37 protein-coding genes and 1 pseudogene (1 of these 38 running past the window's edge) are annotated in these 57,671 nt (G+C 60.5%); 18 read left to right on the top strand and 20 right to left on the bottom strand.

Annotated features, from left to right (window positions below):
- The 6 genes from MA884_RS10975 to MA884_RS10950 form a co-directional block, all read right to left on the bottom strand.
- Positions 1-1,445, bottom strand: partial view of an FMN-binding glutamate synthase family protein gene (locus MA884_RS10975; protein ID WP_256230535.1) — the 5' portion only. 175 nt of this gene lie to the left of the window's left edge; only the first 1,445 of its 1,620 coding nucleotides appear in the window; its start codon is at positions 1,443-1,445; the stop codon falls past the left edge of the window.
- A gap of 193 nt (positions 1,446-1,638) precedes the next feature.
- Entirely contained in the window at positions 1,639-3,045 is a 1,407-nt protein-coding gene (locus MA884_RS10970) for an ATP-binding protein (RefSeq protein WP_256230534.1), read from the bottom strand.
- The gene (locus MA884_RS10965) at positions 3,038-4,843 is read right to left on the bottom strand and encodes a DAHL domain-containing protein (protein WP_256230533.1); all 1,806 of its coding nucleotides are present in this window, start codon (positions 4,841-4,843) and stop codon (positions 3,038-3,040) included. Before MA884_RS10965 ends, MA884_RS10970 begins: the two co-directional genes overlap by 8 nt.
- Complete coding sequence (locus MA884_RS10960) at positions 4,840-5,799, bottom strand: cytochrome-c peroxidase (RefSeq protein ID WP_256230532.1); 960 nt, start codon at positions 5,797-5,799, stop codon at positions 4,840-4,842. The genes MA884_RS10965 and MA884_RS10960 overlap by 4 nt, the downstream gene beginning before the upstream one ends.
- A 42-nt stretch (positions 5,800-5,841) precedes the next feature.
- A complete protein-coding gene (locus tag MA884_RS10955) occupies positions 5,842-7,716 on the bottom strand; it encodes a bifunctional diguanylate cyclase/phosphodiesterase (RefSeq protein ID WP_256230531.1) in 1,875 nt (624 codons plus the stop codon).
- Entirely contained in the window at positions 7,713-10,004 is a 2,292-nt protein-coding gene (locus MA884_RS10950) for an EAL domain-containing protein (protein ID WP_256230529.1), read from the bottom strand. Before MA884_RS10950 ends, MA884_RS10955 begins: the two co-directional genes overlap by 4 nt.
- A 229-nt stretch (positions 10,005-10,233) precedes the next feature.
- On the opposite strand from MA884_RS10950, the gene MA884_RS10945 reads away from it, so the two are divergent.
- The 5 genes from MA884_RS10945 (at position 10,234) to MA884_RS10925 (ending at position 15,469) form a co-directional block, all read left to right on the top strand.
- Positions 10,234-11,601: an HD domain-containing phosphohydrolase gene (locus tag MA884_RS10945; RefSeq protein ID WP_256230527.1), complete on the top strand. Its 1,368-nt coding sequence runs from the start codon at positions 10,234-10,236 to the stop codon at positions 11,599-11,601.
- A gap of 1,286 nt (positions 11,602-12,887) precedes the next feature.
- Positions 12,888-13,220, top strand: coding sequence for a DUF6124 family protein (locus MA884_RS10940; RefSeq protein ID WP_256230526.1), 333 nt, complete (start codon positions 12,888-12,890; stop codon positions 13,218-13,220).
- A gap of 603 nt (positions 13,221-13,823) precedes the next feature.
- On the top strand, positions 13,824-14,240 hold the full coding sequence (locus MA884_RS10935; RefSeq protein WP_256230525.1) for an NUDIX domain-containing protein: 417 nt from the start codon (positions 13,824-13,826) through the stop codon (positions 14,238-14,240).
- A 24-nt stretch (positions 14,241-14,264) separates the two neighbouring features.
- Complete coding sequence (locus tag MA884_RS10930; protein ID WP_256230524.1) at positions 14,265-14,903, top strand: LysE family translocator; 639 nt, start codon at positions 14,265-14,267, stop codon at positions 14,901-14,903.
- Between the two features lie 2 nt (positions 14,904-14,905).
- Entirely contained in the window at positions 14,906-15,469 is a 564-nt protein-coding gene (locus MA884_RS10925; RefSeq protein ID WP_256230647.1) for a GNAT family N-acetyltransferase, read from the top strand.
- Here the strand turns inward: MA884_RS10925 and MA884_RS10920 are convergent.
- A complete protein-coding gene (locus MA884_RS10920) occupies positions 15,456-16,712 on the bottom strand; it encodes a hypothetical protein (RefSeq protein WP_256230523.1) in 1,257 nt (418 codons plus the stop codon). The genes MA884_RS10925 and MA884_RS10920 overlap by 14 nt on opposite strands.
- A 149-nt stretch (positions 16,713-16,861) precedes the next feature.
- Positions 16,862-17,779: a transcriptional regulator MetR gene (gene metR / locus MA884_RS10915; protein ID WP_256230521.1), complete on the bottom strand. Its 918-nt coding sequence runs from the start codon at positions 17,777-17,779 to the stop codon at positions 16,862-16,864.
- Between the two features lie 107 nt (positions 17,780-17,886).
- Here metR and metE point away from each other — a divergent pair, with 107 nt between their 5' ends.
- Positions 17,887-20,244: a 5-methyltetrahydropteroyltriglutamate--homocysteine S-methyltransferase gene (gene metE / locus MA884_RS10910; protein ID WP_256230520.1), complete on the top strand. Its 2,358-nt coding sequence runs from the start codon at positions 17,887-17,889 to the stop codon at positions 20,242-20,244.
- A gap of 147 nt (positions 20,245-20,391) precedes the next feature.
- Entirely contained in the window at positions 20,392-21,411 is a 1,020-nt protein-coding gene (locus MA884_RS10905; protein ID WP_256230518.1) for an alpha/beta fold hydrolase, read from the top strand.
- 140 nt (positions 21,412-21,551) lie between these two features.
- Here MA884_RS10905 and MA884_RS10900 read toward each other — a convergent pair whose 3' ends face one another.
- The gene (locus tag MA884_RS10900; protein WP_256230516.1) at positions 21,552-22,433 is read right to left on the bottom strand and encodes a LysR substrate-binding domain-containing protein; all 882 of its coding nucleotides are present in this window, start codon (positions 22,431-22,433) and stop codon (positions 21,552-21,554) included.
- A gap of 114 nt (positions 22,434-22,547) precedes the next feature.
- Between MA884_RS10900 and MA884_RS10895 the strand changes: the two genes are divergently transcribed.
- Together MA884_RS10895 and MA884_RS10890 are read left to right on the top strand one after the other, a co-directional pair.
- Positions 22,548-24,185 carry a 5-guanidino-2-oxopentanoate decarboxylase gene (locus tag MA884_RS10895; RefSeq protein WP_256230514.1) on the top strand — a complete coding sequence of 546 codons (1,638 nt, stop codon included), beginning with the start codon at positions 22,548-22,550 and terminating at the stop codon, positions 24,183-24,185.
- Complete coding sequence (locus MA884_RS10890; protein WP_256230512.1) at positions 24,182-25,630, top strand: aldehyde dehydrogenase family protein; 1,449 nt, start codon at positions 24,182-24,184, stop codon at positions 25,628-25,630. Before MA884_RS10895 ends, MA884_RS10890 begins: the two co-directional genes overlap by 4 nt.
- Positions 25,631-25,783: 153 nt before the next feature.
- Here MA884_RS10890 and MA884_RS10885 read toward each other — a convergent pair whose 3' ends face one another.
- Positions 25,784-26,713: an AraC family transcriptional regulator gene (locus MA884_RS10885; RefSeq protein ID WP_256230511.1), complete on the bottom strand. Its 930-nt coding sequence runs from the start codon at positions 26,711-26,713 to the stop codon at positions 25,784-25,786.
- 328 nt (positions 26,714-27,041) lie between these two features.
- Between MA884_RS10885 and MA884_RS10880 the strand changes: the two genes are divergently transcribed.
- Together MA884_RS10880 and MA884_RS10875 are read left to right on the top strand one after the other, a co-directional pair.
- The gene (locus tag MA884_RS10880; RefSeq protein WP_256230510.1) at positions 27,042-27,395 is read left to right on the top strand and encodes a putative quinol monooxygenase; all 354 of its coding nucleotides are present in this window, start codon (positions 27,042-27,044) and stop codon (positions 27,393-27,395) included.
- Between the two features lie 41 nt (positions 27,396-27,436).
- Positions 27,437-27,682, top strand: coding sequence for a hypothetical protein (locus MA884_RS10875; protein WP_256230509.1), 246 nt, complete (start codon positions 27,437-27,439; stop codon positions 27,680-27,682).
- 127 nt (positions 27,683-27,809) lie between these two features.
- Here the strand turns inward: MA884_RS10875 and MA884_RS10870 are convergent, their stop codons facing one another.
- The 5 genes from MA884_RS10870 to MA884_RS10850 form a co-directional block, all read right to left on the bottom strand.
- A complete protein-coding gene (locus tag MA884_RS10870) occupies positions 27,810-28,430 on the bottom strand; it encodes a flavin reductase family protein (protein ID WP_107321946.1) in 621 nt (206 codons plus the stop codon).
- A gap of 284 nt (positions 28,431-28,714) precedes the next feature.
- Positions 28,715-28,969 (bottom strand): hypothetical protein, encoded by a 255-nt coding sequence (locus MA884_RS10865; RefSeq protein WP_256230508.1) that lies wholly within the window; start codon positions 28,967-28,969, stop codon positions 28,715-28,717.
- Between the two features lie 302 nt (positions 28,970-29,271).
- Positions 29,272-30,591 (bottom strand): MFS transporter, encoded by a 1,320-nt coding sequence (locus MA884_RS10860; RefSeq protein ID WP_256230507.1) that lies wholly within the window; start codon positions 30,589-30,591, stop codon positions 29,272-29,274.
- A gap of 438 nt (positions 30,592-31,029) precedes the next feature.
- Complete coding sequence (locus MA884_RS10855; RefSeq protein WP_256230506.1) at positions 31,030-32,370, bottom strand: sigma-54 dependent transcriptional regulator; 1,341 nt, start codon at positions 32,368-32,370, stop codon at positions 31,030-31,032.
- Positions 32,363-34,129 (bottom strand): ATP-binding protein, encoded by a 1,767-nt coding sequence (locus MA884_RS10850; RefSeq protein ID WP_256230505.1) that lies wholly within the window; start codon positions 34,127-34,129, stop codon positions 32,363-32,365. Before MA884_RS10850 ends, MA884_RS10855 begins: the two co-directional genes overlap by 8 nt.
- Positions 34,130-34,292: 163 nt before the next feature.
- Here MA884_RS10850 and MA884_RS10845 point away from each other — a divergent pair, with 163 nt between their 5' ends.
- Positions 34,293-38,786: an NEL-type E3 ubiquitin ligase domain-containing protein gene (locus tag MA884_RS10845; protein ID WP_256230503.1), complete on the top strand. Its 4,494-nt coding sequence runs from the start codon at positions 34,293-34,295 to the stop codon at positions 38,784-38,786.
- A 22-nt stretch (positions 38,787-38,808) separates the two neighbouring features.
- Here MA884_RS10845 and MA884_RS27995 read toward each other — a convergent pair whose 3' ends face one another.
- The 3 genes from MA884_RS27995 to MA884_RS10830 form a co-directional block, all read right to left on the bottom strand.
- Positions 38,809-41,601, bottom strand: coding sequence for an RHS repeat-associated core domain-containing protein (locus MA884_RS27995; protein WP_256230501.1), 2,793 nt, complete (start codon positions 41,599-41,601; stop codon positions 38,809-38,811).
- The gene (locus MA884_RS10835; RefSeq protein WP_256230500.1) at positions 41,598-46,046 is read right to left on the bottom strand and encodes a SpvB/TcaC N-terminal domain-containing protein; all 4,449 of its coding nucleotides are present in this window, start codon (positions 46,044-46,046) and stop codon (positions 41,598-41,600) included. Before MA884_RS10835 ends, MA884_RS27995 begins: the two co-directional genes overlap by 4 nt.
- A gap of 203 nt (positions 46,047-46,249) precedes the next feature.
- Positions 46,250-47,773, bottom strand: a complete 1,524-nt coding sequence (locus tag MA884_RS10830; RefSeq protein WP_256230499.1) for a fumarate hydratase — start codon at positions 47,771-47,773, stop codon at positions 46,250-46,252.
- Positions 47,774-48,295: 522 nt separating this feature from the next.
- Between MA884_RS10830 and MA884_RS10825 the strand changes: the two genes are divergently transcribed.
- Positions 48,296-49,402 carry a diguanylate cyclase gene (locus tag MA884_RS10825; RefSeq protein WP_256230498.1) on the top strand — a complete coding sequence of 369 codons (1,107 nt, stop codon included), beginning with the start codon at positions 48,296-48,298 and terminating at the stop codon, positions 49,400-49,402.
- Positions 49,395-50,330: an iron-sulfur-binding ferredoxin reductase gene (locus tag MA884_RS10820; RefSeq protein WP_256230497.1), complete on the top strand. Its 936-nt coding sequence runs from the start codon at positions 49,395-49,397 to the stop codon at positions 50,328-50,330. The genes MA884_RS10825 and MA884_RS10820 overlap by 8 nt, the downstream gene beginning before the upstream one ends.
- A gap of 438 nt (positions 50,331-50,768) precedes the next feature.
- Here MA884_RS10820 and pyk read toward each other — a convergent pair whose 3' ends face one another.
- On the bottom strand, positions 50,769-52,220 hold the full coding sequence (gene pyk / locus MA884_RS10815) for a pyruvate kinase (protein WP_256230496.1): 1,452 nt from the start codon (positions 52,218-52,220) through the stop codon (positions 50,769-50,771).
- A 367-nt stretch (positions 52,221-52,587) separates the two neighbouring features.
- On the opposite strand from pyk, the gene MA884_RS10810 reads away from it, so the two are divergent.
- The 3 genes from MA884_RS10810 (at position 52,588) to MA884_RS10800 (ending at position 54,421) form a co-directional block, all read left to right on the top strand.
- A complete protein-coding gene (locus MA884_RS10810; RefSeq protein ID WP_256230495.1) occupies positions 52,588-52,962 on the top strand; it encodes a tol-pal system YbgF family protein in 375 nt (124 codons plus the stop codon).
- Positions 52,963-53,253: 291 nt separating this feature from the next.
- Entirely contained in the window at positions 53,254-53,613 is a 360-nt protein-coding gene (locus MA884_RS10805; RefSeq protein ID WP_256230494.1) for a PilZ domain-containing protein, read from the top strand.
- Between the two features lie 352 nt (positions 53,614-53,965).
- Entirely contained in the window at positions 53,966-54,421 is a 456-nt protein-coding gene (locus MA884_RS10800) for a hypothetical protein (RefSeq protein WP_256230493.1), read from the top strand.
- 453 nt (positions 54,422-54,874) lie between these two features.
- Here the strand turns inward: MA884_RS10800 and MA884_RS10795 are convergent, their stop codons facing one another.
- Positions 54,875-55,243, bottom strand: coding sequence for a DUF6124 family protein (locus tag MA884_RS10795; RefSeq protein ID WP_256230492.1), 369 nt, complete (start codon positions 55,241-55,243; stop codon positions 54,875-54,877).
- A 455-nt stretch (positions 55,244-55,698) separates the two neighbouring features.
- Here MA884_RS10795 and MA884_RS10790 point away from each other — a divergent pair.
- Positions 55,699-57,671: pseudogene (locus MA884_RS10790) on the top strand (hypothetical protein); the annotation flags it as partial.

Below are 57,671 nucleotides of genomic sequence, written 5' to 3'. Positions count from 1 at the left end.
GGTTGCAGTTGCGAAGGATGGTCGAGGCCAGCAGCGGCGAGCATTTCGGCCAGGGCCTTGAGGGTGTTGCGATGGAAGTTGTAGACCCGCTGGGCTTTGTCCGGCACGACCAGGGCGCGCTGGCGCAAGGTGTCCTGGGTGGCGACGCCGGTAGGGCATTTGTTGGTATGACAGCTTTGCGACTGGATGCAGCCGATGGCGAACATGAAACCCCGCGCGGCGTTGGCCCAGTCGGCACCAATGGCCAGGACGCTGGCGATGTCGAAGGCGCTGACGATCTTGCCGCTGGCGCCGAGCTTGATCTTGTCCCGCAGGTTCAGGCCCACCAGGGTGTTGTGGACAAACAGCAGGCCCTCGCGCAACGGCACGCCAATGTGGTCGGTGAACTCCACTGGCGCTGCACCTGTACCACCTTCCTTGCCGTCCACCACAATGAAGTCGGGCAAAATTCCGGTTTCCAGCATGGCCTTGGCGATGCCCATGAATTCCCAGGGGTGGCCCAGGCAGAACTTGAAGCCCACGGGTTTGCCACCGGACAGTTCACGCAGTTGCTGGACGAACTGCATCAGTTCGATCGGTGTGGAGAACGCGCTGTGGCGTGACGGTGAAACGCAGTCCTCGCCCATGAGGATGCCACGGGTTTCGGCGATTTCCCGGGTGACCTTGTGCTTGGGCAGAATTCCGCCATGGCCGGGTTTGGCGCCCTGGCTCATCTTGATTTCAATCATTCGCACCTGCGGATTCTGCGCTTGGGCGGCGAAGCGCTCAGGGTCGAAGCGACCTTCACGGGTGCGACAGCCGAAATAACCGCTGCCCAGTTCCCAGGTCAGGTCGCCGCCGTGTTCGCGGTGGTAAGGGCTGATGCTGCCTTCTCCCGTGTCGTGGGCGAAATTGCCGAGCTTGGCGCCCTGGTTCAACGCGCGAATGGCGTTGGCGCTCAGGGAGCCGAAGCTCATGGCGGAGATGTTGAACACCGACGCTGAATACGGTTGGGTGCATTGCGGTCCGCCGACCATCACGCGAAAACCGCTGGGGTCGCTCAACGGAGCCGGACGCATGGAATGCCCGATGAATTCGAAACCGGTCTGATAAACGTCGATCAGGGTGCCGAACGGTTTGTCGGCGCTTTCGTTCTTGGCCCGGGAATACACCAGGGAACGCTGTGCGCGAGAGAAGGGCAGGGCGTCGCTGTCGGATTCGAGCAGGTACTGACGAATTTCCGGGCGGATGCCTTCGACCAGATAGCGGATATTGCCCAGGATCGGGTAGTTGCGACGCACGGCATGGCGGTTCTGCAGCAGGTCGAACAGCCCCAGCAGGCTCAACACACCTGTCACCAGCGTGATTGGCCATAGCCAGTCGTGTTGCAGAAACGGCAGGCTGGCGAGGGTGAATACCACACAGCCGGCAAAGAAGGCGTAACGGCTCAGCAAAGACAGGCTCATGCGGTTTCCTTGGGTTTGAGCGTTGGGTGGGGACGGGCCATTCTGCTCTGGCAGCGAAAGGGAGGGCAACTGTGGCGAGGGGATTATCCCCCGCCTGGGTGGGAGCAAAGCTTGCTCGCGAAACAGGCGCCTCGGTTTCTGAAGACCGCATTGCCTCCATCGCGGGCAAGCCTTGCTCCCACACAGCGCAATCTCAGCTGGCCTGTTTCATCTGCCGCACCGGCAATTCCACGCGAAACGTGGTACCCACGCCGACTTCGCTACGCACCGTGATCTCGCCGTGGTGTTTTTTCACGATGCCGTAGGACAGTGACAGCCCCAACCCGGTGCCCTGGCCGACGGGCTTGGTGGTGAAGAACGGGTCAAAGATTTTTTGCAGCGTTTCCGGCGGCATGCCCGAGCCGTTGTCGGCCACTTCGATCCACACGGTTTCGTCCTGCACGCCGTTGCGCAGGGTGATGGTGCCACGTTCAGGGCCGATGGCCTGGGCGGCGTTGACGATCAGGTTCATGATGACCTGATTGATCTGCGACGGCAGGCATTCGACTTCCGGCAACGGGCTGTATTGCTTGACCACGTCGGCCTTGTACTTGATTTCATTGGCAACGATGTTCAGTGTCGAATCCAGGCCTTGTTGCAAATTGGCCATCTGCCATTCCTGATTGGAGTCCACGCGGGAGAAGTCCTTGAGGTCCTTGACGATCTGCCCGACGCGGCTGATGCCGTCCTTGGACTCCTTGATCAGCAAGGGGATGTCCTCGACGAGGAAATCCAGCTCCACCTGTTCGCGCAACTTCCTCAGATTCACCACCAGTTCCGGCGAGGCGATGGCCTGCTCGGCACTGTCGTAGGCCTGGAGCATTTCCTGGAGTTTGCCAAAGTAACCGTCCAGGGCCCCCAGATTGGAAGAAATGAAACCGATCGGGTTGTTGATTTCGTGAGCGACCCCGGCCGCCAACTGGCCCAGCGAGGCGAGTTTTTCCGATTGAACCAACTGGCTTTCCAGCATCTTGCGTTCGTCGATTTCCATCTGCAGCAACGAACTGGCCTGCTTGAACGCCTGGGTCCGCTGCTCCACCAGTTCCTCGAGCTTGCTCATCTGCAATTGCGCGCGAGAGGTCATTTCCCACTTGGTGGTCAGGGTGTTGGCCATTTGCTGGACTTCGATGTTGTCGAAGGGTTTCTTCAGGATCAGCAGTCGGTCATGGCCATTGAGACGGTCCAGCAGTTCGTCCCAGGAATAGTCCGAGTAGGCGGTGCAGACCACCACTTGCAACAGCGGGTCGTGCTTCCAGAGTTCCTCGATGGTTTTGGCGCCATCCCAGCCCTCGGGCATGCGCATGTCGACAAAAGCCAATGCATAGGGGCGCTCCTTGTTGAGCGCTTGTTGCAATTTGTTCAGGCCTTCCTGGCCGCCATAGGCCGAGTCGAGTTCGAATACGGTGCCAGCCGGTTTCGGTGCGTCGCCGAACAAAGCGTTTTCCATGTCTTGCAGATCGGCATTGGCCTGATCCTCCGGGGTGAGGATCTTGCGGAAATCATCATGGATGGCAGGCGTATCGTCGATCAACAGGATGCGGCGGTTGCTCAGACTATTCATGCTCACCTTCTGCGAGTTTCAAGGGCAGTTGCAACACGAAGGTTGCTCCTGTGCCTGGCCCCTCACTGTGAGCGGTGAGGTGGCCGTTCATTTCAATGGCCGCGAGCGCGCAGCTGTGCAAGCCGAACCCGTGACCTTCCTTACGGGTGGTAAAACCATGGGCGAAGATACGCGTCATGTTTTCTGCCGGGATGCCTTCGCCTTCATCCTTGACGCTGATCTGCAGGGTTTCGTCATTGATGACCGTGGCCTTGAGGGTCATGTTCCGGGCGTGGTTGGAAACCCCCGCCATGGCGTATTTGGCGTTGCTGATCAGGTTGATCAGAATCAGCAGCAGCCGGTGCTTGTCGCCCAGAATCCGTGGCACGTTGCCGTATTCCTTGAGCACCGTCACGTGGTGGCGGGTCAGGGCGCCGGAGTTCATGCGCAGGGCGTCTTCGAGCAATTCGCTGACCACCAAAGGCTCCACCAGACTGTTGGCACCGGCATAGGATTGCTGAGTGGAGACGATATCCTTGATGTGATCCACGCTCTTGCTCAACTGCGCCAGCTCGTCGGTAAGGCCTTGCTGTTCGAGCGCGATGGCCTCCACCAGTTGGTTCAGATAACCGGGCAACAGCTTGCCTTTTTCGTCTTCGGTGAGGAAGTGCCCCAGGTCGTGGGGGTGTTCATTGATCAGTTGCATCGCCTTGCCCAGCCCGAGGGCCTTGCTGCCGCGCAGCTTACGGCTGATCAGGTCGGCGGAGATGTTCACACTGTTGAGTACGTTGCCCACGTTGTGCAGCACGTTGGTGGCGATCTCCGCCATGCCGGCCTGGCGGGCGGTGTCCATCAGTTCGCTCTGGGTGTCCTTGAGCTGGCGGGTGCGCTCTTCGACCCGTAGTTCCAGCTCGTCGTTGGCGGTTTGCAGGGCGTTGTTGACCCGTTTGGTTTCGGCGAAGCTGCGCATCAGCCGGATCGCCAGCCAGATCAGGATCAACACCAGGAACGTGGCGAAAACCAACAGAAGAATGTGGTTGCGCTGGTGCTTGGCGGCAGCTTTCTCCTGGTCTTTGTCCAAAAGGTTGGTGATGGTGTCCAGCCGACCGGCCACGGGAACGGCTTCGATTCCCTTCAATAAGTCATTGACCCTGGGTTGTTCTCGCAGGATCAGCGCGATGTGCCTGCTCAGGATATCGACGGACTTCTGGAGACCCTCCGGCAGGCGCTCCTTGTTGACGTCCAGCCGGTTCAGGCCCAGCAGCACTTCGGCGGCTTGCTCACGGGTGGTCAGTTGGGCGAACTCCATGGAACTGAGCAACAGGTCGTAGGTGTCGATGGCAACGTTTTGCAGCTGTAGTTTGTCGGTGTCCGAAAGCTGGGCGAACTGGGCCTGGATGTCATCTTCGGCAGTGGGCAGGAAGGCGAGGGAATTGCGCAGTACCGCGTTGTGGGACTTGAATCTTTCCACCAGGCGGGTTTTTTCCTTCACCGCCTTGAGGTACTCGTCGCGCTCCTGTTCCCAGCTTGACGGTGCGTGGCGACCCGGTTCCGCTTCGATGGCGTCAAGGCGCTGCCACAGACGCGCCATCTCATTGAGCGGCGAGACCAGGGGGTCGTAGTTGTGGCTCAGGGCGATCCGGGATTTAAGGACTTCGTTGTCCCAGATGGCGTCCTGCTGTTTGAGCAGGCGGATCAGGTCCCGGGATTCAATATACGAGGCGGCCTGCTGCGCACCCGACTGGATGTAGATGAACAGCAGCACCGACACCAGCAAGAGGCTGAGCAATGCCAGACCGAGGCGACGCAGGACGGTCATAGCGGCTTGCCCTCCCATTCCCCGGTGAGGGTCTTGAGGAATTCGACGATCAGTTCCGTGTCGTTCTTCAACGGTTCACGGCCCAACTGGTACTTGAACATCACTTCCACCGCGTTCTCCAGGGTAGGCGCTGACCCGGCGTGAAAGTACGGGGCGGTGACGGCGACGTTGCGCAGGCTCGGCACTTTGAACACCTGGCGGTCAGCCTCGTCGCCAGTGACGTTGAAGCGGCCGTCGTCGGCCCGGGTAGGATTGCCCCGGTCCTGGATGTAGTCGCCCATCACGCCGAACTTCTGAAACATGTTGCCGCCGATGTTCACACCCTGGTGGCAGGCGATGCAGCCGTATTCCTTGAAACGCTGGTAACCGAACTTTTCCCGGGGCGTCAGGATGTCGGTATTGCCCAGCAGGTACTGGTCGAAACGTGAGTTGGGGGTCAGCAGGGTCCGTTCATAGTCGGCCAGGGCGCCCTGGATGTTGGCCTGGGTCACGCCATCTGGATAGGCATCGTCAAAATCCCGGGCGTAGTCCGGGTCCTGGCCGATGCGCTTGAGCACCGTTTCCCAGGTACTGCCCATTTCCTGTGGGCTGGTCACGACGATGTGCACCTGTTCTTCCAGGGTGTCAACGCGGCCGTCCCAGAACTGGTGGAAGTTCAGGCTGGCATTGAAAACCGTGGGTGTATTGAACTCCACCGGTTTACCGTCGAAGCCCAGGGAAAACCGTTTGTCGTCGGCGCCCCCCTTGTCCAGGCGATGGCAGCTGGCGCATGACAGGGTGTTGTTGGCCGATAGCCTTGGGTCATTGAAAAGCCGTAGCCCCAGCTGGACGCGCTTGGGGTCGAGAGTCGGAATGGGGGGCAACGGTTTGAGTGGTTCGTCCAACGGTTCGGCGTGTGCGGTCGTGCTCAATCCCACGAGCAGGCCGAGAGCCAGAATCAGTCCACGTGACGCCATGGGGTGCTTTCCTTGAAACTTTTGGTTTATGGACTCAGGTCTTCACGAAAACGGGGTCTGACGTTTTTCCCACTCGGTCATCCACAGGGCAAAGGCTTGCGGTTCCACTGCCTTGCTGAAGTAATATCCTTGGGCTTCCTCGCACTGATGAATCTTGAGGAACTCCAGTTGCTCAAGGGTTTCCACACCTTCGGCGATGATGTGCAGGTTCAGGCTCTTACCCAGGCTGATGATGGTGCTCACCAGTTTTGCGTCATTGCTGTCGATGCTCAGGTCGCCGACGAACGACTGATCGATCTTCAACACATCCACCGGAAATTTCTGCAGGTAGCTCAGGCTCGAGTAGCCGGTGCCGAAATCGTCGATGGCCAGTCGTATCCCCAGTTGCTTGATGGCCTTGAGGATGGCGACGGTGGTGTCGACGTTCTGCATCAGCACGCTTTCGGTGATCTCCAGTTCTAACTGTGTCGGGTCGAGTCCGGTTTCCTTGAGGGTCCGGGCGATGCCTTCGACGAAACCGCGCTGGCGAAAATCGATGGTCGAGACGTTGACAGACAGGTAGAGCGGGCGCATGCCGTCAGCTTGCCAGCGACAGGCCTGCTGGCAGGCTTCCTGGAGCACCCATTGGCTCAGTGGGACGATCAGGCCGCTGTCCTCGGCCACCGGGATAAAATCCGACGGATAGACTAACCCGTGGTCAGGTCGGTTCCAGCGCACCAGCGCTTCGACGCCGACCACTTTGCCGCTCCTCAGATCGAGCTTGGGCTGGTAATGCAGCACAAACTCCTTGCGCTGCAGGGCCAGGCGCAGACCCGATTCGATGGTCTGCTGCTGTCGCGCCCGCCGGTTCATGTCTTCGGTGAAAAAACGGTAATCGTTGGGTCCGGTTTCCTTGACGTTGCGCATCGCCGTCTCGGCTTTTTTGATCAACGCCACAGCGTCGAAACCGTCGGCCGGATACATGCTGATGCCCAGGCTTGCGGTGACGGTCAGGTCATGACCGTCGATGGGATGGGGCGCGCTGATGGCCGTGAGCAGCTTCTCGGCCACGCCTTTGGTCTGTTGCGGGTCGGTGATGTCTCCCAGTATCACCACGAACTCATCGGAGCCGTAGCGAAACACCGAGTCGGATTCACGCACTACCGTTGCCAGCGCCCGGGCCACCCGCTTGAGCATTTCGTCGCCCACGGGATGTCCCAGCGCGTTATTGATACGCTTGAAACGGTCCAGGCCGATGAACATCACCGCCAGTTGCCGGTCGTGCCGACGGCACTGCGCCATGGCCTGGGTCAGGCGATCACCGAGCAACATGCTGTTGGGCAACTCGGTGAGCACGTCGTATTGCAGCAAGTGGGAGACCTTCAGCAACTCCTGGACCCGCTCCTCGATCGTGCGTTCCAGGCTGCGCATCTTTCTCGCCGCATCCTGGGCCAGTTGCCATTTCCAGGTCATGGCACTGGCCATCTGGCGGATTTCCAGGGTGTCGAACGGTTTTTTCAGAATCAGCAACTGGTCGTCGAACTCGATACGTTCGGACATAGTTTCCCAGGAGTAATCCGAAAACGCCGTGCACAAAGCGATTTGCAGCCGTGGATCGGCCTCCCATAGGCGCTCGATGGTTTGCAGCCCATCCCAGCCCGGTGGCATGCGCATGTCGGCGAATACCAGCGCATAGGGCTGGCCTTCGGCCTGGGCGCGCTTGACCAGCTCCAGGGCCTCTTCGCCCTGATAGGCCGAGTCGATCTGAAATTGCAGCCGGCTGACCTGTGGTGTACCAAACAACAGGCTCTCGGTATCGTCCAGTGAGTCATCGCTGCCGGCACTTGGGCTGAGGATCTTGCGAAAATCCTGGTGGATCGCGGGTGTGTCGTCCACCACCAGGATTCGCCTGTTCGCAGGTACCGACATGGGGTTCATGGGTTGCTCTCCGATAGCTGGCTCGCAGACCGTGTCCAGTGGTCCGTCGCAGGAACGATGGCGCCGGCCTTGAGCAGTTCGGCGGCCTGGCCGCTGTCGACCGCGGTGCTGTAGTAATGCCCCTGGGCCAGCATCGGCCCGCCGCTGGACATCAGCGTAGTGCGTTGCTCCTGGGTCTCGACGCCTTCGGCAATGATCCCGATGCCCACGTCCCGGGCGAAGTTGATGATCGCCCGCAACGTCATGGCGTTCTCGGGATCGGCGTTGGCGCTGTCGAGAAACCGTTGGGCGAGCTTGAGGTGATTGACCCGGTAGGTCTTGAGGTAATCGAACGAGGAGTACTCGGTACCGAAATCGTCGATGGCAATTTGTACGCCCAGTTCGCACAGACGTGGCAGCACGTCGTTGTGGGTCCACTTGGTTTGCGCCAGGGTGGCCTCGGTGACGTCAAAGCGCAGGTCCCAAGGAGCCAGGCCCCAGCGGGCAGTGGTGCGCAGCACATCGTAGATCAGTTCAGGGCCGGTCTTGAGTTGGGTCAGGGACAGGTCGATGGCGATCACCGGGGGCGCCATGTCCTGGTCACGCCACTGGCGCATTTGTTGGCAGGCCTGGTCCAGCACCCAATGACCCAGGCCAATGATGATCCCGGTCTTCTCGGCGGCCGGCATGAACATTGCCGGCTCCAGCCAGCCGCGCTGAGGGTGGTTCCAGTGCACTTGCACGCCCATGCCCAGGATCTTGCCCGTGCCCAGGTCGACTTCCGGCAGGTAGTGCAAATGCAGTTCTTTATTTTCGATGGCCTGGCGCAGGTCGTTGGCCAGGGCGACGCGGTCGGTGACTTCCTGGTTAATCTCCTCGTTATGGAAATGGTACTGGTTGCGGCCCTTTTCCTTGGACCGGTACAGGGCCATATCGGACTGAGCCATGAGGCTGTCGGCGCTCTGGCTCTGGGAGGAGTACAGGCTGATGCCGATGCTCACGGAGATCCGTACGTCGTTGCCGTCCAGGGAGTAGGGCACCACCAGGGCATCCCGGATCTTGGCCGCCAGGGCGGCGCATTGGGTCGCTTCATGGACATCCAGTTGCAGGATGGCGAATTCGTCGCCACCCAGGCGCGCCACCACGTCGTTCTCCCGGGTACAGCCCTTGATGCGTGCGGCGACCTCCTGCAGCAGCAGGTCGCCGATCGGGTGACCCAGTGTGTCGTTGATTCGCTTGAAATGGTCCAGGTCCAGGTAAAACATCGCAAACGGTGCCGCCCCCCGGCGAGCTGCGGCAAAGGCTTGATGCAGGCGCTCGATCATGGTGGCGCGGTTGGCCAGCCCGGTCAGGCCGTCGGTGCGGGCCAGCAGGGCGATTTTCTCTTCGGCCAGCTTGCGTTCCGTGATGTCGAGAATGATGCCTTCCACCTCCAGCAGCAGGCCCTGTTCGTTGCGCACCGGGATGTAGCGGTTTTCCACCCAGCGGAACGCGCCGTCGCCGGTGCGCATGCGGAACTCGATGGACGCCCCTGCGGTGTCGCGGTTCAAGACGCGGACCATGGCGTCGTCGATCTTGCCCTGGTCGTCGGGATGGATCAGGGTTTGCGCCCAGTCCGGCGAGTTGACCAGTTGCGCCGCGGCGTGGCCGAACTTGGTGATGTTGTGGGAAATGTACATCAGCGCAAACGGCGGCTCGCCACGCAGGCGGTACAGGATGGTCGGGCTGTTCTGCACGATGATGTTGGCGTCGGCCAGCTCCCGTGTGCGCTCCTGCACCGCGCGCTCGAGCATGTCCATTTTCAGCGCCGCGTCTTCGGTCATCTGCCATTTGACGGTCAGGGTACTGGCCATCTGGCGGATCTCGATGGCATCGAAGGGTTTTTTCAGGATGAGCAGGCGGTCGCCCAGTTCGAGGCGCTCGGCGATGTCTTCCCAGGAATAATCCGAATAGGCGGTGCACAGCGCCACCTGCAGCTTGGGGTCGACGCGCCACAGCCGTTCGATGGTCTCAAGGCCATCCCAGCCAGGTGGCATGCGCATGTCGATGAACGCCATGGCGTAGGGTTTGCCTTCGGCCAAGGCAGATTCCACCTTGTTCAGCGCTTCCATGCCCTGGAAGGCCGAATCGAGCACGAAACTCATGCTGGCAACCGCCACAGGCGCGCCGAACAGGGCTGCTTCTGCGCTGCTCAGGCTGTCCTCGGGGGTCGCGTGGGGGCTGAGGATTTTTCGAAAGTCCTCATGAATTGCCGGAGTGTCATCGACGATCAGGATCCGCCGGTTGGCCCTTTCCGTCGGCAGGCTCATGGCCGTGCACCGTCGCGATGCTGACTGTTGAACCGTGGATACATCTGGGATCCCTTCCGTTGGCATGAGTATTCTGGCCGGTACTTGGCCCTTCATGGTCTACAGCATAGCTGTCTCGTCGGGATGCGCTCGGATGGTCAAGGCAAAATCGTGTCTAAATTCACGCAATCTACTAGCCTCTGTTTCGGGGGTAGCGTAGAACAGGTGTCGTTAACAGGAGGGGGGTCCAATGGAAGATCAATCGCAGGATGTACCGGTCAGGAAGCCGACGGTGCTGTTGGTCGATGACGAAGAGTCGATTCTCAATAGCCTGCGCCGGTTATTGCGCAGCCAGCCGTATGAAATCCTGCTGGCCGACAGCGGCGCCAAAGCCCTGGAAATCCTCAAGGAGCGGCCAGTCGATCTGGTCATGACCGATGCCCGCATGCCCAACATGGACGGCGCCACGCTGCTGGCGCAGATTCGCAAGCTTTATCCGTCGACCTTGCGCATCCTGCTCACCGGTTATGCCGATGTGGACATGATGACCAAGGCCATCAACGAGGGGCAGTTGTATCGCTACCTCAGCAAACCCTGGAACGATGATGAACTGGTGCAGGCCCTGCGCCAGGCCTTGGCGCACCAGCATTCCGAAAGCGAGCGCCAGCGCCTCGAAGCGCTGAACCGCGAGCAGAACGAACAGCTGCGGATACTCAACACCACCCTGGAAAAACGCGTGGCCTCGCGCACCGCCGAGCTACAGCAGACCGCCGACATGCTCGACCTGGCCTATGACGAACTCAAGCGCAGCTATGTGACCGGCACCGAAGTGTTTTCGTTGATCGCCAACCTGCGCCTGCCCAAGGCCAAGCAGACCAACCGGCAGATCATCGAGCTGATCCGGGTCTACAGCAGGCTGCACTTCCTGGACGAATCCACCGACCGCGACCTGACCATGGCCGCGGCCCTCTACAACATCGGCAAACTGAGCTGGACCGACAACATGATGGTCACGCCCGCCGACATGCTGCACCACACCGAGCTTGACCTCTACCGGGCCTATCCGAAGCAGAGCGAGTCGCTGCTGATGACCCTGGACCCGATGAAAGACGCGGCGCGTATCATCCTCCATCACCAGGAACGTTGGGATGGCAGTGGTTTTCCCGACCATCTGCGGGGCGAGGCCATTCCGTTCGGTTCGCGGCTGTTGAAACTGGCGGTGGACTTCATCGAACTGCAGCGCGGGTTGATCCTGGAGCGGCAGATGAACAGCGACGAGGCGCTGGTCTACATCCGCAAATACGCCGGCAAACTGTACGACCCGGGCATGGTGGAGGACTTCATCAAGGCGTGTGGTGAATACCTGGACGACGTGACCTTGTCGGATCCGACGGTGCAGGTCATGGCAACCCGCGACCTGACGGCCGGCATGATCCTGGCCCGCAACCTCAACGCCGACAACGGGATGCTGTTGCTCAACGCCGGCAAGGTGCTGAACGCGCCGCTGGTGGAAAAGCTCATTGCTTTCGAATCGATGGAAGGGGCCCAGTACAGTGTGTTCGTCAAAATCCCCGAAGAAGAAGCAGACCCTTCGGCGCCGAAGCCGATGTTGGGCTGACCGGGCGCTGACAAACCACACAGTCCCCCCTGTGGGCGCGAGCTTTGTGGGAGCCAAGCTTGCTCGCGATGAACGATGACGCGGTCCTGCAGTTAAACCGTGTCGCCCTCAATTGCTCGGCTTTCACAGGTAATGCTGTTCACTTAAGGAAACGGTGCTTTTGCGAGGGGGGGAGAGCGCTGTTTTCTTTGGGGTTGGGTTGGATTGGGTACATATCCGTTGCTGCGGTAATGGCGGCTTAGGGTTCCGCCCTGACGGCGGGTCACTTTTGAGAAGCCCGGAAGCCGGCCCAGTCAAAAGTAACCAAAACGCTTTTGCCCCACCACTCGGCACCTCGCCTAGGCTCGGTGTGCCCTCACTCCGGCATTGCTCCGTGGGCCCGCCGCGAAGGGCCATCCATGGCCCAGCGCGGCTATCCCGGCATCCATGCCGGGATGCCCACTACGCAATACCTGCGTTCGGCCATCGTGGTTAACGGGGCGCCCCAGATCAACGTCCACCGCGAGGCGGCCTAGTAGCCGACCTGGCTCTCCCGGTCGTACACCTGTCAGATCTGTGGGAGCAAAGCTTGCTCGCGAAGACGGCCTGACAGCCGACCTGTCTCTGACGTTTGTACTTCAATCCAACTGTGGGAGCGAGCTTGCTCGCGAAGGCGGCCTGACAGCCGACCTGTCTCTGGCGGCTGTAATTCGATCCAACTGTGGGAGCGAGCCTGCTCGCGAAGACGGCCTGACAGCCGACCTATCTCTGGCGTCTGTAATTCAATCCAACTGTGGGAGCAGCCTGCTCGCGAAGACGGCGGCACATTCAACATGGATGCAAGCAGACCCATCGCTATCGCGAGCAAGCTCGGCTCCCACAGGGATCGGCGGTGGACACGGATCTTATAAACGACCAAAAACCTGTGTGGGAGCGAGCCTGCTCGCGATGGCGGCCTGACAGCCGACCAGGATTGTGGGAATGGTCGGACAATCCTCCGGGTCGCAGCAGATTTTTCCGACGAACTCTGGCGGTTGCCGGGTGGGAAGGGCTGTCGCTAGTCTTTTCCCGTCGCTGCAAATTCAGCGGCCGGGCTTGGAAATCCGATAAGTAGACGGCGCGAAAGCGCCCTTCATGACGTATGCTTGCGGTCGTTTTTTGACCATGCTTTCGTTATGGCGGCTGTGCGCGGGAGACCTTCGGGTCTGTCGGGCTCGTTTACCCCGGTTTTCCAACCTGCGTACGGCTGCCACCCCTCGCTTGGAAACGAACGTGGCAGCTCCAACCTGTAGACGGAGTGTCACCCTATGTTCAAAGCCACACCCAATCCCCCCGAAACCGATCCCCAAGAACTCGATGAAGCCGCCAAGCGCGCCATCGACCATTATCTCGACCCCAGACCTCAAGCCAAAAAGAAAAAGCCCTCAGGTCAACTGTTCACCGTCGTGGACGGTGTCGACACCGAAAGCCTGCTGGCCAACCTCAGCGAAACTTTGGCCTCAGCCGATGCCATGGTCAGCGACCTTGCCTTCGACCTGAAAGGCTCGCGACGCCATGTTGCCCTTGGCATTCAGCAACTGATCGAGCTGGGCGCTTTATTGGCGAACCGGATGCTGGATAACGTCAATACACAACCCTGACCACACCGCGCGCAGAAGCGAGAAGGCTCGCTTCCAAATTGGACCGGAGTACGACCGGGAGAGCCAGGACGGCTGTAAGGCCGCCTCGCGAGCAAGCTTTGCTCCCACAGATCTGATGGGTGTACGACCGGAAGAACCAGGTCGGCTACCAGGCCGCCTCGCGGTGGACGTTGATCTCGGGCGCCCCGTTAACCACGATGGCTGAACGCAGGCATTGTGGAGTGGGCAACCCGGCATGGATGCCGGGTTAGCCGCGCTGGGCCATGGATGGCCCTTCGCGGCGGGCCCACGGAGCAATGCCGGAGTGAGGGCATGCCGAGCCTAAGCGAGGCACCGAGTGGTGGGGCAAAAGCGTTTTGCTTACTTTTGACTGGGCCGGCTTCCGGGCTTTTCAAAAGTGAGCCGCCGTCAGGGCGGAACCCTAAGTGGCCGTGACCGCAGCAACGGATATACACACCTACCCTGAAGACCCACAGCCTTAAGCGAACAGCATTAGGCTCCCACAGGAGACTGTGTTGATTTTTAGTCCCGCACCAGACTTTGCTCCCACCCCTACGCGCTGTAATCTCCCCACCATTTCCCCGGCCAAGGCTTCGATCACCCATGACCACTTCCCTCATCCGCATCGCCGCCGCCCTGTTGATCGGGCCGGACGGCCGGACCTTGCTGGTGCGCAAGCGCGGCACCCAGGCCTTCATGCAGCCGGGCGGCAAGATCGAGGCCGATGAACAACCGGTCCAGGCCCTGGCCCGTGAGCTGGACGAAGAGCTTGGGCTGACGATTGATCCGGCACAGGCCTGTTACCTGGGGGCGTTCAGTGCTCCGGCGGCCAACGAACCGGGTTTTGTCGTGCAGGCTGAAGTGTTTTTGCTGAGCATCGATGCGCCGGTTTCTCCCGCCGCCGAGATTGAAGAAGTGCGCTGGATCGACCCGGCCAGTGACGGCGACCTGCTGCTCGCGCCATTGACAGGCGAGGTGATCCTGCCGTTTTATCGAGCCAGCCTTCTCGAGACGTGCTGAACCCAGACTCAAGGACTGACGCCGATGATTCCATTGCCGGACCTGCTGATTTTTGCCGCCGCGGCGTTGCTGATGGTGCTCACGCCCGGCCCGAACATGATCTACCTGATTTCCCGTTCGATCTGCCAGGGCCGCAAGGCCGGCGTCACGTCCCTGCTGGGGGTGGTGGCGGGCTTCTTCGTGCACATGTTTGCCGCAGCTGCGGGGCTGACGGCGGTGTTCCTGGCGGTGCCCATGGCGTATGAAATATTGAAATGGGCCGGCGCACTGTACCTGCTGTGGCTGGCCTGGCAGGCGGTCAGGCCCGGCGCACGCTCACCGTTCCAGGCCCAGCAATTGCCCGCGGACTCGACGCGCAGGTTGATCACCATGGGGTTCCTCACCAGCGCCCTGAATCCGAAGATCGCGGTGTTCTACCTGTCGGTGTTCCCGCAGTTCATCAGCCCGGAACACGGTTCGTTGTTCACCCAGAGCATCATCCTGGGGCTGACCCAGATCAGCGTCAGCTTCAGCGTCAACTTGTTGATTGCCCTGTTCGCCGCTGGCATTGCCTCCTGGTTTGTCCATAACCCCACCTGGCTGGCGGCGCAGCGCTACTTCATGGGTTTTGTGCTCGGCGCGCTGGCGCTGCGCCTGATGCTTGAGCAGCGGCGTTCGGCGTGAGCATGTGGATCGAACGGCTGGATGCCAGTCATGCCCTGGCCTACCGCGAGCTGATGCTTGAAGCCTATGATCGCCATCCACAGGCGTTCACTTCCAGTGTGCGGGAGCGGGCGCTGATGCCGTTGAGTTGGTGGGAAGGGCGGTTGACCAGCAAGCTCGATGTGGTGCTGGGGGCGTTCGAAGCAGGAACATTGGCCGGCATCGTTGGCCTTGCTTTCGAACCGAGGGAAAAGGCCCGCCACAAGGCAACATTGTTTGGCATGTATGTGTCGGCCGATTTTCGTCAGCACGGTGTGGGGTATGAGCTGGTGCAAGCTGCACTGGCCGAAGCGCAAAACCACCCTGCGCTGAAACTCATCCAGCTCACCGTCACCGCTGGCAATGACGCCGCATTCAAGTTGTACCAGCGCTGCGGCTTCATCCAGTTCGGGCTCGAACCTTTAGCCGTGCGGGTGGGCGAGGATTACTTCGACAAAATACACATGTGGCGCCAGATATCGATGCCTGAGATCAAGGGCGAAGAGGCCGATTCGCCCTTGTCCCGAGAATCGGTCAAGGGTATTTGATCTCTGGCCGTGGACCGGTATAAACGGGCAAATCGGATTCCTGCGCAGGCGCGCTCATGCTTCCTGCTCCACTGTTCAAGCGCACGATTCTTATGTTTCGTATGCCGAAATCGTTGCCGTTACCGCTATCCTGGTCATTGTTTATATACATTCGTACCATCCCTCGTTCGGTGATGGTGAATACGATTGAAAACAGGTACCAGACGCCATCCTTGGGGACATGACGGGGAACGCCACGCCATTGCGGCATGCCGGTGTCAGGGTAAAGGATCGGGTTGACCAGCCCTGGAATGTGGCTGCTGTCGGCAACATGGGTTCCTTCGAACGTGAATTGGTATTGCCCGGGAATGAAAAGGAAATCCTGATAGAGGATGACCCCGGCGAAGCCGTATGGGGTGCCTTGGTCGGTGAAGTTGAAAAACGCGTTTACTGATTGATGGTTCATGACGTGTTGACGGATAGATCCGGAACGAGCCGCCAGATAGGGAATCCAGCCGTTATAGGCTTCCGCCAGTGAAGTGTAGTGATCCTCCCATTCCGTCGGTGCCGTGCCGATGATGATGGAGCTCGTTGTCGATACATTTCTGTTGCCCATCTGATCGACTATCCGGGCGCTCACCGGATGGGTGCCATCGCCGATTTGCTGAAGTTCGGCGGCCGTCAAGGTGTAGGTGATCGGGTTGGCAGGATGGACATAGGGGATTGTTTTATTCCAGGTCCCCACGGTCAGTGTCACCTCATCGTATTCGCGTGGGTAGCTGCGGGTGAAGGTGAACGTGCCCGGTTGTGCCGGATTGACGCTGGCCGGATGGCTGACGGTAATCCCGGATGGCGGGTAATGGAACAGCAGGTCCAGGACCGGGATCGAGTCCTCTTGATTCCCACTGACCCGGGTTACTCGGTAAAACATTGTGTTGTGGCCGTTCACCAGAGATCCCCATGGCAATTCCATCCGTATGCGGTTGTTCTCCTCGCCCGCCTTGATTACCTTGATCGCGGATGTCGCTTCGCCATTGACCCACAGCTGCACGGAATCGTCGATGGCCAGTGGTTTAGAGAGTGCCTCGGGCGGATCATAAGGATCAATCACCACGTACAGGCTGAGGGACGGTGAATGGATGGCCACCGGAATGCCACCGTGGTAGGCCCCGGTCGGCAGCACGGGTGCCTTCCATCCTGGAATTTTCATGGGCACCAGCGCGAGAGCTGTGTCGGACGGCGATGCGTTACGGGGGCTGTCCATCTCTTTCTCCTCGGCTACGGTGCCTGAACTGACTCGGGACAGGCACCATCAGAGCGCGAAAGGAGAAAAACTTCACCTGTCAGACCTGACAGGCGAGCATGCTATTTAGACGAATGGTTTTTGCTCGTTGAATGTGAGCATGTGGCGCTTCAGCGCACGGCACTGACCCCGTCCAACGTCGAAAACGAAGTGTCCTTGGCCGTCAGCAAAAAGTCGCGCATGTAAGGCGCATCGAGCATGTCGGTGCGCACCGCCGCATACAGCGTGGCGAACAAACCTTTCTCTCCCAGCCGCTTGGCCTTCACGTAGCCCCGCGAGCTGTATTCATGCAATGCCCAGTGGGGCATGCCGCAGACGCCACGACCGCTGGCCACCAGTTGCATCATCATCACCGTCAGTTCAGACGTGCGCACCTGGGCCGGTTCGATGTCGGCCGGTTCCAGGAAGCGGGTGAAGATGTCCAGGCGATCGCGTTCCACCGGATAGGTGATCAGGGTTTCGCTGACCAGGTCTTCGGGCACGATGCAGGGTTTGTTCGCCAGCCGGTGCTGGTTGGCCACGGCGAGCATCGCTTCGTAGGTGAACAGCGGCACGTAGGTGATGCCCGCCAGTTCCAGCGGGTCGGAGGTCACCACTAGGTCCAGGTCGCCCCGGGCCAGGGCCGGCAGTGGGGCGAAGGCGAAGCCCGAGGCCAGGTCCAGTTCGACTTCCGGCCAGGCATCGCGGAACTGGTCGATGGTGGGCATCAGCCACTGAAAGCAACTGTGGCACTCAATGGCCATGTGCAAACGCCCGGCGGTGCCACCGGCCAACCGACCGATGTCCCGCTCGGCGCTGCGCAGCAACGGCAGGGTGGCGTCGGCCAGTTGCAGCAAGCGCAGGCCGGCACTGGTGAAGCGCACCGGTTTGGTCTTGCGCACGAATAACTGCATGCCCAGACGTTCTTCCAGTTCCTTGAACTGGTGGGATAGCGCGGACTGGGTCAGGTGCAGGCGTTCGGCGGCTTCGACCAGGCTATCGGCTTCGCGCAGGGCATGCAGGGTCTTGAGGTGGCGGATTTCAAGCACCGTGGGCTCCATGAGTAAAACTCGTGATCAACACGAAAAGGTTGAGTTTGTCTCATGTGGGGCTGGCTGTCGACAATGGCGCCATCTTTTACAGGAGGACACACACCATGGCCCTGGCCCACACCTTAGGTTTTCCCCGCATCGGCGCCGACCGCGAACTGAAAAAAGCCCTCGAAGCCTACTGGAAGGGCGACCTGGCACCGGCCGCGCTGCAAGCGGTGGGCCGTGAACTGCGGGCCCGGCACTGGCAACTGCAGAAAGATGCCGGCATTGACCTGCTGCCGGTCGGTGATTTTGCCTGGTACGACCAGGTGCTCAGCCACACTTTGACCCTGGGGGCCGTCCCGCCGCGATTCCAAAACACCCTCGATGCCCAGGCAAAGCCGACCCTTGACACCCTGTTCGCCATGGCCCGAGGCGCCACCGCTGCCTGCTGCGGTGCCGATCACGGGCACGCCCAATATGCTCAGGAACTGACCAAGTGGTTCGACACCAACTACCACTACCTGGTCCCGGAGTTTTCCGCCGACCAGACCTTCGCCCTGAGTTGGGAGCAACTGTTCGAGGAAGTGAACGAGGCCCATGCCCTGGGACACCGGGTCAAACCGGTGCTCATCGGCCCTTTGACGTATCTGTGGCTGGGCAAAGCGAAGGGCGAGGATTTCGACAAGCTCGACCTGCTCGAGCGTCTGTTGCCGGTCTACGGTGAAATCCTCAATCGCCTCAAGGCCCAGGGTGTGGAATGGGTGCAGATCGACGAGCCGATCCTCACCCTCGACCTGCCCCTGGCCTGGAAAAGCGCGTTCGAGCGGGCCTATCACATCCTTCAGTACTCGCCGCTGAAAAAGCTGGTGGCGACCTATTTCAGTGGTCTGGAAGACAACCTTGGCCTGGCGGTGAGCCTGCCGGTGGACGGTTTGCATATCGACGCGGTACGGGCGCCGGAACAACTGGGCCAGGTGCTCGATCGCCTGCCGACCTACAAAATCCTCTCGGTGGGGCTGGTCAATGGCCGCAACGTCTGGCGCTGTGAACTGGAACAGGCGCTGGCGCAATTGCAGCCGGCCCAGGAGCGTTTTGGCGACAACCTCTGGGTCAGTACCTCTTGCTCACTGTTGCACAGCCCGGTGGACCTGGAGCGTGAAGACCGGCTCGATCCCGAACTCAAGAGCTGGCTGGCCTTTGCCGTGCAGAAGTGCGGTGAAGTGGCGGTACTGCGCGATGCACTCAACGATCCACAGGCACCCGGCGTGCAACACGCCTTGGCCGACAGCCGTGACGTGCATGCTCGTCGTGCCGGCTCGACACGTATCCACAAAGCCGAGGTCCAGGCGCGTCTGGCAGCAATCGGTCCACTGGACAGCCAGCGGCGCTCGCCGTTTGCCCGGCGCATCGAACAGCAGCGCGCACGGCTGAAATTACCGGCCTTTCCCACCACCACCATTGGCTCCTTCCCGCAGACTCCGGCGATTCGCCTGGCGCGCCAGGCCTACAAGCAAGGCAAGCTGTCGGCCAACGATTATCAGGACGCCATGCACACCGAGATCCGCCACGCGGTGCAGATCCAGGAGCGTCTGGGCCTGGACGTGCTGGTACATGGTGAAGCCGAGCGCAACGACATGGTGGAATATTTCGCCGAGCAACTGGACGGCTATGCCTTCACCCGTTTCGGCTGGGTCCAGAGCTACGGTTCGCGTTGCGTGAAGCCGGCGATCATCTACGGCGACATCAGCCGGCCGCAAGCAATGACTGTCGATTGGATCCGCTACGCACAAAGCCTGACAGACAAGGTAATGAAGGGCATGCTCACCGGCCCCGTGACCATGCTGATGTGGTCGTTCCCTCGTGAGGACGTCTCGCGTCAGGTCCAGGCGCAACAACTGGCCCTGGCCCTGCGTGACGAAGTACTGGATCTGGAAAAGGCCGGGATCAAAATCGTGCAGATCGACGAGGCGGCGTTCCGCGAAGGTTTGCCCCTGCGACGCGGGCAATGGCAGCAATACCTGGACTGGGCGGTGCAAGCGTTTCGCTTGAGCGCCTCGGGCGTGGGCGACGAAACCCAGATCCACACCCACATGTGCTACAGCGAGTTCAATGACGTGATCAAGGCCATTGCCGACATGGACGCCGACGTCATCACCATTGAAACTTCGCGTTCGGATATGGAGCTGCTGGAGGCTTTCGAAGCGTTCGAGTACCCCAACGACATTGGCCCGGGTGTGTATGACATCCACTCGCCACGGGTGCCGGACACGGTCGAGATGGTGGCGTTGATGAGCAAGGCGGTGAAGCGGATTGCGGCAGACCGGCTGTGGATCAACCCCGATTGCGGCCTGAAGACCCGGGCGTGGCCGGAGACGGAAGCGGCATTGGTGAACATGGTGGCGGCGGCGCGGCAGTTGCGCGTAGGAGCTGTCGAGCGAAGCGAGGCTGCGATCTTCCCCAGACAATTGAGTCAAGAGTAAAAAAACAGCAGATCAAGGTCAAAAGATCGCAGCATTCGGCAGCTCCTACGCAATCTTCATCAAACTGTCACGCAACTGTGGCAGCGCGCTTGAACAAACTTCATCAGACTCGCGCTCTACTGGGGTTCTGCGTTTTGGTGTTTCTTCATGCGTGTATTTATGTTCCTGGCCGCGTTGTTATTCGGCCTGCCGTCGATGGCGGCTTCTCGATGTGATGTCAACGTTGCGACCCAACGGGTCGATCTGGATCAGGTAAGCCTGGCGTACCAGAGCATCGGCCGTGCTTCCGACCCGGCGTTGTTGCTGGTGATGGGCTTGGGCGGACAGTTGATCCATTGGCCGGACGAGGTGGTGGCGGCCCTGTGCGAGCAGGGCTTTCGGGTGATCCGCTACGACAACCGCGACGTGGGCCTGTCCGCCTGGCGCCAGGCTCCCGGCAGCGCCAACCTGGCCTTTGAGGCCTTGCGCTACAAGCTGGGCCTGCCCGTTGCCGCTCCCTACACCTTGACCGACATGGCCGACGATGGGCTGGGGTTGATGGACGCGTTGCAGGTGCAGAACTTTCATGTACTGGGGGTGAGCATGGGCGGGATGATCGCCCAGCACATGGCGGCCATGGCACCGCAACGGGTTGAGAGCCTGACCTTGATCATGACCAGTTCGGGCGCCGAAGGCCTGCCGGCACCCAGTGAAACCCTGGTGAAGCTGTTGTCCCGGCGCAGTGCGCCGAATCGTGAAGTGGCACTGGAACAACAGGCCGATCTGCTGGCCGCCCTGGGCAGCCCAATGGTGGTGGATGATCGTCAGGCACTGTTGCATCAGGCCGCCCAGGCCTATGACCGGGCCTTCAACCCCGAAGGCGTGCAGCGCCAGATCATGGCAATCATGGCCGAGCCGAGCCGGGTGGCGCTGCTCAATCAACTGCGCGTGCCGACCCTGGTGGTTCACGGCACCGCCGACCCGTTGTTGCCGGTGATGCACGGCGTGCACCTGGCGGCGCACATCCGCGGCAGCCGCCTGAAGCTGATACCGGGCCTGGCCCACCGGTTTCAAGAAGCGTTCAAGGAGCCGTTGCTGGGGGCGGTCTTGCCCTATTTGCAGCAGCATCGCGAAGACACCTCGCATTGGGCGCAGATCGAGCCGGTGCGGGTGCCGAATCTGCTTTAACTCATGGCAGGCGCTTTTTCCTGGGGCGAGGGGATGTGTGGGAGCAAAGCTTGCTCGCGAAACAGGCACCGCGATCTCGGATAGACCTCGTCGCCTTCATCGCGGGCAAGCCTTGCTCCCACAGGGCGCGCGCGAAACATTCATCGTGTCTGCGCCTGTTCCACCAGCCACTCCATCAATTCTTGCAACGGCTCCGAAGCCTGGGCCTTGCGCGGATACACCAGGTGATAGGCCAACCCGGTCCTGACTTTCAGTTCGAACGGCATCACCAGTCGCCCGGCGTTCAGGTCGTCGCCGATCAGCGACCAGTCGCCAATCGCCACGCCCGTGCCTTGGGAGGCCATGGACATCGCCAGGTCCAGGGTTTCGAAATGCTGGCCTTTGCTGACGTTGCTCAGTTGCACCTGCGCAGCCTCCAGCCAGGTGTTCCAGTCGCGCTCGTCACTGGTGGGATGAAGCAGCAGATGGTTTTGCAGGTCGGCGGGTGAGCGCAGCGGCACCGGACCTTCAAGCAGTGGACGTGAACACACCGGCGTCAGTTGCTCATCGAACAAGTGCAGGCACGCCAATGAAGGCGTGGGCGGCGGCCCATAAACCACCGCTGCGTCGAAGGTTTCGCGCTGGAAATCCACGCCGTGCCGGACGGTGGTGGTCAACTCCACCGGTATGTCCGGCCGTTCCTTTTGCCATTGCAGTAAACGCGGCATCAGCCAGCGCAGCACGCAGGTCGGCGCCTTGAGTTGCACGCTCTGGCGTTTCTCGCCGACCTGCTCCACCGCTTCAGCGATCAGGCCGAACACCTGTTGCACCCGTGGCAACCACGCCTGTCCCTGCGGCGTCAGGCTCAGGCCCCGTGCCTGACGCAGGAACAGCGCGTAACCCAAATGTTCCTCCAGCCCGGCGATCTGTCGGCTCACCGCGCCCTGGGTGATGTGCAACTGTTCCGCCGCCCGGGTGAAGTTGCAGCACTGGGCGGTGATCAGAAACGTGTGCAGCGCCGGGAGCGGGGGAAGTCGTTTCATTTGGAATCGAGCCATGACGTAGGGACATGGCTAGTATGACTTTTTATCCATTGTTGCGGCTATGGCCTGGCCGTCCAATAACGCCATTCCCCGAAAACAAGAAGGTCAGTGGCAATGGCGACGTGCGGCGAAGTATTGGTCAAGTTACTCGAAGGTTATGGCGTGGAGCAGGTGTTCGGGATTCCCGGCGTGCACACCGTCGAGTTGTATCGCGGGCTGGCCCGTTCCAGCATCCGCCATGTGACGCCACGTCACGAACAGGGCGCAGGCTTCATGGCCGACGGTTACGCCCGGGTCAGCGGCAAGCCCGGTGTGTGCTTCATCATCACCGGCCCCGGCATGACCAACATCACCACCGCCATGGGCCAGGCCTATGCCGATTCGATCCCGATGCTGGTGATCTCCAGCGTGCAGTCCCGCAGCCAGTTGGGCGGTGGGCGGGGCAAGTTGCATGAGCTGCCGAACCAGAGTGCGTTGGTGAGTGGTGTGGCGGCGTTTTCCCACACGCTGATGTCCGCTGCCGAATTGCCGGGGGTACTGGCGCGGGCTTTCGCCTTGTTCCAGGCCGGTCGGCCGCGACCGGTGCACATTGAAATTCCGTTGGACGTTCTGGTGGAAGAGGCCGATGCGTTGCTCGCCACCACGCCAGTGAATATCAGCCGTGCCGGGGCCGCGCCGAGCGCCGTGGCGCAGATGTCAGCCATGCTGGCGAAGGCCCAGCGGCCCCTGATCCTGGCTGGTGGCGGTGCCATCGACGCGGGTAGCGAACTGACCGAACTGGCTGAGTGCCTGGGCGCGCCAGTGGCGTTGACCATCAACGCCAAGGGCTTGTTGCCGTCCCGTCATCCGCTGTTGATCGGCTCCACGCAAAGCCTGGTGGTCACCCGCGCACTGGTGGCCGAGGCCGATGTGGTACTGGCCATCGGCACGGAACTGGCCGAGACCGACTATGACATCACCTTCGCCGGCGGCTTCGAGATCCCCGGTGCATTGCTGCGCATCGACATCGACCCGGACCAGACCGTGCGCAACTACCCGCCGCACCTGGCGCTGGTGGCCGACGCCCGCAGCGCCACCCAGGCCTTGCTCGATGGGGTGAAACAACAATCCCTGAGCCGGCGCGACAGCGATTGGGGCCAGGTGCGTGCCGCGCGGTTACGGGCGGATCTGGACCGGGACTGGGACGCCGCGACCCGCGCGCAGACCTTGTTCATCGACACGGTTTTGCAGGCTTTGCCCGACGCGGTATTCGTCGGTGACTCCACGCAACCGGTGTACACCGGCAACCTGACCTTCAACCCGGAACATCCACGTCGCTGGTTCAATGCGTCCACCGGCTACGGCACCCTCGGTTATGCCCTGCCGGCGGCCATCGGTGCCTGGCTTGGCGGCATCGATTCGGGTCACGGTCGTCCGCCAGTGGTGTGCCTGATCGGTGATGGCGGGTTGCAGTTCACCCTGCCGGAGCTGGCCAGCGCCGTGGAAGCGCGCGCGCCAGTGATCGTGCTGCTGTGGAATAACCAGGGTTACGAAGAGATCAAGAAATACATGGTCAACCGCGCCATCGAACCGGTGGGCGTGGACATCTACACCCCGGATTTCATCGGCGTGGCCAAGGCCCTGGGCTGCTTTGCACTCGCCATCGACGGTGTGGCGCCATTGCGCGCCGCGTTGTTGGCGGCCCACGACCGCCAAGGCCCGACCCTGATCGAAATCGATCAGGCGCGTTGGATGATGGAGGTGACCCAATGAATTTCCCCACTACACAGGACGGCCTGTACATCAATGGCCAATGGTCATCGGGTGACCAGCATTTGCGGGTGATCAACCCGGCAACCGAAGCGCTGCTGACCACGGTCAATGGCGGCGATGAGCGCGCGGTCGATCAGGCCCTGGATGCGGCGACCCAGGCGTTGGCTCAATGGTCGAATACCACCGGTACCGAGCGCGGGGCGATCCTGCGTCGGATCGCCGCTGGCGTGCAGGCCGGTCGTGAGCAGTTGATGCGATTGCAATCGAGCAACAACGGCAAACCGCTGTTCGAAGCGGCCATCGATGTCGACGACGTGGTCGCCACCTTCGAGTATTACGCTGAACTGGCCGAAGGGCTGGACGCCCGGCAGGACAGCCCGCTGCCCTTGCCCAGCGAGGACTTCAGTGCACGCTTGCGCCGCGAACCCTGCGGTGTGGTGGGATTGATCGTGCCGTGGAATTTCCCGATGGTCACCACCGCCTGGAAGCTCGCCCCGGCCTTGGCCGCCGGTTGTTGTGTGGTGCTCAAACCTTCGGAGGTGACACCGCTGCCGGAGCTGGAACTGGCCTCGATCATCGACGGATGTGGCTTGCCGCACGGAGTGTTCAACCTGATCTGCGGCACGGGCCTGGCCGTGGGCGCGCCACTGGCGACAGATCCGCGCGTGGCGAAGATTTCCTTTACCGGCAGCAACGCGGTGGGCGTGCAGGTGATGCAACGGGCGGCGGAAACGGTGAAGGGCGTGAGCCTGGAGCTGGGTGGCAAGTCGTCGTTACTGGTGCTGGCCGACGCCGACCTGGATCTGGCGGTGGAGCTGGCCTGTGGTGGCGGTTTCTTCAATGCCGGGCAAATGTGCTCGGCCACCAGTCGCGTGCTGGTCGCCGATGAGTTGGCCGATGAGTTCCTGCAACGGCTCAAGACCCGCGCCGAAGCGATTCGCGTGGCTGACCCGTTTGACCCTGACGTGGAGATGGGCGCGCTGGTCAACCAGGCGCAATACCAGCGGGTGCTCGGGCATATCGACCGGGGCCTGAGCGCCGGGGCGACGCTGGTGTGCGGCGGGCAACGACCCGCGCATTTGCCGCGCGGCTATTTTTTACAGCCGACGGTCTTCACCGACGTGCCTGTGGACAGCGCACTGTGGTGCGAAGAAATCTTCGGGCCGGTGCTGTGTGTGCGCCGTTTCACCACCCTGGAGCAAGCGATTGCCCTGGCCAACGACAGCCGTTTCGGCCTGGTGGCCAGTGTCGTCAGTCGCGATATCGAGGTTGCCGAACAGGTGGCCAATACTTTGCAGGCGGGGCTGGTGTGGATCAACGCCCCCCAAGTGATCTTTCCCCAGGCGGCGTGGGGCGGTTACAAGCAGAGCAGCATGGGCCGCGAGTTGGGGCCTTGGGGACTGGCGGCGTTTCAGGAGATCAAGCATGTGGTGCGGGCGGTTTGAACGCTAGAAGTGGGCTGGCTTTACTGGCCCCATCGCGAGCAGGCTCGCTCCCACAAGGGATCTGTGTTGAACACAAATTCTCCGTTCACCCAGATCAACTGTGGGAGCGAGCCTGCTCGCGATGAGGCCGGCACTGCCAATCCAAAAATCAGCTCAAACGGTCAGCCGCAACCGCGCCAGATCCCGCAGCGGCGGCGCTCCGAACAGGCGGCTGTACTCGCGGCTGAACTGCGAAGGGCTTTCATACCCCACCCGATACCCCGCCGCCGAGGCTTCCAGCCCTTCGGCCAGCATCAGTCGCCGGGCTTCCTGAAGGCGCAGTTGTTTCTGGTATTGCAGCGGGCTCATGGCCGTCATGGCCTTGAAGCGGTGATGCAGGGTCGAGACGCTGAGGTTCACTTCCCGGGCCAGGTCATCGATGCGCAACGGTTGCTCGAAATGACCGTTGAGCCATTTGATCGCCTGGCCGATGCGATGGCTCTGACTGTTGGTGATGGCGATTTCGTATAGCCGATAGCCCTGGGGGCTGCGCAGCAGACGATACAGAATCTCCCGGCGCACCAGAGGCGCGAGCATGGCGATGTCTTTCGGGCTGTCCAGCAACCGCGCCAGGCGCAACACGGCGTCGAGCATCGGCGTGTCCAGCCGTTCTACATACAGGCCGCGACCGGTGGGGCGCGTGGGTACGCCCAGGGGCCCCGCGTCGGCGATCAGCGCGGTGATTTCCGCCGGATCGATGTCCAGGCGCAGGGCCAGGATCGGCTGATCGGGCGAAACGCTGGCGATGCAACCACTCAGAGGCATCGAGACCGAGACCACCAGGTAATGCAGCGGGTCGTAGTTGAACAACTCATCCGCCAGGCGCACCTGTTTGCTGCCCTGGGCCATGATGCACAGCGCCGGTCGCGCCAGCACCGGTGCGAATTGATGGGCTTGACTGTGGCGCGACAGATTCAGCGAGTCGATGGCGGTGGCGTAGCTGCCGTCTTCACTGGTATTGCGGGCGATGATCGACGCCAGTTCGGCGCGCTGTTGTTCCAGATACGTGTCCAGCGGGACGTGGGCGTGGTCAAGCGGCGACATGCCGGAATCCTCAGGAAATGGGAGAGCGATGATCAAAGCTTATGTTTGTGCAAGTTGCAGTGGTAGCCACATCCTGTCGAAAGCTTGCCTGATCCTGCACAGCGCAACGAATCGCAACGGCGTAATGTGACCGAAACTTGCTTGAAACCTTTTGTTTCAACTTTCCCGGATCTTCGCGAATGGAGGACCGATGAGGTCCCGCTGCCGCGCAGGAATGTGCAATGGGTCGGCAGGAATCGACTAACGAGGCTGGCGTCGTGGCGCTTAACCTTTGATCCTGTCGCAGCCTGTCCCGGGCTGCACAACGGATTACCTGGGAGAGTTGAACATGTCTATACACAACCCCGTCAGTCATATGGCCTTTGTGCGGGCCCGTTCCGGTTGTTCCAAGCCATTGGGTGCACGCCTGAGTACGCTGATCGCGCCTTCGCGCCAAGCTCCCGGATGCCTGCATTTTGCCTTGCAGCAATCGCAATGCGACGCCGATCTGTGGCTGGTGTCCGGGCTCTGGGTCAATCAACAGGCGATGGATGCTTATTTCAACTCACCGGTCATGGCGATCTTCGCGGAACTGGTACAGGACCTGGTAGTGACCAGCCTGGATTTCCACACCTTCCGGGAAGTGTCCGCCGCCCAGGCGACCGAAGGGTGCTCGGCGAAGGTACACAAACTGGCGGGTTGAAGGTTTAATGAGCGTCATTTCCCATCGCCAGGATGCGCAATATGGCACGTAAAGCCTTTGAAACCTTCGAAGCTGTTTCCGCAGTCGTGCCCAAAGAGGGCGGCGGCTACTATGCGGCGATTGCCACCAAAGCCATTGGTGGTTCCGGTGCGCCGCGTTTTAACAAGGTGCTTGAACAACAGACGTTCAAGACTGCCACTGATGCCGACTCGGCTGCGGCCATTGAGTTGACCCATCTCAAGGGTGTGGGCGATGAGGGCGAGCTGATCTGGAACCTGCGAGATTAACGTTGTGGGAGCAAGGCTTACCCGCGATGCAGTCACCTCGGTTCCAAAGACAGACCGCGTTGTCTTCATCGCGGGCAAGCCTTGCTCCCACAGATAACCGCTGTGTCACAGGGTTCGGAGTGCATTTCTATTGAGGACGGTGCATCTTGAATAGCGCTTCAGGGCCCAGCTGGAAATAATCCGCCGGCCCGCCGCCGCGCAAAATCGGCTCGGCGGCGGCGGTGTCGTATACCCCATCCTTCAACAGCCATTTGGCGATATGCACGGCGACCACTTCGCCGAGGATCAGCCAACTGGGCACCAATGCCTTGTCCGCACGCTGCAACTGGATGATCTGGGTGACCTTGCATTCGAAGGACACCGGGCTTTGCGCGACTCGCGGCACCTGGATCACCCGTGATGGCGCTGGCGTCAAACCGGCCAGTTCGAATTCATTGACCTTTGGCGCGACCATGGCGCAGCTCTGGTTCATCTGCTCGGCCAACGGGCGTGTCGCCAGGTTCCAGGCGAATTCGCCGGTCTGTTCGATGTTGTTCAGGCTGTCTTTGCGCCCGACGCTGCAGAACCCGATGATCGGCGGAATGTAGTTGAAGGCGTTGAAAAAACTGTAGGGCGCCAGGTTCAGGTGACCTTCGGCGTCCTGGGAGGAAATCCAGCCGATGGGGCGCGGGCCGACGATGGCATTGAACGGGTCGTGCGGCAGGCCGTGGCCCTGGGCGGGTTCGTAGTAGTGGATGTCGTCGGGCATGGGGCGAAGGTCCTGGGGATGGATTTGAGGATGTTGTGGATAGTGCCGGGGGCGACTGTTTTTGTCAGCACCTTGGAACCTTGTGGGAGCGGGTTTGCTCGCGAATGCGGTCAGTCAGTTGATATAGATGCTGGCTGGCACACCGCATTCGCGAGCAAGCCCGCTCCCACATTTTGTTCTTCAGTGAGACCACTTTTGTGTTCGGCTTGAGGCTGACCGCTTTCCTGTACCCCAAAAACAACTAAGCCCGGCCGAAGCCGGGCTGTAAGGGAGCCTCGTTGGGATTAGCTGAGAGAGGCAGTGTTGGTGCGGTCAAAGCCGTCTTCAGCGACAGTGTTCGAGCCGGTGCGGTCGAAGCCGTCTTCAGCGACAGTGTTCGAGCCGGTGCGATCAAAACCGTCAGCGGCAACCGTGGCAGCGCCGGTGCGGTCGTAGCCATCAGCGGCAATGGCCGACTGGGTGCGGTCGAAGCCATCGGCGGCGAAGGTGTTGGCAGCCAGTACGGACAGGGTCAGGGCGAGGATCAGTTTGGTTTTCATGGTCGTTCTCCAAAGTGGTTGGCGTTGTTCGCCTTGGGTGTGGAATTCATATTACGCTGGTTAAATTGATTAAAAAGCGCAAAAAAATGCTAAAACAAATCGAATTAATCGATTGGTTGTGGGCTGTCACTGGACGGTCGATAAATCTCATCACCGGTGTATCCGAACAGCGTTTGTTGAGGATGAGGATGCAGGGCAGGCATTAACCAGAGATTAATGTCGGATAAATCTTCAGACACGCGGCACAAAAAAAGGGGCGAACCCGTTCAGGTTCGCCCCTTTCGTTTGTGCGTGTCTGCAGGTCAGTCGGTCAAGATCCGCGAATGCTTGCGGGTGTCTTTCATGGTGATGTAGACCAGCAGCGACACGGCGATGCACGCCGTCACGTACCAGTAGTAGCCGGTTTCCATGCCGATGCTCTTGAACCACAGAGCGATGTACTCAGCGGTGCCCCCGAAGATCGATACGGTCAAGGCGTATGGCAGGCCGACACCCAGGGCGCGGATTTCGGTGGGGAACAGCTCGGCTTTCACCACGGCGTTGATCGAGGTGTAGCCGCTGACGATGATCAGTGCTGCCATGATCAAGAAGAACGCGCCCCACCAGCTCTGGACGGAGTGCAGGGCCGTGAGGATCGGAACGGTGCATAGCGTGCCGAGGATGCCGAATGCGATCAGGATCGGCCGGCGACCGATTTTGTCCGACAGCCCGCCGACCAACGGTTGCAGGCACATGAACAGGAAGAGTGTGGCGGCGGAAATGGTGGTGGAGTCGGAAATGCTCATGCCGACAGTGTTCACCAGGTATTTCTGCATGTAGGTGGTGTAGGTGTAGAACGCCAGGGTGCCGCCCATGGTCAGGCCGACCACGGTCATCAGTTCTTTCGGATGGCGCATCAAGGTGCGCATGGCGCTTTCCTTGGCTTTTTCCTTTTTGGTGAACGACTCGGTTTCTTCCATGCCGCGACGCAGGTACAGCGCCACTATCGCGCACAATGCGCCGATGGCGAACGGAATGCGCCAGCCCCAGGCATACAGCTCTTCGGTGGTCAGGAAGCGTTGCAATACGATCAGCACGCCGAGGGCGATGAGCTGGCCGGAGATCAGGGTCACGTATTGGAAGCTGGAGAAGAAGCCGCGACGCTCCTTGGTGGCCATCTCGCTCAGATAGGTTGCCGAAGTGCCGTATTCACCGCCTACCGACAGGCCCTGAAGCAAACGGGCGACTACCAGCAGGATGGGCGCACCGACGCCGATGGTTTCATAGCCGGGGCTCAGGGCGATGATCAGCGAGCCGAAGCACATCAGGTACACCGAGGCCATCAGCGCCGCCTTACGGCCGGCGCGATCAGCATACAGGCCCATCAGCCAGCCACCGATCGGGCGCATCAAGAAACCCACGGCGAAGATCGCGGCGGTTTTCATCAGTTGCGCCGTCGAGGAGCCGGCCGGGAAAAATACTTTGGCGAAGTACAACGAGAAAGCGGCGTAGACGTACCAGTCATACCACTCGACCATGTTGCCGACCGAACCGCTGAAAATCGATTTGATCCGGCTGGCGGTGGTTCTTTCACGGGCGGGCGCGGCAGCCGACCCAAGGGGAAGGGCGTTGGAGTTATCCATTGAAGGACCTCGTTTAATTGTTTTTGTGGAGCGCGTAGGAACGCAGCCTGCCAGGGCTATAGCAGGAGCTGTGCCAGGTGGGAGAGGGCCGGTCTAGAGGGGTTTGTAGTATGGAATGAGCGGAAATCCGCTTGTTTTGGATTGGGGGTGGGCGGGAATCCGCTTATTCAGGGGGGATGTGTTGTGGGTACTGGCCTCATCGCGAGCAGGCTCGCTCCCACATTTTGATCTGCGTACACATAACCCTGTGGGAGCGGGCTTGCTCGCGAAAGTGATGGGTCAGCTTGCATCCATGTTGGATGTGCCGACGTCTTCGCGAGCAAGTCCGCTCCCACACTGGGTTCGGATCGCGCACAAAATTTGAAGTCCACCACAGATCCCTGTGGGAGCGAGCCTGCTCGCGATGAGGCCGGTACAGACGCAGAAAACTCCGCGGGCCTAGAGGAACATCTCGCGACTCAACCCATGCCGCTGCATCTTTTCATTGAAGGTGCGGCGTGGCAGCTGCAATTCCTCGAGCACCGCTTTCACATCGCCCTTGTGCCGCGTCAGGGCGGCGCGCAGGCACTGGGCTTCGAAGGCTTCCTGCCGGGCGGCGAGGGATTGGCCAGGCTCCGTGTCCAGGACGCGGGGTTGATCCAGCCCCAGCAATTGACGTTCGGCGACGTTGGCCAGTTCCCGCACGTTGCCCGGCCAGTCGTGGCCGAGTAAATAGCTCAACTGCGGACCGCTCAAGGGCACGGCGGGGCGGCCCAGGCGTTCGGCGGCGTTGTGGGTGAAGTGTTCGAACAACAACGGAATATCCTCGAGCCGTTCACGCAGAGGTGGCAGGCGCAGCTCGGCGATGTTCAAGCGATAGGCCAGGTCCTCGCGAAAACGTCCGGCGCGGGCTTCGTCGAGCAGGTCAGGCTTGGTGGCGGCGATGATGCGCAGGTCCACATCGATGCTCTGGTTGGACCCCAGGCGTTCGAGCTTTTGTTCCTGCAACACCCGCAGCAACTTGACCTGTTGGGCCAGGGGCATGCTCTCGATTTCATCGAGAAACAGCGTGCCGCCGTCGGCGTATTCGAGCTTGCCGATGCGCTTGCCCTGGGCACCCGTGAAGGCGCCGCTTTCATGGCCGAACAGTTCGGCCTCGAACAGCGGTTCGGGAATGGCCGCACAGTTCAATGCCACGAAGGGTTTGTTCGCCCTGGGACCGAAGTCGTGCAGGCAACGGGCGACCAGCTCCTTGCCGCTGCCGGTTTCGCCGCGGATCAACACGTTGACCGGCAGTGTCGCCAGGTCCAGCACCTGGCGACGCAGATTTTGCAGCGCTCGTGAAACCCCAAGCAGTGTCCCATCAAGCTTGTCCTTGACGTCGGCCCGCTCATGCAGGCGACGGTTCTCCAGCACCAGCGTGCGCTTGTCCAACGCCCGGCGCAGGCTGCCGAGCAGGGTTTCGGGGCTGAAGGGTTTTTCCAGGAAGTCGTAGGCGCCGTCGCGCATGGCTTCCACTGCCATCGGCACATCGCCGTGGCCGGTCAGCAGGATCACCGGCAGGTCCGGGTCGCGACGGCGCACTTCGGCCAGCAGCTCCAGGCCGCTGAGCCCGGGCATGCGCACATCGCTGAGGATCACCCCCGGGAAATGCCCCGGCAATTGCGCCAGGCACTCTTCGGCGTGACTGAACAGCTGCACGTCGAAACCCGACAGGCTCAGCCATTGCTCGACTGCGCTGCGAATGCTCGCCTCGTCATCGACGACGATTACTTTTTTCAGTGGGCAAGGGCTAAGCATGCAACTGTGCCTCCTGATCGATGGGCAAGGTCACGCAGAACTGCGCGCCGTTTTCATGGTTGTCGGCCGTCAGTCGTCCACCCGACTCATGAATGATTGCAAACGAAACCGCCAGGCCCAAGCCCAGGCCATCGCCCACCGCCTTGGTGGTGAAGAACGGGTCGAACACCTGGTTCAGATGCGCCTCGGCGATCCCGGTGCCGCTGTCACTGACCGTCAGGCGCCACAACTGGTCATCGGCTTCAAGGCGCACTTCCAGGCGTTTGAGCGGCTGGCCCGCCATGGCGTCGAGGGCGTTGCCCAGCAGGTTGATCAGCACCTGTTCGAGACGGATTGCATCGCCCCTTACCCACGCCGGGCGGCTCAGGTGCAGCACCGTGCTGACCTGTTCGTCCCGCAGGCGTGTGTCCAGCAGTTGCAATGCCTGGTCCACTACCGCCGCCAGATCCAGCCGTTCGCGCAGGCCGCTGGGGCTTTTGCGGGCGAAGGTTTTCAGGTGGCCGGTGAGGGCAGCCATGCGGGTCAGCATGTCGTCCAGGGGCTTGATGGCTTTGTAGGCATCATCGACCCGGCCGTGATCCAGTAGCAGGCGCAGGGTTGCCAGTTGCATGCGCTGGGTCGTCAGCGGTTGGTTGATTTCATGGGCCAGGGCCGCCGACATCTGCCCCAGGGCCGCGAGTTTGGCCGATTGCACCAGCCCGTCCTGGGCGGTACGCAAATCCCGGGTGCGTTCTTCCACCAGCCGTTCGAGTTCTTCACGACTGCGCTGGCGAAGCTTCGCCAAGCGCCAGCGCTGGTTGAGAAACAGCAGCAGAAACACCAGCGCCAGCCACAGCCCGGCGGCGGCGAGCCCGGCGTTGCGCAGGTCTTCGAGGGCGACCTGGGGGCGGCGCAGCAAATGCAGGGTCCACCCTTCGCCAGTCAATGGCAGGGATTCCCAGAGATAGTCCGTCGTACCCTTGGGCGCCTCGACCCGGGTCAGATGGCTGTTGTCGTCAAAGCGTCGCAGCGGATCGAAGGCCAAGGGTTGCAGCGGTTGTTTGTCATATTGGCGCGTGGCCTTGAGTTCGGCGTGGTCGCTGTCGGATAACGGTTGCAAGTGGCGATAACGCCAGCCTGGACGGTTGGCGATGAAAATGATCCCCCGCGCATCGCTGACCAGCAGCGTGTCGCTGCCCTGGCGCCATTCGCGCTCCAGTTCCGGGAATTCCAGCTTCACCACCATGGCGCCGAGGAACTCGCCGTTGTCGCCGGTCACGGCGCTGGACAGGAAATAGCCCGGAATGCCACTGGTCACGCCCACCGCATAAAACCGCCCGGTGCCTTGGGTGCGGGTCTGGAGAAAATAGGGGCGAAAGCCATAGTTGTGGCCGACGTAGCTGCTGGGCAACTGCCAGTTGCTGGCGGCGATTGCCAGGCCGGTGTGGTCGAGCAATTCCAGTGTCGAGGACTGCGCGGCGCCGTTGATCTTCTCCAGCTTGCGGTTCAAGGTGTCCTGTTGCGCTGGGCTGACCGGCCCCTTGAGGGCGTCACGCAACTCCGGGTCCAGCGCCAGTACGGCGGGCAAGGCGCGGTAGCGTTCGATCAAGGTGTGCAAAGAGTTGGCATACAGCGCCAGTTGCTGGCTCGCGCGGCTGGCGTCTTCTTCCAGGGCCTCGTGTTCGGCGTGGCGTACAGCCAGGCTGGCGGCAAGGGCGGCGCCGACGAGGATCAGCGCAATGGCAAGGAGCAGGCGCAAGGTGCGGGGAGTCGGCAGCATGCAGGCGCAAACCGGTGGGAGTCGGGGGCGAACCATAGCATGTTGCTGGCAGGCACCAAACAGGTCAGGTCGCCGTGTTTTGTCCGGAAACAAGTTTCGGCTGGTTCCGATGAGCTGACGTCGTTTAGCTTCAAGCTTCACTTGTCACGGATGACTGCAATACATGACTTCTCTGCAAACCTTAGTGCCGAATAGCCCCCGGCTGACCGATCCCCAGGAATGGCTCGTCTATTCGATGCCCGACTGGCTGGCCGGGCTTTCATCGCAACAACGTACGGCGCTCATACAAGCCAGCGGGTCAATGCCCCCGGGGTTTTCTAAGGCTGCCGCGGCGGATAGGGAGCACCTGAAAAGCGCCTTGCAAGCCACTTGGAAGTCTCGGCAAAAACTGGAAAAAGTGCTCGCTCGGCTCCAGTCCATCGAAGCCTTTGCCGAGCCGCTGTTGGTCGCTGCGCTGGAAAAGCGTTGCAACGTCACGTTGGATGTCAGGCAAACATACCTGCGGCTCTACATTCCGGAGGGGATCTCCGTCGCATACAGGTCCCGAACGATTTCGCTGTTGGATGCCGCCCTGCAAAATTTTGAGGCAAAAGAATCACGGCCAGGTTTTTTCGACGACGCGTCCTGTTTCATTACCCGACCCTCGGCGAGCGGGCAGTTCAATATCCTGCCTGTGAGCAACACGCTGACCTTGCCGGTGTTCGTGGCGCTCTGCCGGGAGCTGGACATTGGTGGGCGCTATCAAGCGTATTTGAAGAATAACCTGCTCGAGGAGCCGGTCGCGGCTGCCGTGGTCCAGGCGTGTATCGAAACCCACGACAAGGACGCCTTCCGTGCCGCAGCGGCCATGGGGCGGATCAAGGGGGATATCAGTGCGCAGGTTCATCGGACATTGCAGGGTTTGATGGGCGGCCAGCAAAAGGTCAGTTATCGCGGCAAGCCACAGTATTGCCACGACGTGTACCTGCTCGATACTCGACTGACCGGCATCGTGATGATTGCTCCCGATCTTGAGCAGAGCCGGCAGGCCGAACCGGTCGTGGTGTATATCCCCGACGATCCGGAGTATCCAATCAGGCAGTACGGTTCCACGGCGGCGTTCTTCACGGCGCTGGCCGTTCGGTTGCGTTCGAAGCGTTACCAACGTGTTTTCAGTCGCTTCATTCCCTTGGCCAGCCGTGGACGTTTTTTTGCCGCGCTCAATGCGCAGTTGTTCAAGGCCAGGCGCGAACCGGTGGAAAATCCCAAGCTGCGAATGACCTGCCGACGAGTGAAGGGCGATCTCTGGGAGCATGGGTTCGAGCAACGGCTGGACCAGATGTTCCAGGACGCCCGCCTGCTGGCCGTGCCGACGGGAGACGAAGATCTCAAGTCCCGTGGGGCTCGCTGGGACAGTTTCATGCAAGTGGCCGAGACGGTGTTGGAAATGGCCGCTTTTACGGCAGCGTCGCTCGTACCGGTACTCGGCGAAACATTGATGGCCTACACCGCTTATCAACTGCTCGATGAAACCTTCGAAGGCATCGTCGACTGGTCGCACGGCCAACGTGCTGAAGCTGCCGCGCACTTGCTCGGGGTGGCTGAAAACATGGCGCTCATGGGGCTTTTCGCAGCAGGGGGCAAAGGGGTGGGGGCCGTCCGGTCCAGCCGGCCTTCGTCGTTTGTCGAACAGATGAAAGTGGTCCAGGTCCGCGATGGGCAATCGCGTCTATGGCACCCCGATCTCGCGCCTTATGAACAGTCACTGGCCCTCGAGACGGGCGCTCGGCCACAAGCTAATGGCCTTTATCTTCATCAGGACCAGGAGGTCCTGTTGCTCGACGGCCAGCAGTTCTTGGTCGAGCAGGCCCCGAATTCGTCGGTGTATCGGATTCAACATCCCTCTCGCGCCGATGCCTATGCCCCCAGGCTGGCCCATAACGAGGTCGGCGCCTGGGTCCACGAGGCCGAACGTCCGCTGAGCTGGCAAGGGACAAAACTGATGCGGCGCCTGGGGCACAGCGTCGAAGCTTTTTCGGACGAAACCCTGGAGCAGATCCGCATCGTCAGCGGGGTCGAAGAATCAGGCTTGCGCCAACTGCACGTTGAACACGCCCGGCCTCCAGTGTTGTTGGCCGAAACCATCAAGCGCTTCCGTGCCGCGCAAGGTCGTCCAGTCACCATCGAGCCGGTGGCCGACGAGGCGGGTGTCGCTGGCGCCCAGGCCTTGCGCAGTGAATTTCCCCAGATGCCCCGCGCCGTGGTGGACGAGCTGTTGATCGACGTCACCGAGGTGGAGCGCCGGCAGATGAGCGAGCGAGGGTATTTGCCGTTGCGCCTGCGCCAGTCTGCGCGCCGGGCAATGGATGAATGGCGGATTGTCCAGGCCTACGAAGCGTTGTATTTACCCACGAAGGGCAACCCTGATACGTGGCGGTTGGCGTTGCACAGCCTGGAGCAACTGCCTGGATGGCCGACAGACGTGCGTATCGAAATTCGCGACGGGGGGCTTGAGGGACCGCTGCTCGACAGCGTCGGGCCGTCGTCATCGTCCGTGCGCAAGGTACTCGTGCCGGTGGAAGAGGCAACGCCTCGGCTGTTTGGCGAGCAAGCCAATTCGGTGCACAGCGCCGATGATTTCTACACCGACATCCTGCATGCCCTGAGCGAGGCTGAGCTTCGAACGTTGGGCTACAACCTGGGTGACGGGCCTCTGCTGAGGCGGGCTGTCCAGAGAGCGCCACTGGACAGGGCGACGTTTCGCAAGATCTTGCTGGGTGCAACCGGGGCGGTGGAGGACCCACCGATTGTCGCGCGTCTGCTCGGGGAGTCGCCGGGCTATGGGCGGGTGGATGAGCGGCTGCTTGGCGCCGGGGACGGGTTGAACCTGGAGGGGCGGTTCCAGGTGCTGTACCCCGACACGTCGGAGCAGGCCTTTTCCAAGTTCCTCGGCTCATTTCCTTCCGAGGCAATGGCCTTGGAAAATCTCAGGACCCGAGAGATTGAATTCGAAGGGTTGAGCAGGGCACTGGAGGATTGGGTCGCCATCGAGCGGGGCGATACGCTGCCAATCAATCAGCGCTACCACAAGAGAAAACTGGCATCGACCCTCAAGCAATGTTGGCGAGCAGGATTGGACCCATCGCCCGAGGGCTACGCGCTGGATCTGGATCATCACTGGTCGCACGATTTTCTCGATTATTTCCCAGCATTGGAGGTGAGTTTTCCTCATGTGAGCTCGCTTCAGTGGCGCCAGGGAGCGCTTCGTGTCGATATGGGGCCGTTCCTCGATTATTTTCCTGATTTGAAGGCGCTGGATCTGAGCCACAACAATCTCGTCACGCCTCCCCGACTCAATTATGCCGATCTGCAACGGCTGGACCTCGCCGACAACCGGCTGAGCCTCACCGCCGAAAACGTGGCTGAAATAGCGGGGCTTAGCCGTCTGGAAGTGTTGCGGCTGAGTAATAATCCAACCTTGACTCTGCTTCCCGACATCAGCCTCATGCCGGAGCTCAGCGTGCTGGATTTGCAGAACACCGGCATTGCCGATTGGCCGCCAGGCTGGTTTTCCACAGCGCGGCCGCCTGCCTTCGAATTGAATTTGATGGACAACCCCATTAGCCGTATACCGCAAGTGACGCCCGGCTCCGAGCAAGCCCGGTTGATCGCCCGCACCCGTTTGAGCCGGGACCAACTGCCGGACGATTGTCTAAGGCAATTCCAGAACTACATGCGTTCGGTCGGCTATGACCCGGCGCGCAGTTATCCGCCCAAGGGCGAGTTGACCAGCCAGCATTGGCTCGAAGATGTCGACGCTGAGCAGGGCGTGGCTCGGCAACGGACTTGGGATGAGCTTGAGCGTGAAGCCGGTGCCCAGGGTTTTTTCGAGGTGCTGGAGCAATTGACGGAGGCTGCTGATTACGTCGAGGCGACTTATCGTCCCCAACTGGTGGAGCGAGTCTGGAGAATGCTCGACGCGATGTCCGCAGACGCGACATTGCGCGAGGATTTGTTTCGCATGGCAATCAACCCGGATTCCTGTGCCGATGCCGGGGCCCAGCTGTTCAACGAAATGGGGGTCAAGGTCCTGGTCCATGAAGCGTATCGGGAGGGCGACGCCGGGCAGGTCGAAGCCAGGTTGCTGGCGCTGGCCAAGGGCAAGTCCCGGTTGGACCAGGTCAACGAGATTGCCCGCGCCACGATTCAGAGTCGATTGCAGGCGGGCGAGACGTTTATCGCCTTGGATGAGGATGGCGAACTCACCGGGACCATTGATGAGGTGGAAGTCTACCTGGCGTTCCAGACCGGTTTGGCCGAGCGGCTTGAGTTGCCATGGCAATCCAAGGGGATGTTGTTCCAGGCGCTGGCGGATGTGGACGAAGCGGCGCTGAGCCAGGCCTATCAGTCTGTCCTGGCGCTGGAAGCAGGCGATGGGTTGGTGAATCAGATGATCGGGCAACGGTTTTGGCGACGGTATTTGAAAAAGCGGTACCCGCAAGCGTTTCTTCAGAACTCGATTAAGTACGCTGAACAGGCTGAGGCATTGCTTGAGGCGCAGCTGACGGGTGCTATCTCTAAAGAAAAGTATGAGCAAGGCATGATAGAGCTGGGATACGGTCGCACGGAGTTGCTGCGACGGTTGAGTCGGCAGTTGCTCGAAATGCCTGGGCAGTGAATGATTCCTGCTATGGGTGGCATCAGTCTGGGTAGGCTTTCACCATACGCCTCCATTCGTCATGGGATATGAGCGTCCTTCCAGTGATGATGTTGAATCCGGGGGCTCCATCATCGCTGTCCAGCAAGATGTTGGTGCAATTGAAACAGGCTGGAAAGTCTTCAACGACATTGGCACCTTGCAGCTTCTGTGTGGCGATGGTGACAAATTGAAGATTTTCCTTAACGTTCGGGAATAACCTGATTAAGTTGCCCTGGATGACCTCCGCGTGATACCCGGGAATGCCGGCACTTTGCGGGGTCAGAGTATCGCTCTGCTCGATATGAGGAATGACCAGTTCTCTCACCATATCGGGCAGGGATGCTTCATATTCAATACCGCTGATACCGACTGGGGTCGCACTGCCTCCCCTATAGATTTTTATATCGGGGTCCCTGACAGCTTCGATATAGCGTTCACCCAGATGGGTCGCGAATTCGCTCGGGTCGACCGCCAGTATTCCTGACATGAGTAAGTGGGGCTCCCGTACGGTGGGATGTCGAGGCTTATGGACAGTGATTCCTGGAACCTCCTCAACGTTCTTTGGTTGGGGAATATTGTATACATTGGTTATCATGATCGAGGCGCTGGGATCGCCGTTGTCAAACAGCACGCCAGCATGTGCAGTCAGTTTGTTTTTTGTAGCCGTGGTAAATCGTGCGTAGGGGAATTCTCTATAAAATTCTTCCCGCGCTTGCTTGACTTCGTGCGGCTTTCCCTTTTGCGGTGGTAAGGGGTTTTTCCCCGCCCCTGTCAGCATGCGTTCCGTCTCTTGGCTAAAGGCTTGATAAAATTTCTCCTTGCCCAACCCGAAAGCATCCACAAGCCCGATCGGGTTATTCCCCACCATCGCATACACATTCAACCCATCCACCGGCCCCGCCGGGTCCGGGTTGATCCAGCGCATCATCCACGGTGCGTAATAACGAAACCCGTAGTAATAAAGCCCACTGGCATCGCGCTCCTTGCCGGAGTACCGAACGGTCTTGTAACTGGCCTGCACCTGGGAGTCCGCCGCCCACCACGCCGTGCCACCGAAGGGGTAGTAACCTTCGAGGCTGATGAGCCGGGCGTCCTGGTCCAGTTCCATCACCAACGAACCCAGATGATCTTCAAGGCTGTAGCGCAGTTGGCCTTGCTCGATTTCGCTCGGCCGGCCCTTGGCCCAGTACAGTCCGCGCACGTTGGACGCCGGGCCTTGCAAGGTGCAGACGTGCAATTCTTCGCTGTTGTCCAGGGTGCGGATTTCCAGGCCTGGCAAGTAACGCACGTCGCGCACGTGGCTGACGGAAGCGGCCTGGGCGATTCGCCGCTTGCGCATGCGGATGCCCTGGTCGTTGTAGGTGTAATGCTCGGCATCGTCTTCGCCGTCGCGGCGCTGGACTTGGGTCACCTTGTGCAATTGATTGCGCCAGTTCCAGGTCAGGTGTTGTCCGCAGGCGGGCAGGTTCAGTTGGTTGCCGCCGGCATCGAAGTCCAAGTCGTCGCCGGGGGCGGCTTCGCCCTTGTGCCATTGCAGGCAGCGATTGCTCGACGGGTCCATGGTCAGGCGCAGCGTGTGCGCCTGGCTTGGGGTCGCGCTGCTGTGGATCAGCTTCTTCAGGTTACCGCCGAGGTCATACTCGTAGTGTTGAGTGTATGGGGTTCGCAGGGACAGGTCAGTGGGCGGAACAAGCCCTGGCAACCCTGGTTGTGTGCCCGCTCCGGGGATTTCCAGTCCCGTGGCGCTTTCCAGGCGATACAGGCTGTCATAGACGAAGGTACGAATGTCTTCGCTGCGCTGGTTGGCGTGGTAACGCACGACATGGGTGTGATCGGCGATAGACGTGACATGGCCTACGGGATCGTAGAGGTAGGACAAGTGCTGCAGGGTATCGCTGCCGTTCATGGCTTTGAGCTCAGTCAGGCGCCCGTTGGCCGGGTCATAGGCAAGGCTTGTCTTGATGCCATTGCCGGCGGTGGACGCCTGTAGCTGCCCCTCGGCAGAGTATTGGAACGCATGGGTGACCAGCTCGGCAGTGGGGCTGCCTGCCCATTGCCAATGCACGCTCTTGGGCTGTCCGGCGACATTGAGCTCAATGCGTCGGCTGTGTCCCTTGGCATCGGTCTGACCCAAGGCATCACCCAAGGCGTCGTACTGCCAACGGGTGTCGTAGCGGGCAGGCTCCAGTAAACGCTCGCGCCCCGCTGCATCATCCGGCCAGTCGGGCATCTCCAGCGTGTCGAGGAAACGTTGCCCCTGATCCAGGGGAAGCCCTGCCATCGAATAATCCTCAACGGTGACCAGCCCGGCCGTGTCGTAATGTTCCACCCGTTGACCGCATCGATTGTGCAGGGCGTCTTCGGCCGAAGGGCTGCCGTAGCGCAGGCGACCCACGGTGGTCCAAGTTTGGTCCTGGCGGCGCTCGCGGATCAGCGTGGGCCGCAACTGCGAGTCGTATTCGGTCTGTTGCTCGCTGCCGCGGGCATCCCAACGGTGCAGGTGTTCGCCGGCCAGGCCGGGCAATTCGCAGCGCCACCCGGCATCGACGTTTTCAGTACGCAGCGGTGTGCCGGACAGGCTGTAGAGGCTGTGCAGGCTGATGGTTTGCGTGCCGTGAAAGCGCGGATCCCATTGATCGACAATGCGCCCGAGGAGGTCATACGCCTGGGCCGTGACCAGCCTTTGGGTTTCGTCGCGTGTCGAACCGCGCAGATAGTCCACCCGACGGACAGGTCCGGCTCGTCCATTGAATACCGCCACGACGGGAGTCTTGCGATGAATCTGCCGACTCACTGGGCAGGCCCCGTATCGGTGTCGTTGTAGTCATGGTCGCACTGGTACCACGGATGATAGACATGCCAGGCTTCATGGCCCTTGGCATTGACGACCCTGACCAGCCGCCCGGGCGGATCGTAGAACTGTTGATCATGGTAGCCATGCTCGCGTAGAGAGGCATCGTTGATGTAGCGCCATGCATCGGCGAAATACGGCCTGTATACCCGTGTCACCAAGCCCTTGCCGTTGTACTCGACCCGTTCACTGACCCGCCAGCGCGGGTCGGCATCCTGCTGGATCGGCCGCCCATCTTCGTCCAATCTCAGCGAGCCGTCCTCGGCCACGGCATAGGCTTGCCCAGGTTCGACCAATTGTTTGCTTTGCAGCGGGCGACCAAAACCGTCGACGGCGCTGATGGCGATGCGGATCTGTCGCAGTGGATCATCCGGGTAGCGATCGGCGCTCAACATGACGCTGTGGGCCGGTTCCCGGGGCGTGGCCTGGACGAGCGCCCGCAGTTGTCCCTCGGCAACGGTATGGGTTTGAAGTCGGGCCAGACGAACGCGCGCCGATGCGCGAATATGGCCGCTGGGCAGTATGTAGCGGGCGTTGATCCACTCGTCGCGCTGCGCCGGCAGCACCAGCGCCAGGTCAAGAGTGCCCATCCAGCTCAGGTCCTCGACCCGCACGGCGCTGGCCATGTTTCCCAAGGTGGTCGCAGGGTATTCGATGGCGTGACCCGGTGACAAATCGTCGGGAGGTGTATAGGTGTCAATGGCATCGAAGCCTGCCGGAGCTCCGTTTTCGGTGCCATGGAAGGTGACGCCCAAAGGCGCTCCGCCCGGGCCGTAGAGCGCTTCCTGGAGGTTGTCGTTGGCATCGATGATTTTTTGCGGCAGCAACGAATGGTAATTGTATTCGACCTGGGTCGCGCACCCATCCGGTAGCGTCACGACGGCGGGCATCAGGTGATAGTCGTCGTATTCGACCGTTGTAACGCCATGACTCTGTGTTTCCTGCAACGCTCTGATATGGAAGAAGTTTTCGAGCGGCAGGTAGGTGGCGAAACCGACCTTCCTGGACCATAGGTTTTGCAGGGCATCCTCTTCCGTATCCTCGGGCAGGAACAGCTTCATCGGCTCGAAGCCAATCTCAGCCAGTGCCTCGCGGATGTCGAACGGCCCAGGTACCGCGTCGTAGGCGTCCAGCGCCTGTTTGTCGAACTCAGCCACTTCCAGCGGACCGCGCAGGGCCTGGAACAGGAGGTCGTGCGCATCATCGCGCAGGTAGGGTTGTTCCTCCAGGGCGATCAGCACCCGGGCGGCCGTCCATTGTTCCGAACCTTGATGGGCGAGGAAGCATTCATAACTGATCTGCTGCGGATTCAGCCCCTCGGGGAGTTGGCCTTTGGACCGTTGCAGCCCGTTGGTCCGAGCGCGCCATGGCAGGCCCAGCCGCTGGCGTTGCCCGCTATCGTCGAGCAAGTGCAGGTACTTGGCCCGACTTTCGATGATGTGGAAAACTTGTTGCTGATCGTCATGGGCGTCACGCCACCAATTGATCTCGTCTTCATCCTCGAAGGGCGGTGGGTCCGCGGCGGTCAGACGCCGGGCATAATGGACGATGAAACCGTGCGCCAACTGGCCGTAACGGTTCCAACCCAGGTTGACGGTGTGCCGGGCCTGCGGGTCGTCGATAAAACCATCGTATTGATGAGTGGCCGTTTCCAGCTCCAACACCAACAGGCTGTTCTGGTTGTGGTGGGGATGGCGCAGTAGATAACGCTGCCGGACCACCGTGTAGGGCTTGTTCATGTCTGCCGATTCGCCGTCGTGGGTCTCGCTGCGCAGTACATGACCGCTCAAGGCGTACGCCATTTCCCGGGCGGTGTCCGGGTCGGAAACGATGATTTGGTCGGCCTCGTCCTGTTCGTGGAACTGGGTTAGCAGCGTGGGGCCCAGGGGCGGCGCGTCGTGGTCGGCGTCGAAGCAATCCCTGAGCGGCGGGTCGACGGTACGACCGGTGTGGAACCAGGTCTTGGCCAGCACCGGTGCGGTGAAGCCGCTGTTCCGGTCACCTGAAGGCAACTCGCTGTCAAGCTGATACAACCGGCCAAAGCCCCTGAACTCACGGTGATAGCTGTCGTAGTCACCTTCGTAATAGGTAAAGCGCTGGGTCAGGCAATTTCCGGTTATTTCGTCCAGCTGTTGCTGGCGCGCCACCAGTTGCAGGGCCATGGGCAGGTAGCAGTCCAGTGGTTCGTCCTTCGCCACGCGTTGGGCTTTTTCATCCAGCCAGAACTGCGCGCTGCTGCGATACGTCAGCGTGCTGCTGCAACCCATGTTGTTGTTCGTGGCGCTGAGCAGGTAAGGCCGTGTCGCGACAAAATCGTAGCGCCAATGCCGGGGTTTCATATCCGGCGTGTGATGGGGCACGCTCAGGATCAGGCTGGCGCAACCCAAGCCTTGCAGATCGGCCAAAGTGACTTGGCAGAGGTTGTCATAGCGCAAACCGTCGGGCCAGGACACCTGCAAAGGTGTTTGCTCCAGGCCATTGCCGCCGTGGTTGAAATAGATGTCGAAACAATCGCTTCGCAGGTAGATCAGCGCCGGTGCTCCAGAGCCATCCAGATCGGCGATTCGCACCCGCTCGGCACTGAATTCCTCGTAGCTGAAGGGCAGGGGGCTCATGACAAAGCCCGCGCCGAAATGCCCATGGCCCAGGTTTGGCCAACACCTGATTTCATCGAAGCGAATGCGGACCAGTTCGGTGCTGTCGCTACCCAGCATATTGCCGAACAGCACCAGCTCGCTGCGTAGGTCGCTGAACAATGGCAGGGTGCTGTCCGGTTCATGGGGCACGTCCACGCCGGCGGCGAACCCTTCTTCGCGCAGGTTCGCATAGAGGCGTACGCTGTTGGGGCCGATCATCGCCAACGAGCGCAATCCATCGCCGGCCAGATCGCCCAATTGCGCGGCGGGGTGCAGGAACTCTACGGGGAAATGCTGGAAGTCCGTGAAGGCCGACCAGTTGCGGTCCGGGTTGAGTGTGTAGAAGCCGCTCGCGCCGGGCTGGGCGATGACCCAATTGAGGCGGCCACTGCCGGTCAGGTCGGTGAGTAATTGCATGACTGTCGAGCTTTCGGCGGTCACTGGGATGCTTTGCAGAAGCGTCCAGGGGCCATAACCGATTGCTTCACTGCCACCGGTTGTCGCGCGCTCGGGCTCGCGGTAATACCAGCCGTGGCTGTAGCGGCACAAGAAGCCTGGAACACCTTCGCCATACAGGTCAACGCATTGATACCGCAGACCGTGTTCCAGGGCAGGCATGGTTTCCAAGGCAAAAAAAGTCTTGGGTACAACGTCAGGCGCAAAGTCGCTGTATTGAAGTTCTACCGGTGGCGAATACCCGACCCGACCCTCGGCATCCCAGTCTTGATAGTGGGCGGCGGTCAACAGGCTGTAGCCCAGCGCCGTCGAGGTGTACTCCAGCAACAGTCGCCGCACCAGCGCCGGTTCGGCGTCGGCAGGGAAACGGTGGAACATCAGCACCTGATGACACAGGCGCCGCGTGCCGATTTCGAAACCGTATCGGTAAGTGTGGAACGGGTCGCTGCGCAGTTGCCAGGCGTCTTCGTCGGCGGGCGTCCAGATGGGTTTTTCATCAAGTTCGAGGGGGCGTTGGCCGTAGTCGAATACCAGATGCAAGTGCCACGGCAGGTTGGCCGGGTCTGGTCCTTCGAAACAGTAGAAGGTTTCGCTGGCCGTGGCGTTGCCATAACACACACGGCGTAGATAGCGTTGGGCGCGGTAGTCATGGGGGCCGTCGGAGACAGCCGGATCCGCCACATACTCATAATAGATGTGCTCGCCCAGTGGACTGACTTCTTCCAGCAACAGCCACTCGGCGATGCGTGTCGGTGGCTCGGGCTCTGGGTCGGGCTCGGGCTTAGGCTCAACAATGCGTGACGCTTCGCTTTTCCCATAGCAATACACGTGGCCGTTGCTGCCCTGTACTCGCCAGAACGGGCACTCGTCGATGGACGTCCAGAGTTCATAAATGTCGAAAGTGCTTTCAATCCTGGGGTAGTAGCGCACCGTCGCGAAGGTGCGGTCGCCGACTTTGCGGCTGGTCTGTGCTTCCAGATCAGGCCAGAGCTCCACCCCGTCGGGGCCAACCATGACATCCTCTTCGTTGTAGAGCGGTACGCCTTTATGGGTCCTGCGCCGAATGCTGGGGACCGACAACTGCATGCCGATGCCGAACGTGCCGTTGCCGCTCTGGCTGCTGTACCGCAGGGCGAGGGTCGGCGTCAGATGACGGGCGCTCGACATGGGCAACGGCAATTCAAAGGAAGCGGCGCCTAACGTGCCTACCGGGCCGAGGCTGTTGCCGATAGTCGCGATTGACGCACTGCCGGCGATGGTGGGCGTGATGATCTGGAGGGGCGCTTGCTCTGCCATGGACGTTCATCCCTTTTAAGCCGCGCCAGGATTGATCCCCGGCCAGGGGAGGATGCCAAGGGAGAGCAGGGGTGTAACCTGTCAGATCTGACAGGTCGGCGGGTTTGCCCGATGAATGGTTGTGCCCCCGGGTTTTTGTTGTGACATGAAAAAGGCCGGTGAGCTTGTCGCCCACCGGCCTTCTTCACAGCGCTGGGTGCGTGTTACTGCACTTCCACCGCCAGGCTTTCGCTGATTTTCTTCTGCCAGATGGCAGGGCCGGTGATGTGTACCGACTCGCCTTGGCTATCGACCGCCACGGTCACCGGCATGTCCTTGACCTCGAACTCATAGATCGCTTCCATCCCCAGTTCGGCGAACGCCAGGACCTTGGATTTCTTGATCGCCTGAGCCACCAGGTAAGCGGCGCCGCCGACGGCCATCAGGTAGACCGCCTTGTTGTCCCTGATCGCTTCGATGGCGGTCGGGCCGCGCTCGGATTTGCCGATCATGCCCAACAGGCCGGTCTGCTCGAGGATCTGGCGGGTGAATTTGTCCATCCGCGTGGCAGTGGTCGGACCGGCCGGGCCTACCACTTCGTCACCCACCGGGTCGACCGGGCCGACGTAGTAGATGAAGCGGCCCTTGAGGTCCACCGGCAAGGTTTCACCCTTGTTCAGCATCTCGACCATGCGCTTGTGCGCCGCGTCGCGACCGGTGAGCATCTTGCCGTTAAGCAACACGGTTTCGCCCGGCTTCCAGCTCTGCACGTCTTCAGGTGTCAGGGTGTCGAGGTTCACGCGGCGCGCCGACGGACCGGCTTCCCAGACGATTTCCGGGTAAGCGTCCAACGGTGGTGCCTCCAGCGACGCCGGGCCAGTGCCGTCCAGCACGAAGTGGGCGTGACGGGTGGCGGCGCAGTTGGGGATCATGCACACCGGCAAGGACGCGGCGTGGGTCGGGTAGTCCATGATCTTCACGTCGAGCACGGTGGTCAGGCCACCCAGGCCCTGGGCGCCGATGCCCAGTTGGTTGACCTTCTCGAACAGCTCCAGGCGCATCTCTTCAATACGGTTCTGCGGGCCGCGGGCCTTGAGCTCGTGAATGTCGATGGACTCCATCAACACTTCCTTGGCCATGACGGCCGCTTTTTCCGCGGTGCCGCCGATGCCGATACCCAGCATGCCCGGTGGGCACCAGCCGGCGCCCATGGTCGGAACGGTTTTCAGCACCCAGTCGACGATGGAGTCGGACGGGTTGAGCATGGCCATCTTGGACTTGTTCTCGGAACCGCCGCCCTTGGCCGCCACGTCCACTTCCACGGTGTTGCCCGGGACGATGGAGTAGTGGATCACCGCCGGGGTGTTGTCCTTGGTGTTTTTACGTGCGCCTGCCGGGTCGGCGAGGATGGAGGCACGCAGGACGTTTTCCGGCAGGTTGTAGGCGCGACGCACGCCCTCGTTGATCATGTCGTCCAGGCTCATGGTCGCGCCATCCCAACGCACGTCCATGCCCACGCGGACGAACACGGTCACGATGCCGGTGTCCTGGCAGATCGGCCGATGGCCGGTGGCGCACATGCGCGAGTTGATCAGGATCTGCGCCATGGAGTCACGGGCCGCCGGCGATTCTTCGCGCAGGTATGCCTCGTGCATCGCCTGGATGAAATCCACGGGGTGGTAGTAGGAAATGAACTGCAGGGCGTCGGCAACGCTCTGAATCAGGTCATCTTGCTTGATCACGGTCATGAGTCGCGCTCCTCTCTAAAGACGGGAACATTCTATAGGGCAGCTTCAAGCCGTAAGCTTCGAGCGGCAAGCTGAAGCAGTATGCGTACTGCTCTGAACTTGTAGCTCGAAGCTTGCAGCTTGAAGCTGACCTTCGGGTCAAGGCACGCCGGGCATGCTGGCGCGACGCTAAAAAGGCGCGGCAGTATATCGCAGGCCGGCCCCCTGTGGGAGCAAGGCTTGCCCGCGATAGTGACGGATTGATGAGGTGGGAAGTGAAAACCTGTGGCGAGGGAGCTTGCTCCCGCTGGGTTGCGAAGCGACCCCAGGATTTTGCGGTCGCTGCGCAACCGAGCGGGAGCAAGCTCCCTCGCCACAGGGGCATCAGGGGCGTCAGTCACTGCGTCAATTTGGGCCATTGCTTTGACGCCATTTTTCTGCTCCAGAATTGAATGGTCATTTGCCCTGCACGCCACTAAAGTGGCGTCTGGCCTGTAGCGTAGGACGCCTCCTGTCAGTTCCTTTCCCATGGTGAGTCAACGATTGACCCATAACGCCATCCAACGTCTTTTGCTGAAACGCTTCGCCTTGGCGGCCGCGACTTACGCGCTGGCACTGGTGTTGTTGTGGTTGGCATTTTTCAGTGGTCATTACCTCGATTCGCTGCGCGATGTCATCATCGGCAGCGTGTTGGTGGTGTTGTGCCAGGCAGGGCTGTTCGCGCTGTTTATCACCGACCGCAACTTGCGGTTCGCCGATCCCAGTCTCACCGAAATACAGGTACTGATCGGCCTGGGCTGGCAGACCTGGGTGATGGCGCACCTGGACCAGGCCCGGGGTGTGTTCCTGGTGTTCTATGTGCTGATCCTGCTGTTCGGGCTGTTCCACTTGTCCCGTCGGGTTTTCGTGCGCTGCGCGATGCTGGTGTTTTTCAGTTTCACCGCCATCACCCTCTGGGACGGCTACTTCTTCAGGCTTCCCGACCCCACGTTGGCCGGGTTGCAGGTGTGCGTGCTGTTTATCGTGCTGGTGTGGCTGGTGCTCTACGCCAGTTACGTACAGAACTCACGCCAACGCATGCGTCAGCGGCGGTTTGCCTTGCAGGCGCACCAGGACACTCTGCGCGGCATGATGCGCCAGCTCGAAGATCTGGTGGCCACGGATGAACTGACCGGTTTATTCAACCGCCGACACTTCCTGCGCCTGGCTTCCCGGGAGCTCAACACGCTCAGGCCCGGTGTTGCCCATGGCCTGGCCTTGATCGACCTCGACCATTTCAAACGCATCAATGACCTGCACGGCCACGCCGCCGGTGACCAGGTGCTTCAGGCATTCGCCGGCGTCGCTACGGCCTGCCTGCGCGAGGGCGATGTACTGGCCCGTTACGGTGGCGAAGAGTTCGTCATGCTGCTGCCGGCCTGCGACCCCTCGCGGCTGACGGCCTGTTGCGAGCGGTTGCGGCTGGCGTTTACCGAAGTCGAACTGATTGGCTTGCAGGTCGGCTCCCTCAGCCTGTCGGTGGGCATGACGATGCTGGAGACGGGCGACGACCTGGACAACGCGTTGCAGCGTGCCGACCAGGCCTTGTACCGTGCCAAGCGAGACGGCCGCAATCGGTGTGCCGCCGCCTGGGAGAACGTCGATGCCTGAAGTAAAAGTCGCCGACCGGCAGTGGACGGTGGTGGCGGGCAGTAATCTGCTGGACACGTTGAATCAGGGCGGCGTGGCGGTGCCCTACAGTTGTCGCGCCGGCAGTTGCCATGCCTGTCTGGTGCAGTGTGTGAACGGTGACGTGCGCGACAGTCGACCCGACGCCTTGAGTCCCGCGCAGCGCGAGCAAGGCTGGCGGCTAGCGTGTCAGTGCCAGGTGATCGAGGATGTGCAGATCCACACCTTTGACCCGCAACGCGACGGCCGCCCCGCCCAGGTGGCGGCGGCGGATTGGCTGAGCCCCGACGTGCTGCGCCTGCGCGTGATCCCTGAGCGGGCGTTGCGTTACCAGGCGGGGCAGCATCTGGTGCTGTGGGCCGGTGAAGTCGCTCGCCCGTATTCCCTGGCGAGCCTGCCGGAAGAAGACCGCTTCCTGGAGTTTCATCTCGATTGCCGCGAGCCCGGCCAGTTCATCGATGCGGCGCGACAGATGAAAGCGGGCGATCCGATTTTTCTCGGTGAGTTGCGCGGCGGCGCCCTGCATTACGACCCCGAGTGGCACGAGAAACCGCTGTGGCTACTGGCGGCCGGCACCGGCCTGGCACCGTTGTTCGGTCTTTTGCGCGCAGCCCTGCATCAGCATCACCAAGGCACGATCCGTCTTATTCACGTGGCCCATGATGCTGCCGGGCATTATTTGGCCAAACCCCTGGCGGCGCTGGCGGCCAAGCATCAACACCTCACCGTGGAGCTGCTGACCACGGCCGAGGCACCCTCTGCGCTGGCGCAACTGCGGCTTGTTTCCCGGCAAACCCAGGCCTTGCTCTGCGGCCATCCCGACCGGGTCGAGGCTTTTGCCAAGCGCCTGTACCTGGCTGGCCTGCCGCGTAATCAACTGCTGGCCGATGTCTTCCTGACCCGTGGTTGAGCGCTGATCTTCAGGCGCGAGACTGGCCGTGACCGACACCCAGCGACTGCGCTCGCCCGAGGCGGCGCTGTCGGTGTTTATCAACAGGCGTTGAGTTTTTGTAGTGCCTGGGCTGGCCCTATCGCGAGCAAGCTTTGCTCCCACAGTAGATCTGTGGTGTTCATGGATAATGTGTTCAACCAAAACCCCTGTGGGAGCGGGAAACTCTGTGGGAGCAAAGCTTGCTCGCGATGGCGCCAGTCCATTGAAAATGGATATCCACTGACCCACCGCCTTCGCGAGCAAGCCCGCTCCCACGGGATGGTGGTCAGCGGGAAACTCTGTGGGAGCGAGCCTGCTCGCGATGGCGCCAGCCCAGGCAACACCTTTTTCAGACGGCAAAAACCAAAAAGCCCCGCCATTCACCTGGCGGGGCTTTTGTTTTCAGCAACCGGTCACTCAGACCATCGGGTCGCCAACATGCAGGATTTTCATCCCGTTGGTGCCGCCGATGGTGTGGTAGCTGTCGCCCTTGGTCAGGATGACCCAGTCACCGGTCTGCACCACGCCGCGTTTGACCAGTTCATCCACCGCCGCCTGGCTGACTTCGCCCGGTTGCAGGGCGGCCGGGTCGAACGGCACGGTGTAGACGCCCCGGAACATCGAAGCACGAGCCTGGGTTTCGCGGTGCGGGGAGAACGCGTAGATCGGCACCGAGGAGCGGATGCGCGACATGATCAGCGGCGTGTAGCCACTTTCGGTCAGGGCGATGATCGCCTTCACGCCCGGGAAGTGGTTGGCGGTGTACATCGTCGCCAGGGCGATGCTCTCGTCGCAGCGCTCGAAGGTCTTGCCGATCCGGTGGCTGGAGGTCTTGCTGGTCGGGTGCTTTTCAGCGCCGATGCAGATGCGTGCCATGGCCTGCACCGCTTCGAGCGGGTAGAGGCCGGCGGCGCTTTCGGCCGAGAGCATCACGGCGTCGGTGTAGTCGAGTACGGCGTTGGCTACGTCGGACACCTCGGCGCGGGTTGGCATCGGGTTCTGGATCATCGACTCCATCATTTGGGTCGCGACGATCACCGCTTTGTTGTGGCGGCGCGCGTGCAGAATGATCTTCTTCTGGATGCCCACCAGCTCGGCGTCGCCGATTTCCACGCCCAGGTCGCCACGGGCCACCATCACGGCGTCGGAGGCCTTGATCAGGCCGTCGAGGGTTTCGTCATCGGCCACGGCTTCGGCGCGTTCGATCTTGGCCACCAGCCAGGCGGTGCCGCCGGCTTCGTCGCGCAGTTGACGGGCGTATTCCATATCAGCAGCGTCGCGGGGGAAGGACACGGCCAGGTAGTCGACTTCCATTTCCGCGGCCAGCTTGATGTCGGCCTTGTCTTTTTCGGTCAGGGCCGGGGCTGTCAGGCCGCCGCCGCGACGGTTGATGCCTTTGTGGTCCGACAGCGGGCCGCCGATGGTCACGGTGCAGTTCAGTTCGGTGGCGGTGGCGGTGTCGACGCGCATCACCACGCGGCCGTCATCGAGCAGCAGCTCGTCGCCCACACCGCAATCCTTGACCAGGTCCGGGTAATCGATACCGACCACCTGCTGGTTGCCTTCGGTCAGCGGATGGCTGGTGGAGAAGGTGAAGGTGTCACCAATCTTCAGCTCGATGCGCTTGTTGGCGAATTTGGCGATACGGATCTTCGGGCCTTGCAGGTCACCCAGCAGGGCGACAAAACGGCCATGCTTGGCCGCAAGGTCGCGCACCAGCTTGGCACGAGCCTTGTGCTCGTCGGGGGTGCCATGGGAGAAATTCAGACGGGCAACGTCCAGGCCAGCCAGAATCAACTGTTCTAGAACTTCCGGCGAGTTACTGGCCGGGCCAAGGGTAGCGACGATTTTGGTGCGACGGACGGACATGCAAGACTCCTCAGGTTCAAGCGCCAGCGAAGGCTACTATGCTCTTAGGGTGTAGTCATTGTTCATATGCACTACTTTTTCGTTTCTTTTCGAAATGAACATTCCTGAAAATTTTTGCGCCTTGGATGAGCTTTCAAGTACAGCTTGGTGGTGAGCTGGAATGATCTGTGGGAGCAAGGCTTGCCCGCGATGGCGCACTCAAGATCGCCATCGCGGGCAAGCCTTGCTCCCACAGGTCTTCATTCACATCACTGTGCCTCCATCACTGATCATCCTCCTTGTCAGAACGACAAAACCCAGTTCCATTTTTCAGGCTGAAGATTTCCCCACCCAGGTCGATACAGAGCTCAAGACAGGAGAACCTCCCATGCGATTCGTGCTTTTTGTTGCCCTGGCCCTGAGCATCACGGGCTGCACCCGTTGGTCGATGAACCACCACATGAACCTGGCCTACAAGGCTTACGAGCGGGGCAATTGCGAGCAGGTCATGCTCGAACTGTCCAAGGTCGACCGCGCCAGCCGCGCCCGGCGCTACATGCAGCCGGAAGTCTCGATGATGCGCGGCCAGTGCCTGGAACGACAGAAGCTGTTTGTCGACGCGGCGCAAACCTACCAGTTCATCATGACCCAATACCCTAACAGCGAATACGCCTTCCGCGCCCGCGCCCGGCTCGAAACCTTGCAGAGCCTGGGCCATTACCCGCTCCGCAGCGCCCCGGCGATCCGCCCCACGGCGTTCTGACCGCCCGTCAAAAACCATGGCCAGGCGCGATCCCTGGCCATCGCTACCTTGTACCATTGCGCTTGATGAACTATCGACCTCGGGCTGGCCGTCGCCATACCTTGAGCTATATTTGTACAAGTAATGATTAGAGCCAGGTCTCTAATTCAAGAGGCACCTGTGACCGGCAGAAGTCGAGTCAGAGCGCCCCCAGGCGTCTGGCACCGGGATCGGGGAGAGCGGGCCTGTTCGTACCCGTTCCGAAGTATCGGTAGCCCCTGTATGGGGGGCGTTCAAAAAGCGATACAGGACATGTACAAAAAGAGGCGAATCGAGCGGCACCAGTTGCCGTATTTCCTGCGCGTGTTCAACGGTATGAACGGCAGGCCCATCGGGTTTCTGGGTAACGTGTCGAAAGATGGCCTGATGCTGATCAGCCATTTACCGCTGATGGTCGGCGCAGACTTTAATCTGCACCTCAAGATCCCTGCCGATGAGGGGCCGCAGCTGGACATCGAATTGAAGGCCAGTTGCCTCTGGTGCCATGAGGATGTGACGCCGCAGCATTTCGACGCCGGCTTCAGCCTCAAATGGGCGCCGCCGGAGTACGGGCAACTGGTGAGCGCGTTGCAGCAGTATTTCAGTTTTCATCCGTTGCCGGAGTCGGCTTGAAACCGCCTCTGCAGGAACCGGCCTGACTCTCGCGGGCTGACCTCAATCCAACTTGTGGGAGCGGGCTTGCTCGCCAACGCGGTGGATCAGCTTGCATCAATGCTGAATGTGCCGACGCCTTCGCGAGCAAGCCCGCTCCCACAGGTTCTTCATCGTATCTACGAAATTATTCAGTCGGCTTAACGTTCAGCACTGAACCTTCGCTTCGTTATCCAGCAACTTCTCCAGGCCGGCGGATTCTGGCGGATGTGTAGTCCGTTGCACAAGGCGCCGTAGTCACTCGGGCGTTTCCTACATTGGACTCCGCCGTTTGTCGGGACTGTCAGGGTTGACAGGTGTTGAGTCGAAAATCTTGTCGTTTACTGCCATCAAGAAATACCTTGATGGCGTTGCCAACCGGAACGCTTTTAAAGTGGAGGCGTTAGTCATGGGCACTGAAACGGCTGGAAAAGTAGTTGTAGTAACTGCAGCTCTTTATCAGTTTGAGGCAAAAATGGAGGTGGAGTATGAGTGGAGTCCGAGTGGTAACATATTGTATATGAGTACAAAACGCTACTGGGCCACGAATAACGGGCTTTCGCGTGGCAATATTAAAATGGGACTCGCTTCAGAAAATGCAGGTAATACTAACTGGGTGGAGCTAAATAATGATAATGGGATACAGGATGGTCAATGGCATGCTTTCGTCAAGCACCTTACTGTAGATGCAAATTCTCGATCTGCGACAATATATTTCAACTGGCAGTACGACGTCGATGGGCGGCCCGATCCTAATATGACGGGGCACGTGGACGTCACGTTTCCTTAAATAATTCGACCTCCTTGATAACCTTCTATAGACGAGAAATGTTCCATAAATGCAAAGATTAATCGGCATCAATAGCGCTAACGACGATGCCTCTGTCGGTAATGTCACCGCTTGTAGAGGTTCATAGATCTAATATGTCTTAGTGGGGCTGGTTTTCTTTTATTGGCCCGCAGAACCCGCTTCGCGATGTCGCTAACCGCAGTTTTTTATTGAGAGGTAGGCATGACCACTGACAGTGAGCCAATGTGTGGGCTTGCTCGCGATAGCGGTGGATCAGCTCGCACATCAGTATTGACTGACCGTACCGCCGCCATCGCGAGCAGGCTCGCTCCCACAGGGAATTGGGTTGTACGCCGGACTTGTGCCAATCCGCGACCCACTGTGGGAGCGAGCCTGCTCGCGATAGCCATCTCAAGTACCCATCGCCAGTAAGCTATGCTCCCGCAGTCCCTGTCAGCGCTGAACCTTCGCTTCGTTATCCAGCAACTTCTCCAGCAACAACACCCCCATCTCGCCCATCTGGTGAATCGCCAGGGCCAGGTTGCGCGGGGCGCCTTCCAGGTCTTCCGATAAATCCAGGATCAGCGTGCTCACCGAGCAGAAGGTTTCGTAGGTGTGCGCGAGCATGCCTTCGGGGTCGGCGTCGGGGGCGACGATGAAGTAATCCGGTTGTTTGGCGGGCTGCTTGTCGGGTTGGCCGTGGTTAGGCTTGAGGTAGTAGTCCAGGGCTTTTTGGGCAGCTTGGTCGAGCTTTTCGGCGTCGAGGGTTTCGTGAGGGGATAGCGGGTCGGTGTGAGGTGGATTTGGAGTTGGCTTGATCATATTCACTTTTCCATGATGGGGCTGCCAACCGGTTCGCGACTAAACGAAGGGTGGCGGCTGTACGCAGGTTAGTCGACCGGTGGAAAAGTGAAGCCCGGCGCGCCCGAGGGCGCCCTGCGAACAGCCACCATCAAGTGCGGGGATAGGGAACCCGACTGGATGAAGCTTGTGCACATCACTTTTGCCACTGGGCGACTAAACCCGATCACTGAGTTGTCAGCGACACGAATCAAGTTACGGGGCAAGGCCAAGGCGCACAAGCCGGCGGATTCTGGCGGATGTGTAGTCCGTTGCGCAAGGCGTTGTGGTCAGTCGGTCGCTTCCTACATCAGATGCCGCCGCTTGTCGGAACTGTCAGAGCTAACAGGTGTTTGAACAGCCCGTCATGTCATTTACTGAGCCCCAAGAGCCTTATTCACGACCACCCCATCGTAATAGTCTTTTGAGAGCTAGATATGAGCACTGACGACGAATTTGATAAGAACAAGCCAGCAGATACATCGGAAGATATCAACAACATCGGGACTATCAACGAGGCATCTGATACGGGTGGGTTGTCGGTGTATTCTCCTCCAGATCAGGCTACTTCTTTTTCTCCTTTGCGTGCTGTAAGTGGTGATCTGTGGGCTCAGATCTGGCTGAGCCATGAGTGGTCTGATGACGGTCGGAGGTTTACGGTAAGAACAGAGAAGTATCAGACAGTAGCTGCTGCTTCTGGACGGGGTAGGTTGTTTCTGCAACTCGATTCTGGCGGCGAAGGTCCATGGGAATTGGTAACTGATAACGCGTATCAGAATGGGACAGAGTGGAGAGTCGATCGTACGTATTCGATAAACTCCAATGCTAGTAATGCAGCAATAAATTTCAGTTTTCGGTGGAATGGTGATAAGCCGAATCTTACAGCTAAAAGACAAGTAGACTTTTATCCTGCTGTCACTCCCAGTATTGATCCGATCAGAAATGTGAACTCCAGAACTGTACGTATTACCGGAAAGAGGCTCGTAATCGGCGCCGGCACGGTGTTTGTTCGTACCAGTATCAGCTCTACCCATTACCAAGCCACTGGGGACGGTGGCGACACATGGAAGGTTGACGCCCCTCTTTCCGCAGATGGGCGCCACATGACCTTCGTCGCGTATCAGAGGGTTGAGAACAGACTGTCACCTGAATCGCCTAGTTCACAGGCATTTCTGGTTTACATTACGGCCCCAGACGCCAACGCCGTTTTGGCCAAAGGCGATATCTTCAGGGGAGTTGGCGCGCCCGGAAGCAAAGTAAGAGTGGTAAAGGCTGACAATCACAGTTTTCAGTTGGCCCCCGAAGCCACAGTAGGGACGGACGATTCGTGGCACTCGTCCCTCAATGTCGACCTCTCCGGGGACACTGTTTCGGTGGTGGCTATTTATGATTTAACCGGTTTCCCCCGCGTCGTTTCGGAGCCGGTTAGCTATAGAGTATTAAGCGCCCCGGCAATCACCGGCCCTGCAGCCAATTCGGTTCAAGACAGGACCTTTACCGTGACCGGCAACAAGGGGAGTTCGGGTGCCATCGTTCAGGTATTCAGAGATACGCAGGACGAAATGTTGGGCCAAACCAACACGTTGACGGGGGCTAGCTGGAGCTGTTCCGTTACGGCGCCCGTGGGCAATATATCGCTGGCTGCACTTCAGGTCGTGAGCGGGAAACCACCATCGGATCGAAGCACACCCCGAGCCTTCAGAATCCGCCCCCCCAAACTGACCGCCGTCACCGTCACCACCCCGACCGACACCTCGGTGAAGTTCGAAGGCAGCGGCCACACCGGCGCAACCGTCCAGATCACCGTCGTCAGCGGCCCCAACGTCACAGCGCCGGCCCCTGCGCCGGTGAACGGAGGCAGCTGGAACACAACCGCGACAAATTGGCCATTCGGTTCTTACAGCCTGCAGGCTATCCAGCGGTTTCCCGACGGTGACAATGGCTGGATTGACTCGCAGCCGTACACCTTTCCCGTCACCCTGATACTTCCCGCCCCGACCGACGTCACCTACACACCGGTCTACCAGCCCGTATTCTCGGGCAAAGGGTTCAACGGTGCGACGGTGATGCTGTTCAATCCCGGTTTAGGGTCGAAGGCGGCCCCGGATGCTGACGTGTCGTCCGGTCAGTGGCAGAGCACGGCATCAGAGGTATGGGGGCCGACGTTCAAACAGGAAGTCCATATCAAGCAGCAGTATTTGGATGGGGTAGCGTCGTCGACATGGATCGTCCTTGAGGTGAATATCCCGCCCTTGGCACCGGTCATGAACGTGCCTGTGGAAAATGGCCTCTCGCCCGACCTCAATGGCACCTGCTGGCCGGGCGCGGTGCTGACACTCACATTCAGTGACAGCACCACCGAACACCCCGTCGAGAATAACAACGGCACCTGGCACTTCCGGCGCACCGA

The organism is Pseudomonas sp. Q11 (assembly GCF_024494355.1).
Lineage (GTDB): Bacteria > Pseudomonadota > Gammaproteobacteria > Pseudomonadales > Pseudomonadaceae > Aquipseudomonas > Aquipseudomonas hefeiensis.
The sequence above is the reverse complement of the archived record's forward strand: the minus strand, read 5'-3'. Positions and strand labels throughout refer to the sequence as shown.

Excerpts from the sequence above, each read along its gene's own strand:
- MA884_RS10970 (WP_256230534.1), bottom strand. The coding sequence starts at position 3,045 with ATGAATAGTCTGAGCAACCGCCGCATCCTGTTGATCGACGATACGCCT.
- MA884_RS10965 (WP_256230533.1), bottom strand. The coding sequence starts at position 4,843 with ATGACCGTCCTGCGTCGCCTCGGTCTGGCATTGCTCAGCCTCTTGCTG.
- MA884_RS10960 (WP_256230532.1), bottom strand. The coding sequence starts at position 5,799 with ATGGCGTCACGTGGACTGATTCTGGCTCTCGGCCTGCTCGTGGGATTG.
- MA884_RS10955 (WP_256230531.1), bottom strand. The coding sequence starts at position 7,716 with ATGAACCCCATGTCGGTACCTGCGAACAGGCGAATCCTGGTGGTGGAC.
- MA884_RS10950 (WP_256230529.1), bottom strand. The coding sequence starts at position 10,004 with ATGAGCCTGCCGACGGAAAGGGCCAACCGGCGGATCCTGATCGTCGAT.
- MA884_RS10945 (WP_256230527.1), top strand. The coding sequence starts at position 10,234 with ATGGAAGATCAATCGCAGGATGTACCGGTCAGGAAGCCGACGGTGCTG.
- MA884_RS10940 (WP_256230526.1), top strand. The coding sequence starts at position 12,888 with ATGTTCAAAGCCACACCCAATCCCCCCGAAACCGATCCCCAAGAACTC.
- MA884_RS10935 (WP_256230525.1), top strand. The coding sequence starts at position 13,824 with ATGACCACTTCCCTCATCCGCATCGCCGCCGCCCTGTTGATCGGGCCG.
- MA884_RS10930 (WP_256230524.1), top strand. The coding sequence starts at position 14,265 with ATGATTCCATTGCCGGACCTGCTGATTTTTGCCGCCGCGGCGTTGCTG.
- MA884_RS10925 (WP_256230647.1), top strand. The coding sequence starts at position 14,906 with ATGTGGATCGAACGGCTGGATGCCAGTCATGCCCTGGCCTACCGCGAG.
- MA884_RS10920 (WP_256230523.1), bottom strand. The coding sequence starts at position 16,712 with ATGGACAGCCCCCGTAACGCATCGCCGTCCGACACAGCTCTCGCGCTG.
- metE (WP_256230520.1), top strand. The coding sequence starts at position 17,887 with ATGGCCCTGGCCCACACCTTAGGTTTTCCCCGCATCGGCGCCGACCGC.
- MA884_RS10905 (WP_256230518.1), top strand. The coding sequence starts at position 20,392 with ATGCGTGTATTTATGTTCCTGGCCGCGTTGTTATTCGGCCTGCCGTCG.
- MA884_RS10900 (WP_256230516.1), bottom strand. The coding sequence starts at position 22,433 with ATGAAACGACTTCCCCCGCTCCCGGCGCTGCACACGTTTCTGATCACC.
- MA884_RS10895 (WP_256230514.1), top strand. The coding sequence starts at position 22,548 with ATGGCGACGTGCGGCGAAGTATTGGTCAAGTTACTCGAAGGTTATGGC.
- MA884_RS10890 (WP_256230512.1), top strand. The coding sequence starts at position 24,182 with ATGAATTTCCCCACTACACAGGACGGCCTGTACATCAATGGCCAATGG.
- MA884_RS10885 (WP_256230511.1), bottom strand. The coding sequence starts at position 26,713 with ATGTCGCCGCTTGACCACGCCCACGTCCCGCTGGACACGTATCTGGAA.
- MA884_RS10880 (WP_256230510.1), top strand. The coding sequence starts at position 27,042 with ATGTCTATACACAACCCCGTCAGTCATATGGCCTTTGTGCGGGCCCGT.
- MA884_RS10875 (WP_256230509.1), top strand. The coding sequence starts at position 27,437 with ATGGCACGTAAAGCCTTTGAAACCTTCGAAGCTGTTTCCGCAGTCGTG.
- MA884_RS10870 (WP_107321946.1), bottom strand. The coding sequence starts at position 28,430 with ATGCCCGACGACATCCACTACTACGAACCCGCCCAGGGCCACGGCCTG.
- MA884_RS10865 (WP_256230508.1), bottom strand. The coding sequence starts at position 28,969 with ATGAAAACCAAACTGATCCTCGCCCTGACCCTGTCCGTACTGGCTGCC.
- MA884_RS10860 (WP_256230507.1), bottom strand. The coding sequence starts at position 30,591 with ATGGATAACTCCAACGCCCTTCCCCTTGGGTCGGCTGCCGCGCCCGCC.
- MA884_RS10855 (WP_256230506.1), bottom strand. The coding sequence starts at position 32,370 with ATGCTTAGCCCTTGCCCACTGAAAAAAGTAATCGTCGTCGATGACGAG.
- MA884_RS10850 (WP_256230505.1), bottom strand. The coding sequence starts at position 34,129 with ATGCTGCCGACTCCCCGCACCTTGCGCCTGCTCCTTGCCATTGCGCTG.
- MA884_RS10845 (WP_256230503.1), top strand. The coding sequence starts at position 34,293 with ATGACTTCTCTGCAAACCTTAGTGCCGAATAGCCCCCGGCTGACCGAT.
- MA884_RS10835 (WP_256230500.1), bottom strand. The coding sequence starts at position 46,046 with ATGGCAGAGCAAGCGCCCCTCCAGATCATCACGCCCACCATCGCCGGC.
- MA884_RS10830 (WP_256230499.1), bottom strand. The coding sequence starts at position 47,773 with ATGACCGTGATCAAGCAAGATGACCTGATTCAGAGCGTTGCCGACGCC.
- MA884_RS10820 (WP_256230497.1), top strand. The coding sequence starts at position 49,395 with ATGCCTGAAGTAAAAGTCGCCGACCGGCAGTGGACGGTGGTGGCGGGC.
- pyk (WP_256230496.1), bottom strand. The coding sequence starts at position 52,220 with ATGTCCGTCCGTCGCACCAAAATCGTCGCTACCCTTGGCCCGGCCAGT.
- MA884_RS10810 (WP_256230495.1), top strand. The coding sequence starts at position 52,588 with ATGCGATTCGTGCTTTTTGTTGCCCTGGCCCTGAGCATCACGGGCTGC.
- MA884_RS10805 (WP_256230494.1), top strand. The coding sequence starts at position 53,254 with ATGTACAAAAAGAGGCGAATCGAGCGGCACCAGTTGCCGTATTTCCTG.
- MA884_RS10795 (WP_256230492.1), bottom strand. The coding sequence starts at position 55,243 with ATGATCAAGCCAACTCCAAATCCACCTCACACCGACCCGCTATCCCCT.